General features: G+C 70.7%; 39 protein-coding genes, 3 tRNA genes and 5 pseudogenes (1 of these 47 running past the window's edge). 26 read left to right on the top strand and 21 right to left on the bottom strand.

What is annotated here, in order from left to right; genetic code table 11:
• Positions 1 to 1,519, bottom strand: partial view of a M4 family metallopeptidase gene (locus ABZ896_RS22155; protein ID WP_360931586.1) — the 5' portion only. Its footprint begins 137 nt before the window's first position; the window shows 1,519 of its 1,656 coding nt (coding positions 1–1,519); it begins with the start codon at positions 1,517 to 1,519; its stop codon lies off the left edge, out of view.
• Positions 1,520 to 1,649: 130 nt separating this feature from the next.
• On the opposite strand from ABZ896_RS22155, the gene ABZ896_RS22150 reads away from it, so the two are divergent.
• The gene (locus ABZ896_RS22150; protein ID WP_360931583.1) at positions 1,650 to 2,072 is read left to right on the top strand and encodes a gamma-glutamylcyclotransferase family protein; all 423 of its coding nucleotides are present in this window, start codon (positions 1,650 to 1,652) and stop codon (positions 2,070 to 2,072) included.
• A 58-nt stretch (positions 2,073 to 2,130) separates the two neighbouring features.
• Positions 2,131 to 2,379 (top strand): annotated as a pseudogene (locus ABZ896_RS22145) (protocatechuate dioxygenase); the annotation flags it as partial.
• A gap of 134 nt (positions 2,380 to 2,513) precedes the next feature.
• Here ABZ896_RS22145 and ABZ896_RS22140 read toward each other — a convergent pair.
• Both ABZ896_RS22140 and ABZ896_RS22135 read right to left on the bottom strand, forming a co-directional pair.
• Positions 2,514 to 4,775 carry a molybdopterin oxidoreductase family protein gene (locus ABZ896_RS22140; RefSeq protein ID WP_360931580.1) on the bottom strand — a complete coding sequence of 754 codons (2,262 nt, stop codon included), beginning with the start codon at positions 4,773 to 4,775 and terminating at the stop codon, positions 2,514 to 2,516.
• A gap of 221 nt (positions 4,776 to 4,996) precedes the next feature.
• Complete coding sequence (locus ABZ896_RS22135) at positions 4,997 to 5,707, bottom strand: ElyC/SanA/YdcF family protein (protein ID WP_360931577.1); 711 nt, start codon at positions 5,705 to 5,707, stop codon at positions 4,997 to 4,999.
• A gap of 212 nt (positions 5,708 to 5,919) precedes the next feature.
• On the opposite strand from ABZ896_RS22135, the gene ABZ896_RS22130 reads away from it, so the two are divergent.
• The 5 genes from ABZ896_RS22130 (at position 5,920) to ABZ896_RS22110 (ending at position 12,826) form a co-directional block, all read left to right on the top strand.
• Positions 5,920 to 6,813: a sirohydrochlorin chelatase gene (locus ABZ896_RS22130; RefSeq protein ID WP_360931574.1), complete on the top strand. Its 894-nt coding sequence runs from the start codon at positions 5,920 to 5,922 to the stop codon at positions 6,811 to 6,813.
• 39 nt (positions 6,814 to 6,852) lie between these two features.
• Positions 6,853 to 8,094, top strand: coding sequence for a deoxyguanosinetriphosphate triphosphohydrolase (locus ABZ896_RS22125; protein WP_360931571.1), 1,242 nt, complete (start codon positions 6,853 to 6,855; stop codon positions 8,092 to 8,094).
• Between the two features lie 135 nt (positions 8,095 to 8,229).
• Complete coding sequence (locus tag ABZ896_RS22120) at positions 8,230 to 9,495, top strand: FAD-dependent oxidoreductase (protein WP_360931568.1); 1,266 nt, start codon at positions 8,230 to 8,232, stop codon at positions 9,493 to 9,495.
• A 29-nt stretch (positions 9,496 to 9,524) separates the two neighbouring features.
• Entirely contained in the window at positions 9,525 to 11,432 is a 1,908-nt protein-coding gene (dnaG, locus tag ABZ896_RS22115; protein WP_360931565.1) for a DNA primase, read from the top strand.
• Between the two features lie 101 nt (positions 11,433 to 11,533).
• Complete coding sequence (locus ABZ896_RS22110) at positions 11,534 to 12,826, top strand: RNA polymerase sigma factor (RefSeq protein ID WP_360931562.1); 1,293 nt, start codon at positions 11,534 to 11,536, stop codon at positions 12,824 to 12,826.
• Positions 12,827 to 12,858: 32 nt separating this feature from the next.
• Here ABZ896_RS22110 and ABZ896_RS22105 read toward each other — a convergent pair whose 3' ends face one another.
• The 4 genes from ABZ896_RS22105 to ABZ896_RS22090 form a co-directional block, all read right to left on the bottom strand.
• Positions 12,859 to 14,787: an ABC transporter ATP-binding protein gene (locus ABZ896_RS22105; RefSeq protein ID WP_360931559.1), complete on the bottom strand. Its 1,929-nt coding sequence runs from the start codon at positions 14,785 to 14,787 to the stop codon at positions 12,859 to 12,861.
• On the bottom strand, positions 14,787 to 16,520 hold the full coding sequence (locus tag ABZ896_RS22100) for an ABC transporter ATP-binding protein (protein ID WP_360931556.1): 1,734 nt from the start codon (positions 16,518 to 16,520) through the stop codon (positions 14,787 to 14,789). Before ABZ896_RS22100 ends, ABZ896_RS22105 begins: the two co-directional genes overlap by 1 nt.
• A 180-nt stretch (positions 16,521 to 16,700) precedes the next feature.
• Positions 16,701 to 18,143, bottom strand: a complete 1,443-nt coding sequence (locus ABZ896_RS22095; RefSeq protein WP_360931553.1) for an FGGY family carbohydrate kinase — start codon at positions 18,141 to 18,143, stop codon at positions 16,701 to 16,703.
• A gap of 86 nt (positions 18,144 to 18,229) precedes the next feature.
• Positions 18,230 to 18,535 carry a YtxH domain-containing protein gene (locus tag ABZ896_RS22090; protein WP_360931550.1) on the bottom strand — a complete coding sequence of 102 codons (306 nt, stop codon included), beginning with the start codon at positions 18,533 to 18,535 and terminating at the stop codon, positions 18,230 to 18,232.
• 144 nt (positions 18,536 to 18,679) lie between these two features.
• On the opposite strand from ABZ896_RS22090, the gene ABZ896_RS22085 reads away from it, so the two are divergent.
• The 4 genes from ABZ896_RS22085 to ABZ896_RS22070 all read left to right on the top strand — a co-directional run bounded on the left by ABZ896_RS22085 (position 18,680) and on the right by ABZ896_RS22070 (position 19,407).
• Positions 18,680 to 18,752 (top strand) — tRNA-Asn (locus ABZ896_RS22085).
• A 6-nt stretch (positions 18,753 to 18,758) separates the two neighbouring features.
• Positions 18,759 to 18,831 (top strand) — tRNA-Asn (locus ABZ896_RS22080).
• A 168-nt stretch (positions 18,832 to 18,999) separates the two neighbouring features.
• Positions 19,000 to 19,073, top strand: a tRNA-Ile gene (locus ABZ896_RS22075).
• Between the two features lie 172 nt (positions 19,074 to 19,245).
• Positions 19,246 to 19,407 carry a hypothetical protein gene (locus ABZ896_RS22070; protein WP_360931547.1) on the top strand — a complete coding sequence of 54 codons (162 nt, stop codon included), beginning with the start codon at positions 19,246 to 19,248 and terminating at the stop codon, positions 19,405 to 19,407.
• A 113-nt stretch (positions 19,408 to 19,520) separates the two neighbouring features.
• Here ABZ896_RS22070 and ABZ896_RS22065 read toward each other — a convergent pair whose 3' ends face one another.
• Positions 19,521 to 19,742 (bottom strand): NUDIX domain-containing protein, encoded by a 222-nt coding sequence (locus tag ABZ896_RS22065; protein WP_360931544.1) that lies wholly within the window; start codon positions 19,740 to 19,742, stop codon positions 19,521 to 19,523.
• 55 nt (positions 19,743 to 19,797) lie between these two features.
• On the opposite strand from ABZ896_RS22065, the pseudogene ABZ896_RS22060 reads away from it, so the two are divergent.
• From ABZ896_RS22060 to ABZ896_RS22045, 4 genes and pseudogenes are all read left to right on the top strand, one after another.
• Positions 19,798 to 20,300: pseudogene (locus tag ABZ896_RS22060) on the top strand (hypothetical protein); the annotation flags it as partial.
• 48 nt (positions 20,301 to 20,348) lie between these two features.
• Positions 20,349 to 21,181, top strand: a pseudogene (locus tag ABZ896_RS22055) (LLM class flavin-dependent oxidoreductase).
• A 73-nt stretch (positions 21,182 to 21,254) separates the two neighbouring features.
• Complete coding sequence (locus ABZ896_RS22050) at positions 21,255 to 22,370, top strand: carbohydrate kinase (protein WP_360931541.1); 1,116 nt, start codon at positions 21,255 to 21,257, stop codon at positions 22,368 to 22,370.
• Between the two features lies 1 nt (position 22,371).
• Entirely contained in the window at positions 22,372 to 23,292 is a 921-nt protein-coding gene (locus ABZ896_RS22045) for a pseudouridine-5'-phosphate glycosidase (RefSeq protein WP_360931538.1), read from the top strand.
• 226 nt (positions 23,293 to 23,518) lie between these two features.
• Here the strand turns inward: ABZ896_RS22045 and ABZ896_RS22040 are convergent.
• Positions 23,519 to 23,694 (bottom strand): annotated as a pseudogene (locus tag ABZ896_RS22040) (NADPH:quinone oxidoreductase family protein); the annotation flags it as partial.
• A gap of 29 nt (positions 23,695 to 23,723) precedes the next feature.
• Here ABZ896_RS22040 and ABZ896_RS22035 point away from each other — a divergent pair.
• Complete coding sequence (locus ABZ896_RS22035) at positions 23,724 to 24,206, top strand: transposase family protein (protein ID WP_360931535.1); 483 nt, start codon at positions 23,724 to 23,726, stop codon at positions 24,204 to 24,206.
• A 10-nt stretch (positions 24,207 to 24,216) separates the two neighbouring features.
• Here ABZ896_RS22035 and ABZ896_RS22030 read toward each other — a convergent pair whose 3' ends face one another.
• Positions 24,217 to 25,353 carry an amidohydrolase family protein gene (locus tag ABZ896_RS22030; RefSeq protein ID WP_360931532.1) on the bottom strand — a complete coding sequence of 379 codons (1,137 nt, stop codon included), beginning with the start codon at positions 25,351 to 25,353 and terminating at the stop codon, positions 24,217 to 24,219.
• A 414-nt stretch (positions 25,354 to 25,767) separates the two neighbouring features.
• On the opposite strand from ABZ896_RS22030, the pseudogene ABZ896_RS22025 reads away from it, so the two are divergent.
• Both ABZ896_RS22025 and ABZ896_RS22020 read left to right on the top strand, forming a co-directional pair.
• Positions 25,768 to 26,387 (top strand): annotated as a pseudogene (locus tag ABZ896_RS22025) (IS1380 family transposase); the annotation flags it as partial.
• A 665-nt stretch (positions 26,388 to 27,052) separates the two neighbouring features.
• Positions 27,053 to 27,547: a hypothetical protein gene (locus ABZ896_RS22020; RefSeq protein ID WP_360931529.1), complete on the top strand. Its 495-nt coding sequence runs from the start codon at positions 27,053 to 27,055 to the stop codon at positions 27,545 to 27,547.
• 73 nt (positions 27,548 to 27,620) lie between these two features.
• On the opposite strand, the gene ABZ896_RS22015 is transcribed toward ABZ896_RS22020, so the two are convergent.
• The 4 genes from ABZ896_RS22015 to ABZ896_RS22000 form a co-directional block, all read right to left on the bottom strand.
• Entirely contained in the window at positions 27,621 to 28,652 is a 1,032-nt protein-coding gene (locus tag ABZ896_RS22015; protein ID WP_360931526.1) for a helix-turn-helix domain-containing protein, read from the bottom strand.
• Positions 28,653 to 28,765: 113 nt separating this feature from the next.
• A complete protein-coding gene (locus tag ABZ896_RS22010; protein WP_360931523.1) occupies positions 28,766 to 29,530 on the bottom strand; it encodes an NAD(P)-binding domain-containing protein in 765 nt (254 codons plus the stop codon).
• A 127-nt stretch (positions 29,531 to 29,657) separates the two neighbouring features.
• Positions 29,658 to 30,662, bottom strand: a complete 1,005-nt coding sequence (locus ABZ896_RS22005) for an alpha/beta hydrolase (RefSeq protein ID WP_360931519.1) — start codon at positions 30,660 to 30,662, stop codon at positions 29,658 to 29,660.
• Positions 30,663 to 31,000: 338 nt separating this feature from the next.
• Entirely contained in the window at positions 31,001 to 31,921 is a 921-nt protein-coding gene (locus tag ABZ896_RS22000; protein WP_360931516.1) for a helix-turn-helix transcriptional regulator, read from the bottom strand.
• 212 nt (positions 31,922 to 32,133) lie between these two features.
• Here ABZ896_RS22000 and ABZ896_RS21995 point away from each other — a divergent pair, with 212 nt between their 5' ends.
• The 3 genes from ABZ896_RS21995 to ABZ896_RS21985 all read left to right on the top strand — a co-directional run bounded on the left by ABZ896_RS21995 (position 32,134) and on the right by ABZ896_RS21985 (position 35,354).
• Positions 32,134 to 33,609 carry an MFS transporter gene (locus ABZ896_RS21995; RefSeq protein ID WP_360931513.1) on the top strand — a complete coding sequence of 492 codons (1,476 nt, stop codon included), beginning with the start codon at positions 32,134 to 32,136 and terminating at the stop codon, positions 33,607 to 33,609.
• A gap of 92 nt (positions 33,610 to 33,701) precedes the next feature.
• Positions 33,702 to 34,082, top strand: a complete 381-nt coding sequence (locus ABZ896_RS21990; protein ID WP_360931510.1) for a nuclear transport factor 2 family protein — start codon at positions 33,702 to 33,704, stop codon at positions 34,080 to 34,082.
• A gap of 567 nt (positions 34,083 to 34,649) precedes the next feature.
• A complete protein-coding gene (locus tag ABZ896_RS21985; protein ID WP_360931507.1) occupies positions 34,650 to 35,354 on the top strand; it encodes a response regulator transcription factor in 705 nt (234 codons plus the stop codon).
• A 64-nt stretch (positions 35,355 to 35,418) separates the two neighbouring features.
• Here the strand turns inward: ABZ896_RS21985 and ABZ896_RS21980 are convergent, their stop codons facing one another.
• The 5 genes from ABZ896_RS21980 to ABZ896_RS21960 form a co-directional block, all read right to left on the bottom strand.
• Entirely contained in the window at positions 35,419 to 35,781 is a 363-nt protein-coding gene (locus tag ABZ896_RS21980; protein ID WP_360931504.1) for a hypothetical protein, read from the bottom strand.
• Positions 35,782 to 35,815: 34 nt separating this feature from the next.
• Positions 35,816 to 36,466 carry a hypothetical protein gene (locus ABZ896_RS21975; protein WP_360931501.1) on the bottom strand — a complete coding sequence of 217 codons (651 nt, stop codon included), beginning with the start codon at positions 36,464 to 36,466 and terminating at the stop codon, positions 35,816 to 35,818.
• A gap of 431 nt (positions 36,467 to 36,897) precedes the next feature.
• Entirely contained in the window at positions 36,898 to 37,539 is a 642-nt protein-coding gene (locus ABZ896_RS21970; protein WP_360931498.1) for a DUF6461 domain-containing protein, read from the bottom strand.
• Between the two features lie 106 nt (positions 37,540 to 37,645).
• On the bottom strand, positions 37,646 to 39,010 hold the full coding sequence (locus tag ABZ896_RS21965) for a hypothetical protein (RefSeq protein WP_360931495.1): 1,365 nt from the start codon (positions 39,008 to 39,010) through the stop codon (positions 37,646 to 37,648).
• A 49-nt stretch (positions 39,011 to 39,059) separates the two neighbouring features.
• Positions 39,060 to 42,428 carry an ALF repeat-containing protein gene (locus tag ABZ896_RS21960; RefSeq protein ID WP_360931492.1) on the bottom strand — a complete coding sequence of 1,123 codons (3,369 nt, stop codon included), beginning with the start codon at positions 42,426 to 42,428 and terminating at the stop codon, positions 39,060 to 39,062.
• A gap of 291 nt (positions 42,429 to 42,719) precedes the next feature.
• On the opposite strand from ABZ896_RS21960, the gene ABZ896_RS21955 reads away from it, so the two are divergent.
• Together ABZ896_RS21955 and ABZ896_RS21950 are read left to right on the top strand one after the other, a co-directional pair.
• Positions 42,720 to 43,238: a hypothetical protein gene (locus tag ABZ896_RS21955; protein WP_360931489.1), complete on the top strand. Its 519-nt coding sequence runs from the start codon at positions 42,720 to 42,722 to the stop codon at positions 43,236 to 43,238.
• 83 nt (positions 43,239 to 43,321) lie between these two features.
• A complete protein-coding gene (locus ABZ896_RS21950) occupies positions 43,322 to 44,860 on the top strand; it encodes an FG-GAP-like repeat-containing protein (RefSeq protein WP_360931486.1) in 1,539 nt (512 codons plus the stop codon).
• A gap of 474 nt (positions 44,861 to 45,334) precedes the next feature.
• On the opposite strand, the gene ABZ896_RS21945 is transcribed toward ABZ896_RS21950, so the two are convergent.
• Both ABZ896_RS21945 and ABZ896_RS21940 read right to left on the bottom strand, forming a co-directional pair.
• A complete protein-coding gene (locus tag ABZ896_RS21945; protein WP_360931483.1) occupies positions 45,335 to 46,246 on the bottom strand; it encodes an SCO0930 family lipoprotein in 912 nt (303 codons plus the stop codon).
• A gap of 107 nt (positions 46,247 to 46,353) precedes the next feature.
• Positions 46,354 to 47,961 carry a hypothetical protein gene (locus ABZ896_RS21940; RefSeq protein WP_360931480.1) on the bottom strand — a complete coding sequence of 536 codons (1,608 nt, stop codon included), beginning with the start codon at positions 47,959 to 47,961 and terminating at the stop codon, positions 46,354 to 46,356.
• 210 nt (positions 47,962 to 48,171) lie between these two features.
• Between ABZ896_RS21940 and ABZ896_RS21935 the strand changes: the two genes are divergently transcribed.
• From ABZ896_RS21935 to ABZ896_RS21925, 3 genes are all read left to right on the top strand, one after another.
• Positions 48,172 to 53,490: a hypothetical protein gene (locus ABZ896_RS21935; RefSeq protein WP_360931477.1), complete on the top strand. Its 5,319-nt coding sequence runs from the start codon at positions 48,172 to 48,174 to the stop codon at positions 53,488 to 53,490.
• Between the two features lie 80 nt (positions 53,491 to 53,570).
• Positions 53,571 to 53,870 carry a WXG100 family type VII secretion target gene (locus tag ABZ896_RS21930; protein WP_360931474.1) on the top strand — a complete coding sequence of 100 codons (300 nt, stop codon included), beginning with the start codon at positions 53,571 to 53,573 and terminating at the stop codon, positions 53,868 to 53,870.
• 96 nt (positions 53,871 to 53,966) lie between these two features.
• Positions 53,967 to 57,671: FtsK/SpoIIIE domain-containing protein (locus tag ABZ896_RS21925; protein ID WP_360931471.1), on the top strand; the 3,705-nt coding region annotated here is incomplete at its 3' end.

Raw genomic sequence — 57,671 nt, 5'->3', positions numbered from 1 at the left:
TCAGCGCCCGGTACCAGATCTTCCCCAGCTTGTCCCGGCCGATCCCGGTGACCGTACTGCCGTTGTACGTGGGGGAGTTGTAGCTGACCCCGTTGATCGTCTTGGCCCCGCTGCCCTCCGCGAGGAGATACGCGAAGTGGTTCGCGACGCCCGACGAGTAGTGCACGTCGAGGTTGCCGACCGAACTGCTCCAGTAGTCCGCGGAGTTGCCGTCCTTCGACGGCTGGTCCATGAACCGCAGCGCCGCCTTGCCGAAGCCCGACTTCACGATCTTCTCGCCGATGAGGTAGTCCCCGGTGTCGGTGGAGTTGCCCGCGTACCACTCCACCAGCGTCCCGAAGATGTCCGAGGTCGCCTCGTTGAGCCCGCCGGACTCGCCCGAGTAGGTCAGCGCCGCCGTCTTCGAGGTGACGCCGTGCGACATCTCGTGGCCCGCCACGTCGAGCGAGACCAGCGGCCCGAAGGTCGTCCCGTCCCCGTCGCCGTAGGTCATGCAGAAGCAACTGTCGTCCCAGAACGCGTTGTTGTACGCCGAGCCGTAGTGCACCCGGTTGTACGACCCCTTGCCGTCGCCCGCGATGCCGTTGCGGCCGTGGACGTTCTTGTAGTAGTCCCAGGTGACGTCGGTGCCGTACTGCGCGTCCACCGCGGCGGTCGAGCGGTCCGAAGTCGCCCCGGTGCCCCAGTGGTTGTCGGCGTCGGTGAAGAGGGTCGCCGGCGCCCGGCTGATGCAGATCCCGAAGACGCACAGGTCGGTCTTGTTCGCCGCGTCACCGGTGTACGTGTTCCCGCGCGTCGCGTCCTTGAGCTGATACGTCGACCCCGACACCGTCGTCTCCAGCGGAACCGTGCCGCTGTACAGCGACTTGCCGTCGCCGGTCGCCGTCTCGATGGTGTCCCAGGCGTCGATCTGGGCGCCGGTGCGCGCGTCGGTGAGCACCAGGCGGGCGACCGGGTTGCCGAGCGAGTCCTGCGCCACCACGTTGGTTTGCCAGGCCAGTCTGGGCGCGCCGTGCAGGGCGTCGACGACCAGCTGGGGCTTGGCCGTCACCTTCTTCAGGGTCTCGCCGAGGTTGGCGGCCTTCAGCGCGTTCACCGCGAGGTCGGCGGCCTTCGGTGCGGAGAGCGCGGGGGTGACCGACGCCAGGGATATCGCGCTCCGGGTGGCGCGCGAGGCGCTGCGGTACGTTCCGTCGGACGCCAGGTGGACCACGAAGTCACCGCCCAGGACGGGCAGTTGGCGGTAGGTGCGGTCGTAGCGGACGTGCTGCGTGCCGTCCTTGTCCACGATGACGTCACGTACCTTCGTCCCCTGCGCGGAGGTCAGGCCGAGAGCCGAGGCCTCCTCGCCGAGGACGGACGCGGCGTTCTCCAGGGCGGTGGCCCTGGTCGGTCTGTCGGCCGCCCCGGCGGCGGGGGAGAGGGCGGCGGCCAGCAGGGTGGCGGCGGTGGCGGCCACTCCGGCGGTGGCGAGACGACGGGAGCGAGCGCTGCGGACGTACGGGCGTATCCGGCTCATCTGTCTCCTCTGAAGGGCGCCCGAGGGCGCGTGGGGGGTGGCGCAGATGTTGACGAAGATTTAAGAGGCCCCGACATGTCATGTCCAGGGCGCCTCACGTGCAGATGTGTGAGAGGAGAGAATCGTTTCTGTGACCCCTGCGAGACTCCCGTTCTTCGTCTACGGCACGCTGCGCCCCGGCGAGGTCAACCACGACCTGTTCTTGCGCGGCCGGATCCGCTCCGAGGAGCCCGCCCGCCTCGCCGACGCGCTGCTGTACGACGGCCCCGGCTACCCGTATGCCGTGGAGGAGGCCGGGGGAGTGATCGCGGGGGAACTCGTCACCCCACGGGCCGAGGCCTACACCGAACTGCTCGCCGCCCTCGACGAGTTGGAGGAGTACGCCCCCGGCGACCCGCGCAACCTGTACGAACGCGTCCCCCGCGAGGTGACCCGCACGGCCGACGGCACGTCCGTGCCCGCATGGGTCTACCTGGCCGCACCCCCGGTCGCCACCCGCCTGCGCACCCACGGCAAACTCATCGAGAGCGGCGACTGGTTGTCCCGCGGCTGAGTCACCCGGGTCCGGCGGAGCGGCGGCCGGGGCCGCCGTGGGACTCGGCGTCACCTCGTGCGGTCCGGTGAAGGACGCGGCCGTGGAGATCTGGCACTGCGACGCGTGGGGCTACTACTCCGGCTACACCCCCGGCGGCAGCGCGCCGAAGGAGAGCGAGGACACCGGCGGCGCCGACGACACGACGTACCTGCGCGGCTATCGGACGACCGACGGCGACGGGGTCGTCGAGTTCACGACGATCTGCCCCGGCTGCTACACCCCGCGCGCCACCCACGTCCACGTCAAGGTGCACACCGGCGCGAAGGACGTCCTGACGACGGTGACCGGTTCGGTGGCCAAGGGCTTCACGGCCACCCTCACCGTCGGCATCGACCCGGACAAGGAGCAACCCACAGCCGAGCGGACAGCCACCGACCGGGTGGGGGGCGAAAACCCCGTCTAGCGCCCGACCGCCTCCACCCGCACCGCGCACGCCTTGAACTCCGGCATGCGGGAGGTCGGGTCGAGGGCCGGGTTGGTGAGGGTGTTGGCGCGGCCCTCGCCGTACCAGTGGAACGGCATGAAGACGGTGTCCGGGCGGATGCCGAGCGTGATGCGGGCCGGCGCCACCGCCCGGCCCCGCCGCGAGATCACGGCGACGGGGTCGCCCTCGGCCGCCCCGAGCCGCTCCGCGAGCCGCGGGTGCAGCTCCACGAACGGCCCCGGCGCGGCCGCGTTCAGCTCGTCCACCCGCCGGGTCTGCGCCCCCGACTGATACTGCGCCACGACCCGCCCGGTCGTCAGCAGCACCGGGTACTCGTCATCGGGCTCCTCGGCGATCCCCCGATGCGACACGGCGACGAACCGGGCCCGCCCGTCGGGAGTGTGGAACCGGTCGAGGAAGAGCCGGGGGGTGCCGGGGTGGGGGGCGGAGGAGGCGGCGGGGCCGAAGCCGCCACCGACCGTGGACGCGGCCTGCGTGGAGCCGCCACTGACCGCAGACGCGGCCCGCGCGGCGCTGCCTCCGGCGGTCCCGGCCGACGCCGAGCCGCCCGTCGACCCGGTGCTCCCGGAGTCGCCGCCCGCGTCGGGCAACCCGCCCGCACCCGGCGTCTCGTCCGCCGGGCACGGCCAGAACACCCCGTTCTCCGCCGCGAGGCGCCCGTACGTGATCCCCGAGTAGTCCGCCGCCCCGCCCGCGCTCGCCCGGCGCAGCTCCTCGAAGACCTCTTCCGGATCCGTCGGGAAGCCCTTCTCCACGCCCAGCCGGTCGGCGAGTTCGTGCATGACCTCCAGGTCGCTGCGGATACCGTCCGGGGGCGTGATCGCGCGCCTGCGCAGCAGCACCCGCCCCTCCAGGTTGGTCGTCGTGCCCGTCTCCTCGGCCCACTGCGTCACCGGCAGCACCACGTCCGCGAGCGCCGCCGTCTCCGACAGCACGACGTCGCAGACGGCGAGGAAATCAAGGGACTTGAACCGCTCCTCGATATGCGCGGCACGCGGCGCCGACACCACCGGGTTGGAGCCCATCAGCAACAGCGACCTGATGTCCGTACCCAGCGCGTCCAGCAACTCGTAGGCGCTGCGCCCCGGTCCGGGCAGCGAGTCGGGGTCCACGCCCCACACCTCCGCAACATGCCGCCGCGCCGCGGGGTCGTCCAGCTTGCGGTAGCCGGGCAACTGGTCGGCCTTCTGGCCGTGTTCACGTCCGCCCTGACCGTTGCCCTGCCCGGTCAGACACCCGTATCCGCTGTACGGCCGCCCCGCGCGCCCGGTCGCCAGGCACAGGTTGATCCACGCGCTCACCGTGTCCGTGCCCTTGGACTGCTGCTCGGGCCCGCGCGCGGTGAGCACCATCGCGGACTCCGGCTCGCAGAACATCCGTACCGTCTCGCGGAGTTGGGGAACCGGCACACCGGTGATCCGCTCCACGTACTCCGGCCAGTGGGCCATCGCGGCGGCCCGCGCGTCCTCCCAGCCGACCGTGCGCTCCCGGACGTACTCCTCGTCGACCCGCCCCTCGGCGACGACCAGGTGCAACAACCCGAGCGCCAGGGCGAGATCGGTCCCCGGCCGGGGCATCAGATGCAGGTCGGCCTGCTCGGCGGTCTTCGTCCGGCGCGGGTCGATGACGATCAACGTGCCGCCGTTCTCGCGCAGTTCGGTGAAGAACCGCAGCGACGGCGGCATGGTCTCCGCGAGATTGGAGCCCACGAGGATCACACAGCCGGACTTCGGGATGTCCTCCAGCGGGAACGGCAGCCCCCGGTCGAGGCCGAACGCCTTCATCCCGCCGGCCGCCGCGGACGACATGCAGAAGCGCCCGTTGTAGTCGATCTGCGAGGTGCCCAGCACCACCCGGGCGAACTTCCCGAGCGCGTACGCCTTCTCGTTGGTCAGCCCGCCCCCGCCGAAGACCCCGCACGCGTCCGGGCCATGTTCCGTACGCGTGCGGGACAGCCCCTCCGCGATCCGGTCCAGCGCCTCGTCCCAGGTGGCGGGCACGAGGGTGCCCCCGGAGCGCACCAACGGGGAGGTCAGGCGCACCCGGGAGGAGAGCACGGCGGGCGCGGTACGGCCCTTGCCGCACAGCGCCCCCCGGTTCACCGGGAAGTCCGCGCGCTCGCTCACCTCGACGGTCCCGTCCGGAGCGGGGGTGAGGTTCATTCCGCACTGCAGGGCGCAGTACGGGCAGTGCGTGGGCGTCACGGAGTCAGACATGCCCTCCAGCGTGCTTCGGCCGTGTTACGCCGGGGACGGCTCTGTGTTACGCCGCCAAGACGGCACCCTCCCTGCCGAAGAGCCGCACCGGTGAGGCGCCCCGCGCCCCCGAACCCTGGTCCCCGCACCCTGGTCCCCGCACCCTGGCCCCCGCGCCCCGCACCTGCCCCCGGCACCCGAGAGCTCGCCCTTGCCCCGCGCCATGGGTACGCCGCCCCACCTCACCCCCCGCCGGCCAGCGCGGCGGCCACCCCCGTCTCCTTCGGCCCCAGGAACCGCGGATCCGGCCGGAACACCACGTCCAGCGCCGCCTTGCCCGCCGCGAGGAGCTCGCGGGTCTCGCCGTAGTACCAGGTGACGTCGCGCTTGTCGGCCACGCCGACGCCGTACGAGTCGACGCCCGCCGCCTCGCAGAGCGCCACCGCCCGCCGGATGTGGAAGTCCTGGCTGATCAGCACCGCCCGGTCCACGCCGAAGATCTTCCGGGCGCGGACACAGGAGTCCCAGGTGTCGAAGCCGGCGTAGTCGCTGACGATCCGCACGTCCGGCACCCCGTGCCGCGTGAGATACGTGCGCATGGCGTCGGGCTCGTCGTAGTCCTCACGGCTGTTGTCCCCGGTGACGAGGACGACCTTCACCTTCCGCTCGCGGTACAGCGTGGCCGCCGTGTCCAGCCGGTGGGCGAGATACGGCGACGGCTCGCCGTCCCACAGCCCCGCGCCGAAGACGACGGCGACGTCGGTGCGGGGCGCGTCCGACGTCGTCCGCAGCCGGTCGCCGGTCGTCAGGCGCAGCCAGGTAGCCGGAAGGAGGGCGAGCACGCACCCCGCCACCACGGCCCGCACGAGCCGCCGCCGGCCGGCACGCGTGCGCGGCAGACGTGGTCTGCGCGGTCTCGGAAGCGGCTTCGGAAGTCGCAACGGACGTCGCATCGGACGGGCCCTCCCCGGTCGGCTTTCGACATCCAGAGACGTACCGTCAACCGGAACGGTTCGCCGACCAGCACGTGACCAGGCTCACTGCGAGCGCCAAAGCCCCAGCTCACGCCACCTCACACACCCCATGCCCCCCACCGTGAACCCCCCGAAAACCCCCGTCATTCCGGCGCAACGGGAAGGCAACCTGCCCCGGCGACCATCGATCCATGACGGCGACGAGTAAGACGAGCACATCGCAAGCTCCTCGCGAGGACCTAGAGAGTACGGCGCATCTCATGAACCGGATCAGCAGCCAGCTCGCCAGCCAGCTCAGCCTCGTCTCCCTCGACGGCAGGCGGCGCCCCGAGCCCCCGGCGCTCGTCGTCGTGGCCCACGGCAGCCGCGACCCGCGCACCCTGAACACGGTCCACCGCCTCCTGGACCAGGTCCGCGAAGCCCGCCCCGGCCTCCCGGTGCACCTCGGCCACATCGAACTCAACGAGCCCCTGCTCCCCGACACCCTGGCCGCCCTCGGCGAGTCGGAGGCGGTCCTGGTCCCCCTGCTGCTGAGCCGCGGCTACCACGTGAAGCGGGACATCCCGGAGATGGCGACGGCAGCGAAGGCCCACACGCGCGTGGCGGCGCCTCTGGGCCCCCACCCCCTCCTGGTGGAGACCCTGCACGCCCGCCTGGTGGAAGCGGGCTGGCGCACGAAGATGGACGCGGAGACCCGCAGGGAAAGCGCGGTGGTCCTCGCGGCAGCAGGCTCCCGAGACCCGGAGTCGGCCCTGGACACCCGCCACACCGCCAAACTCCTCGCGGCCCGCCTGGGAGTCCCGGTGATCCCGGCCTACGCCTCCGCGGCCACCCCCACGGTGGAAACAGCGATCAGGTCACTGACGGCAAGGGGCCGCCACAGGGTGGCAGTGGCGTCGTACTTCACGGCCCCGGGCCTGTTCGCCACCCAGTGCGCGGAGAAGGCTCCCTGGATAGCGTCCGCTCCCCTGGGCACGCACCCCGCGATGACCGACCTGATCCTGCACCGCTACGACCAGGCATCCCACCTAAGGGGCGCGGGGAACTGCGCGACCAGCCACGAACAGGCCGCACTCGCCGTATAACCGTACCCGGCAACTGAATAGGCACATTACTGTCGAGGCATGTCGTACGACCCGCACTCAACCGACCGCTGGGCCCCAGAACCCGACAAACGCCCCGGCCGCACCGCCTTCCAACGCGACCGCGCAAGAATCCTCCACTCCGCCGCCCTCAGAAGGCTCGCCGGCAAAACGCAGGTCGTCACCCCCGGCACCCGCAACCAGGTATGGGACGCCAGCCCCCGCACCCGCCTGACCCACTCCCTGGAATGCGCCCAGGTAGGCCGAGAACTGGGCGCAGCCCTGGGCTGCGACCCGGACCTGGTCGAGGCCGCCTGCCTCGCCCACGACCTCGGCCACCCCCCCTTCGGCCACAACGGCGAACAGGCGCTGAACGAATTCGCGGGCGACTGCGGAGGCTTCGAGGGCAACGCCCAGTCCCTCAGACTCCTCACCCGCATCGAACCCAAACGCTTCACGGAAGAGGGTTCGGTAGGCCTCAACCTCACCCGCGCCACCCTCGACGCGGCCACCAAATACCCCTGGCCCCGAGGCGCCCACAACACCCCCAAGTTCGGCGTCTACGAGGACGACCGACCCGTCTTCGACTGGATCCGCAAGGACGCCCCCGGCACCCGCACCACCTTCGAGGCCCAGGTCATGGACTGGTCCGACGACGTGGCGTACTCCGTGCACGACGTGGAGGACGGCCTGCACGCGGGCCACATCGACCCCAACGTCCTGCACGCGGACCCGGAACGCGCGGAGGTCTTCGCGGTGGCCCGCGGCCGCTACGTACCCGAGGACACCGACCCCGCCGAACTCGCCGCGGCCCTGGACAGGCTCCAAGAAGAACCCTGGTGGCCGCACGGCTACGACGGTTCCGCCGTCGCCCAGGCCCGCCTCAAGGACGCCACCAGCCAGCTCATCGGCCGCTTCTGCCTCGCCGCGGAGGGCGCCACGCGCGCGCGGTACGGCACCGGCCCGCTCACGCGGTACACCGCCGAACTCGTCGTACCGCACGAGACCCGCCTGGAGTGCGCCGTCCTCAAGGCCGTCGCCGACCGGTACGTCATGCAGCGCGCCGAACAGGAGCGGCTCCGCGCCGACCAGCGGATCGTCGTCGCCGAACTCGCCGACGCGCTCACCGCCCGCGCCCCGGACGGCCTCGACCCGCAGTTCCGTGCGCTGTTCGACCAGGCGTCCGACGACCGTGCGCGCAAGCGGGTGATCGTGGACCAGATCGCCTCGCTCACCGACGCGTCGGCGCGCTCGCTTCATGCGCGTCTCATGGGGCACGTGTAGAACACAGGCGACAGGAGTGACGGGAAACGCGCCCGAATGTGACCCTCCGTGGCCTGATCGGGCCACTCCCTCTTCCCCCCTCACGCTCCGTGCGGGACGCTCCAAGGTGGCGGCACCTTTACGAGGAGGCATCAAGTGGTCGACGCGGATCAGACTTTCGTGATCGTCGGAGGGGGTCTCGCCGGCGCGAAGGCGGCCGAGACGCTCCGGGCCGAGGGCTTCACCGGCCGCGTGATACTGATCTGCGACGAACGCGACCACCCCTACGAGCGCCCGCCGCTCTCCAAGGGCTACCTCCTCGGCAAGGAGGAGCGCGACAGCGTCTTCGTCCACGAACCCGCCTGGTACGCGCGCAACGACATCGAGCTGCACCTCGGCGAGACCGTCGACGCGATCGACCGTACGGCGAAGACGGTCCGCTTCGGCGAGGACGGCACCGTCGTCCGCTACGACAAGCTGCTCCTCGCGACCGGCGCCGAGCCCCGCCGGCTGGACATCCCGGGCACCGACCTGGCCGGTGTCCACCATCTGCGCCGGCTCGCGCACGCCGAGCGCCTCAAGGGCGTGCTCGCCGCCCTCGGCCGGGACAACGGCCACCTGGTGATCGCGGGCGCCGGCTGGATCGGCCTGGAGGTCGCGGCGGCGGCGCGGGAGTACGGCGCCGAGGTCACCGTGGTCGAGCCGCTGGCGACCCCGCTGCACTCCGTCCTCGGCCCGGAACTCGGCAACGTCTTCGCCGAACTCCACCGCGAGCACGGCGTCCGCTTCCACTTCGGCGCGCGGCTCACCGAGATCGTCGGCCAGGACGGCATGGTCCTCGCGGCCCGCACCGACGACGGCGAGGAGCACCCGGCGCACGACGTCCTCGCGGCGGTCGGCGCGGCCCCGCGGATCGCGCTCGCGGAGGCGGCGGGGCTGGAGATCGCGGACCGTTCCCACGGCGGCGGTGTCGTGGTCGACGAGCGGTTGCGCACCTCCGACCCGGACATCCACGCGGCCGGTGACGTGGCCTCCTTCCATCACGCCCTCTTCGACACGCGGCTGCGCGTCGAGCACTGGGCCAACGCGCTCAACGGCGGCCCGGCGGCGGCCCGCGCGATGCTGGGCCGTCAGGTGACGTACGACCGGGTGCCCTACTTCTTCTCCGACCAGTACGACCTGGGGATGGAGTACAGCGGGTGGGCACCCCCGGGCACGTACGACGAAGTGGTGATCCGCGGCGACGCCGGAAAGCGGGAATTCATCGCCTTCTGGCTGAAGGACCGTCGCGTGCTGGCGGGGATGAACGTCAACGTGTGGGACGTCACGGACCCGATCCAGCAGCTGATCAGCACGAAGACACAGGTGAACACGGAGTCCCTGGCGGACCCGCACGTTCCGCTCGAAAGCCTCGTCCCGTAGGTGTCAGTCCACCACCGTAGAATTCACGCGTGGCAGGACGGATCAACGACGAGGACGTGAAGGCGGTTCGGGACGCGGTCCCGATCGACGCCGTGGTGTCCGAGTACCTCCAGCTGCGCAACGCGGGTGGCGGCAACCTCAAGGGCCTGTGCCCGTTCCATGACGAGAAGTCGCCGTCCTTCCAGGTCAGCCCGAGCAAGGGACTCTTCCACTGCTTCGGCTGCCAGGAGGGCGGCGACACCATCACGTTCGTGATGAAGGTCGACCACCTCACCTTCTCGGAGTCGGTCGAGCGCCTGGCCGCCCAGGCCGGCATCACCCTGCGCTACGAGGAGGGCGGCTACAACCCCGCCCACCAGCGCGGCGAACGCATCCGCCTGGTCGAGGCCCACAAGATCGCCGCCGAGTTCTACATGGAGCAGCTGGCCGTCAGCCCCGAGGCCGACACCGGCCGCCAGTTCCTCGCCGAGCGCGGCTTCGACCAGGCCGCCGCCCAGCACTTCTCCGTCGGCTACAGCCCCCAGGGCTGGGACCACCTCACCCGCTTCCTGCGCGGCAAGGGCTTCACCGACAAGGAGCTGCTCCTGTCGGGCCTCTCCCAGGAGGGCCGCCGCGGCCCCATCGACCGCTTCCGCGGCCGTCTGATGTGGCCCATCCGCGACATCGGCGGCGAGGTCGTCGGCTTCGGTGCGCGCAAGCTCTACGAGGCGGACAACGGCCCCAAGTACCTCAACACGCCCGAGACGGCGATCTACAAGAAGTCCCAGGTCCTCTACGGCATCGACCTCGCGAAGAAGGACATCGCGAAGGCTTCCCGCGCGGTCGTCGTCGAGGGCTACACCGACGTCATGGCCTGCCACCTCGCCGGCGTGACGACCGCCATCGCGACCTGCGGTACGGCCTTCGGCGGCGACCACATCAAGATCCTGCGCCGCCTGCTGATGGACAACGGCTCGGCCCGGGTGATCTTCACCTTCGACGGCGACGCGGCCGGCCAGAAGGCGGCCCTGCGCGCCTTCGAGGACGACCAGAAGTTCGCCGCCGAGACCTACATCGCCATCGCCCCCGACGGCATGGACCCCTGCGACCTGCGCCTCGCCAAGGGCGACGACGCGGTCGCCGACCTGGTCGAACCCCGCACCCCCCTCTTCGAGTTCGCGCTGCGCCAGATCGTCGTCCGCTACGACCTCGACACCCCCGCGGGCCGCGCCGCCGCCCTCGACGAAGCGGCCCCCATCGTCGCCCGCATCAAGAACAGCGGCGCGCAGCACGAGGTCGCCGTCCAGCTCGCCGGCATGCTCGGCATCCTCGACACCCAGTTCGTCGTCAAGCGGGTGGCCCAGCTGGCCCGTTGGGCCCGCGACCGCGGCGGCAAGGGCCCGGCCCCGTCGGGACGCGGTCCGCAGCAGCAGCCGTACGACTCCGCCCCCCGCCCCGCCGTCTCCGGCCCGGCGCTGACCCTGCGCAACCCCGTCTACGCCACCGAGCGCGAGCTCCTCAAGCTCGCCCTCCAGCGCCCCGAGCTGGTCTCCCCGGCCTTCGACGCGTACGGCGTCGACGAGTTCACCTGCGCGCCCTACGCCGCCGTACGCGAGGCCATCATGGAGGCGGGCGGCGTGGAGTACGGCGTCCAGGACCCGCAGGACTACCTCGTCCGGGTCCGCGAGGCCGCCCCGGACGACACGGTGCGCGCCATGGTCACGGAGCTGGCCGTCGAGGCGATCATGCGCAAGACGGTCGACGAGCTCTACGCGGGCGCCCAACTGGTCACCGTCCGCCGCCGCGCCGTCGACCGCCGCATCCAGGAGATGCAGGGCACCCTGATCCGCCTCGGCACCGGCGGCGACCCGGCCCACCTGGCCGCCGTACAGAACGAGGTGTGGGTCCTCCAGCAGTACGGCCAGGCATTGCGCGAGCAAGGGGCGTCGGCCCTCTAGCCGGCCGTACGGCGGGGTAACTGCGCGGTCACGGCCCGATTGCAAAAAGTCACCGCACGCCCCTCGTGGCGGCGATGTGTCGTACTCCACACTGGGTTGCGGTGCCTGAGTCCTCGGAGCGCGGCCGATCCGTCCCCAGCGGGTCCCAGACCCCCGCGGTTCCGCTCATCGCGTACGGGACGGACAGCGGCGAGGCCGCCGACTCCGCCCCCGAAGTACCGCTGCCGTACTCCTTGGCAGCGATCATCCTGGAGGTCGCCCCCGTGCAGACCCAGACCCTCACACAGACCGAGAACGGTACGGACGACACGGCAGAGCAGGACACCGAGACCGACGTCCTGGTCGCGGTGCCCCCGCAGAGCCGTGTCGCGCACCACCCCGAGGCGGAGCCCGAGGGCCCGCCCGCCGACGTGCTGGAGAGCACGGAGGCACCCGAGCCGGTCGAACCACCGGTACCGGCCCGCGCCCGCGCCGACACCAGCGGACCGTCCTCGGACCTGTTCCGCCAGTACCTGCGGGAGATCGGCCGCATCCCGCTGCTCACCGCGGCCGAGGAGGTCGAACTCGCCCGCCGCGTCGAAGCGGGCCTGTTCGCCGAGGAGAAGCTGAGCAACACCCCTGATCTGGACAGCCAGTTGGCGCTGGACCTCGACCGGATCGTCGTGATGGGACGGATGGCCAAGCGCCGCCTCATCGAGGCGAACCTGCGGCTCGTGGTGTCCGTCGCCAAGCGGTACGTCGGCCGTGGCCTGACCATGCTCGACCTGGTCCAGGAGGGCAACCTCGGCCTCATCCGGGCCGTCGAGAAGTTCGACTACGCCCGCGGCTACAAGTTCTCCACCTACGCGACCTGGTGGATCCGCCAGGCCATGTCCCGGGCCCTCGCCGACCAGGCCCGCACGATCCGGGTCCCGGTCCACGTCGTGGAGCTGATCAACCGGGTCGTCCGGGTCCAGCGCCGGATGCTCCAGGAACGCGGCTACGAGCCGACGCCGGAAGAGGTCGCCACGCATCTTGACCTGGCGCCGGAGCGCGTCAGCGAGGTGCTCCGACTCGCCCAGGAACCGGTGTCGTTGCACGCCCCGGTGGGCGAGGAGGACGACGTCGCGCTGGGCGACCTCATCGAGGACGGCGACGCGACGTCACCCGTGGAGTCGGCGGCGTTCCTGCTGCTCCGGGAGCACCTGGAAGCGGTGCTGTCGACATTGGGTGAGCGGGAGAGGAAGGTCGTCCAGCTGCGGTACGGGTTGGCCGACGGCCGGCCCCGCACGCTGGAGGAGATCGGCCGGATCTTCGGGGTGACCCGGGAGCGGATACGGCAGATCGAGTCCAAGACGCTGAACAAACTGCGGGATCACGCTTTTGCGGATCAGCTTCGGGGTTATCTGGACTGAGGAAGGGGCCGTTTCCCAACGGCCCCTTCCCGTTAGTCCACCTCCGCCACCGCCTGCGCGAACTGCGCCTTGTACAGGCGGGCGTACGCCCCTCCCGCCTCCAACAGGTCCGTGTGCGTGCCCTGTTCGACGATCGAGCCGTTCTCCATCACCAGGATCGTGTCCGCGTCCCGGATGGTGGAGAGGCGGTGGGCGATCACGAACGACGTGCGGCCGTGGGCCAGTTTGGCCATCGCCTTCTGGATCAGGACCTCGGTGCGGGTGTCCACAGAGGAGGTCGCCTCGTCCAGGACCAGGATCACCGGGTCCGAGAGGAATGCCCGCGCGATCGTGATGAGCTGCTTCTCGCCCGCGCTGACCCCGCTGCCCTCGTCGTCGATCACGGTGTCGTAGCCCTCGGGGAGCGTGCGGATGAAACGGTCCGCGTGGGCCGCCCGGGCCGCCTCCTCGATCTCGCCCCGGGTGACCTCGCGCGAGGCGCCGTACGCGATGTTCTCCGCGATCGTGCCGCCGAACAGCCAGGTGTCCTGGAGCACCATGCCGATGCCGGCGCGCAGTTCGTCCCTCGACATCCGCGCGATGTCGACGCCGTCGAGGGTGATCCGGCCGCCGGAGACGTCGTAGAACCGCATCAACAGGTTGACGAGGGTCGTCTTGCCGGCGCCGGTCGGGCCGACGATCGCGACCGTGTGCCCCGGTTCCACCTTCAGCGAGAGGTCCTCGATGAGCGGCTTCTCGGGGTCGTAGCGGAAGGAGACGTGCTCCAGGGCGACTCGCCCGCGCAGTTCCTCGGGCCTGTCCGAGACCGAGGGGTCCGCCTCCTGCTCCTCCGCGTCCAGGAGTTCGAAGATCCGCTCGGCGGAGGCGACTCCGGACTGCACGAGGTTGGCCATGGAGGCGACCTGTGTCAGCGGCATCGAGAACTGCCGGGAGTACTGGATGAACGCCTGCACATCACCGATCGACAGCGCGCCGGTCGCGACCCGCAGCCCGCCGACGACCGCCACCAGCACGTAGTTGATGTTCGACACGAACATCATCAGCGGCTGCATGACCCCGCTGTTGAACTGCGCCTTGAACCCGGCCTCGTACAGCGCCTCGTTCTGCTCGGCGAACTGCTGCGCCGACTCCTCCTGCCGCCCGAACACCTTCACCAGGGTGTGCCCGGTGTACATCTCCTCGATGTGCGCGTTGAGCTTGCCGGTCGAGCGCCACTGCTGCACGAAGTGCGGCTGCGACCGCTTGCCCACGCGGGTGGCGACGACCGCCGACAGCGGCACGGTGACCAGCGCGACCAGCGCCAGCAGCCAGGAGACCCAGAACATCATCGCGAGCACACCGACGATCGTCAGCAGCGAGTTGACGAGCTGTCCCAGCGACTGCTGGAGCGTCTGCCCGATGTTGTCGATGTCGTTGGTGGCCCGGGAGAGCACCTCACCGCGCTGGCGCTTGTCGAAGTACGACAGCGGCAGCCGCGCCATCTTCGTCTGCACGTCCTCGCGCATCCGGTACATAGTGCGGTTGACGGCCCGGTTGACCATCCGCGTCGCCACCGCCATCAGCAGCCCGGCGACCAGGAACACCCCGACCGCGAACAGCAGCACATGTCCTACGGCGGTGAAGTCGATCCCCTTGCCGGGCGTGAAGTCGGTGCTCTGCAGCATGTCGGCGACCTGACCCTCGCCGCGCTGCCGCATCGAGGCGAGCACCTCCGCCTTGCTGGACCCGGACGGCATCTGCCGCCCGATGATCCCGGAGAAGACCAGGTCGGTCGCCTTGCCGAGGATCTTCGGCCCGACGACGTTGAGCCCGACGCTCAACACCACGCAGACCAGCATCACGTAGAGCGTGACCCGCTCCGGCTTGAACTGGGCGAGCAGCCGCCGCCCGGACACCTTGAAGTCCAGCGAACGGCTGTCCGGGCCGGTGCCCGCCATCATCCGTCCCATGGGCCCGGCCATCAGGCGGCCTCCGCTTCCGTCAGCTGGGAGAGCACGATCTCCCGGTAGGTCTCGTTGTCCGCCATCAGCTCGCGGTGGGTGCCGGTGCCGACGACCCGGCCCTCGTCGAGGACGACGATCCGGTCGGCGTCACGGATGGTGGCCACCCGCTGGGCGACGATCACGACGGTCGCCTCCGCGGTCTCCTCGGCGAGCGCGGCGCGCAGGGCCGCGTCCGTCGCGTAGTCGAGGGCCGAGAAGGAGTCGTCGAACAGGTAGATCTCCGGCCGCTGCACCAGCGTCCGCGCGATCGCGAGCCGCTGCCGCTGACCGCCCGAGACGTTCGTCCCGCCCTGGGCGATGGGGGAGTCGAGGCCGTTCTCCAGCCCCTCGACGAACCTCTTGGCCTGCGCCACCTCCAGCGCGTGCCACAGCTCCTCGTCCGTGGCGTCGGGATTGCCGTAGCGCAGATTGGTCGCGACGGTCCCCGCGAAGAGGTACGGCTTCTGCGGGACGAGCCCGACCGTCTTGGCGAGCAGCACGGGGTCGAGGTCGGCCACCGCGGTGCCGTCGACCAGCACCTCGCCGTCGGTCACGTCGAACAGCCGGGGCACCAGGCCCAGCAGCGTGGACTTGCCGCTGCCGGTCGAGCCGATCACCGCGGTCACCTCGCCGGGCCGGGCCACCAGGTCGATCTCCTTGAGCACCGGCTCCTCGGCACCGGGGTAGCGGAACCCGGCTCCGCGGATCTCCAGATGCCCGTGCCGGCGCAGCTCGGTGACGGGCGCGAGCGGCGGTACGACGCTCGACTCCGTCTCCAGCACCTCCTGGATGCGCTCGGCGCAGACCTCCGCACGCGGCACCATCATGAACATGAAGGTGGCCATCATCACGGACATGACGATCTGCATCAGATAGGCGAGGAACGCGGTCAGATCACCGATCTGCATCCCGCCGCTGTCGATCCGGTGGGCGCCGAACCACACCACCGCGATCGACGACAGGTTCACCGTCGTCATGACCACGGGGAACATCAGCGCGAGCAGGTTGCCGGTCTTGAGGGAGATCTCCGTCAGGTCGGTGTTCGCCTTCCGGAAGCGCTCCTCCTCGTACGAGTCCCGCACGAACGCCCGGATCACCCGGTTGCCGGTGATCTGCTCGCGCAGCACCCGGTTCACGGTGTCGAGCCGCACCTGCATGGACCGGAACAGCGGTCGCAGCCGCCGTACGATCAACGTCACGCAGATGCCCAGCGTCGGCACCACCGCCACCAGCACCCCGGACAGCGGCACGTCCAGGCCGAGCGCCAGCACGATGCCGCCCACGCACATGATGGGCGCCGACACCAGCAGCGTGAACGTCATCAGCGCCAGCATCTGGACCTGCTGGACGTCGTTGGTCGTACGCGTGATCAGCGTGGGCGCCCCGAAGTGGCCCACCTCGCGCGCCGAGAACGACTGCACCCGGTCGAACACCGCCGCCCGCAGGTCCCGGCCGAGCGCGGCCGCGGTCCGGGCGCCGTAGAACACGGCACCGATGTTGCAGACCACCTGCACCAGCGAGATACCGATCATCAGGGCGCCGTAGGAGAGGATGTAGCCGGTGTCTCCGTTGACGACGCCGTTGTCGATGATGTCGGCGTTCAGTGTGGGCAGGTAGAGGGTGGCGCAGGTCTGCAGGAACTGCAGCAGCACCAGGATGCTGATGGGTTTCTTGTAGGGCCTGAGATAGGTCCGTAGAAGTCGTATGAGCACGCTACGTCTCTCGGAGTCGGCGACGGGACGGTTGGTTGCCCCTGGCCCCTATCGTCGGACACTCCACCCGTGTTACCTCAACCGATTAAGCCGACAGCAGTGCTTCGTACGGCCTTACGGGTGCGCCGGGTCCGTGCTTCCTACCGGACTCTTACCTTCCGGAGCCTTCTCCTGTGTGGTCTACCGGAAGGCACCGGGGTACGTCTGTTCCCGTACCGACACGAACTGCTGGCGCACCGCCTGGCCCACCGCCAGCTCGTCGCCTGGCTCCAGGATCTGCGCGGCCGCGCCCTGCCACATCGGCGGGGTGCGCGGATCCAGCGTGCCCTGCGAGGTCCCGAGCGCCCAGGCCGCCTGCCGGGCGGCACCGATCGCCGCGTAGTCGGCCGGCTGCGGTACGGCGACCTGCGCGCCGAACAGCGCCGGCGCCGCCGCCTGTACGGCGGGCAGCTCGGCCGCCGCGCCCAGCAGGAAGACCCGCCGCACCTCGACACCCCGCCCGCGCAGCACGTCCAGCGCGTCCGCGAGCCCGCACAGCATCCCCTCGAACGCGGCCCGCGCGAGGTGCTCCGGCTTCATCGACTCCCGCCGCAGCCCGCTCAGCGTCCCGGCGGTGTGCGGCAGGTTCGGCGTCCGCTCGCCCTCCAGATACGGCAGCAGCACCAGCCCGTGGGACCCGGGCGTCGACTTCATCGCCAGCTCGGACAGGCTCTCCAGGTCGTTGAGCCCGAGCATCTCGGCCGCCCCGCGCAGGGTCCGTACGGCGTTCAGGGTGGTGACGACCGGGAGGTGCAGGCCGGTCGCGTCGGCCAGCGAGGTGATCATCCCGCTGCTGTCGACGAGCGCCTCGGGGTGGACGGCCATCACGGACCCGGACGCGCCGAGCGAGACGACGGCGTCCCCGAGCCCGATCCCGAGCCCGAAGGCGGCGGCCATGGTCTCCCCGGTCCCGGCCGAGATCAGCAGCCCCTCGGGGGTCGTACCGGCCGCCTCCGAGGGACCGATCACCTCGGGGAGCATGACCTGGTGGCCGAGGGCCAGCTCGACGAGGTCGGTGCGGTAGCCGCCGGTGGCGGCCGACCAGTAGCCGGTGCCGGAGGCGCCGCCGCGGTCGGTGGTCCTTCTCACGGGCCGGCCGAGCAGCTGCCACACCAGCCAGTCGTGCGCCTGCATGAGATCGGCGGTGCGCAGGGCGTTGTCCGGTTCGGTCTTGTTCAGCCAGCGCAGCTTGGTGACCGGCTGCGCGGCCTGCGGGACACAGCCCACCGCCTGCGCCCAGGCCTCCCGGCCGCCGAGCGCGTCGATGAGATCCGCCGCCGCGACCTGGGTGCGCTTGTCGGCGCCGACCACGGCCGGGCGGACGGTGTTGCCCTGCGCGTCCAGCGCGATCAGGGCGTTCTGCTGGGCCGACACGCCGATGGCCTGGACGCCCTCCAGGAGGCCGCCGCCGGCGGCCTCCCCGAGCGAGAGCAGCCAGGCCTGCGGGTCGACGTCGGAGGGACGTGCCCCGCCCTCGATCGGGTGCGGGGCATACCCCTGCCTGAGCACGGCACCCGTGTCCGCGTCGCAGACCACGATGCGAGTGAAATCGGGCGAACTGTCCAGCCCGGCGACTATCCCCATGGCGAAAATTCTATGGGCGCCGCCGGGTGGGCTTCCGCCCCGTCGGCTTTATGTGCACCGGGCGGCTCTATGTGTGCCCGGTGGCTCTATGTGCCGCTGGTTCCCCAGTCGTCCTGTGCCGTCCCGTTCGTGTTGCGGTCCCGCAGTGAGCGGACCCGCTGGGTCACGGACTCCGGGACCCGGTCACCGACCTTGTCGCTGACCGCGTGGTACGCCTTGCCCGCGAACTGCCGGCCCTGCTGGGCCGCCGTCTCCGCGGTGTTGCGGACCGCCGGGTTCTGCGAGACCTGGCGCGCCGACTTCTTCAGCTGCTCGTAGCGCTCGCGCCCGGCACGCGTGCCCAGCACGTAACCCACAGCGAGCCCGACGACGAACGTGAGCTTGTAGCGCATGGTGGCCACCCTTCCCTCGTGTAGGTCGCTGCCGGGGGGAACCGATTGGCGGAGCACCCCCCTGCTTGCGCTAATGTATGTGTCGCAGCGAGCGACCGCCCCCTGGCGAATACCCAGGCAGGTACGTTCGATGCAGCGAGGCATTCCTCCGTAGCTCAATTGGCAGAGCAGCCGGCTGTTAACCGGCAGGTTACTGGTTCGAGTCCAGTCGGGGGAGCTTCGATCTTCCGTAGCTCAATTGGCAGAGCAGCCGGCTGTTAACCGGCAGGTTACTGGTTCGAGTCCAGTCGGGAGAGCAGGATGATCGAGGACCCCGTTGGGGTCCTTTTTCATGTGCGGGGGAACCGTGCAGGTCACGGCGGAGTCTCCCAGGGCAGGCGAAGTCGCCCCTGCGAAGCAGGAGATCGTATGAGCGGCTATGCTGCGGCAGACGGCGCGCACACATGTACGCGACACGCCGCTATGGGGCGGTAGCTCAGCCGGTTAGAGCAGCGGACTCATAATCCGTCGGCCGTGGGTTCGAGTCCCACCCGCCCCACTCCCGCTTACTGGCGCAGGAACGTTTTCACCTGGTGCGCAGTACAGTCGAAGCTCAACCGAAGTGCCGACGACCGCCACTTCGGAGGTGCCGGAACGGCCCCCTCCCCCCGGTCCCCTCGCTTCATGCTTGCTGCGACCGCTTCGAGATCAATCCCGCAGTGGTCAAGGAGATGTACCCCAGCTCGTTCGAGGAGGCGATGGAGCAGGTCCGGCGCGTTGCTCTTCCCGAGCCCGAGGAGCCGCTCGTGTTCCAGGAGTGGTGGGAGGTGCTGGTGTTCGACGATCCGCACCTCGCCAAGAGGCCGACCGACTCACCCGAGGGTGGCGAGTAAGGTCGGGAGACCGTACCTGGTGCTGACCGGCGGGTGCCCCTCACCCGTCCAACAAGCTGGCCAGGTGCGCCTGCACGGGCGTGAACAGCCCTGCCGGGATCAACTTGTTGAGTTCATCTCCGCTTGCCCAGCACTCGCGTGGCTTCGGTGAAGGCGCCGGTCTCTTCCAGCGCCTCCCGCAGTGCCGCGTCCTCTGCGGTCTCACCAGGTTCCATCTTGCCGCCGGGGAACACCCACAGCAGCGAGCCCTCGGCGACCGCTCGGCGGACAAGGAGTACCCGCCGGTCGTGCACGACCACCGCCAGGGCTACCGCGCCGTCGCGCTGACCTTCCATGGATGCCGGACGGACCCCCCCCGTACATCAAGGGCTGACCCGCCCCTGGCAGGCCGAGGCCGAGGCCACCCACGGAGCGATCATGATCGCCGATCTCACCGGCGCACCCCTCTACGTCGTGCACGTGAGCGCCAGGCAGGCGGTCGAGCAGATAGCGGCCGCGCGCGACCGCGGCCAGAACGTGTTCGGCGAGAGTGCCCGCAGTACCTGTATCTTTCCCTGGAGGAGCAACTGGGCGCGCCCTGCTTCGAGGGGGCCAAGTGGGTGTGCTCCACCCCGCTGCGCTCGCGGGCGAGGGCCACCAGGACCACATGTGGCAGGCGCTGCGCACCAACGACATCCAGCTGGTGTCCACCGATCACTGTCCGTTCTGCATGAAGGGCCAGAAGGACAGGGGAGTGGGGGACTTCTCGAAGATCCTGGGAGGGCTTCGAGATCGACGGTCACGTCGACACCGTGCTCTCACGCGGCAAGGTCGTCGTCGACGGCGGCCGATACCTGGGGACCAAGGGCCACGGCAGGTACGTCAAGCGCGGCCTGAGCCAATACCTCGTCTGAAGCGGAGAACACCCTCCGCCGGCCGCGCGTACCGTCGCGCTCGCCGAACTGGCCGAACAGCACGGGTTCAGTCACTTCTGGACCTTCGACTCGCACATTCTCTGGCAGGAGCCGTACGTCGTCTACTCGCGGATCCTGGAGCGGACTTCGCGGATCACCGTCGGGCCGATGGTGACCAATCCCGCCACCCGCGACTGGGCCGTCACCGCGTCCCTCTACGCCACCCTCAACGACATGTACGGCAACCGCACCGTCTGCGGGATCGGCCGCGGTGACTCGGCCGTGCGCGTCGCCGACAAGTCGAGTACAACGGCGCCACTTTGCAGTTCCCGTGGAGCCGCGGCTCCCGCCTCGATATCTGGGTCGCGGCCTACGGGCACCTCGCCCTCAAGCTCGCCGGCGAGACCGGCGACGGGTTCATCCTCCAGCTCGGGGACGTCGACATCGCCGCTTGGATGATCCGCACCGTCCGAGCGGCGGCCGAGGCGGCCGGACGTGACCCCGAGTCGGTGAAGTTCTGCGTCGCAGCCCCCATCTACATCACCGACGGCACCGAGGCCGACCTGGCGCACGCGCGTGAGCAGTGCCGCTGGTTCGGCGGCATGGTCGGCAACCACGTAGCCGACATCGTCGCCAAGTACGGCTCGGACGGCGCGGTCCCCCAGGCGCTCACCGACCACATCAAGGGGCGCGAGTCGTACGACTACAACGAGCACGGCCGGGCCGGCAACACCCACACCCCCAGACTCAGGCAGTTCGAGGAACTCGGCGTCGACCAGTTCGCCGGCTACCTCCAGCACGACAACAAGGAGGAAACGCCGCGCGTGTACGGCGAGGAGATCATCCCGGCCCTGCGCGGCGGGAATCTCGCCAAGGCGTGAGCTCCGGACGGGCGCAAGCCCCGATGGCCACAGGTCTTCCTTATTCGAGTAAAGCGGCCTTACGATGGTAAATATGATGTTGACGCAAAGGGAACGCGAGATCCTGGCGCTCCTACGCCGTGACCCGCTGGCCGGAGCTCAGGCACTGGCCGACGCACTGGGAACCACTCGTGCCGCGGTGAACGTCCATCTCTCCAATCTCGGCAAGAAGGGCGTCATCCTCGGGCGCGGCTACATCGTGCGCGGCGAGAACGCGGTGGTCGTGGTCGGCGGGGCGAACATGGACCACAAAGTGCGCAGTCTGGCACCGGTGACCCGACACACGAGCAACCCCGGGCGTGCACATACCAGTCCGGGCGGCGTCGGGCGGAACATCGCCGAGAACCTCGCCCGGCTGGGTACCCCCACCCATCTCGTCGCCGCCGTCGGCCGCGACGAGGCGGGCGAGTCACTGCTGCGCGACACCCGGGCCGCAGGGGTGCGGACCGACCACGTCCACATCAGCACCCACCCCACCGGCACCTACACCGCCGTCCTCGACTCGGACGGCGACCTGCTGGTGGCGATCGCCGACATGACAGCCACGAACGAGCTGTCCCCTGCCGACCTCCACCACACACGCGAGCTGGTAGCCGGCGCCGCCATGCTCGTGCTCGACGGCAACCTCGCCACCGCCACGCTCGGCTACGTCACCGACCTGGCCAAGGCGGCCGACGTTCCGGTGGTGATGGACCCGGTCAGCGTGCCCAAAGCCGCGCTCCTGGGCCCCGGGATCGTCCCCGAGCGCCCCTACTTCGCCGTGACGCCCAACAAGGACGAACTGCGCGCACTGGTGAATCTGCCTGTCTCCACCGACGAGGAGATCCTCGCAGCCGCCGCCGCCCTGCACGACCGGGGAGTCAGCCACGTCTGGGTGCGCCTCGGCCCCGAGGGGAGCCTGCTCAGCAGCACGGGCCAGGGCCACACCTTCCTGCCCGCGCCTCCGACCGAGGTCGTGGATGTCACCGGTGCCGGGGACTCCATGCTCGCCGCCTTCGTCCACGCCCTCCTGGACGGCGCCGATCCCGTCGCCGCCGCCCGCTTCGGGCACGCCGCCGCCGCCCTGACCGTGGCCGCCGCCACGACCGTACGACCCGACCTGACCCCGCGCCTCGTCGAGGACGCCATGAACCAGACCTACGGAGACTGACATGACCAGCCATCACCCCATGCTGACGATCACCGAAGAGGTGCGGGACGCCCTGGACGACGGCCGTCCGGTCGTCGCCCTGGAGAGCACGATCATCAGCCATGGCATGCCCTACCCGCAGAACGTCGAGATGGCGACCACGGTGGAGCAGATCATCAGGGACAACGGCGCGGTCCCCGCGACCATCGCCGTGTTGCACGGTCGGCCGCGGATCGGTCTGGAGGCCGCCGACCTCGAACTGCTGGCCACCAGCCCCGATGTCGCCAAGGTGAGTGTCCGGGACCTCGGACACGTCGTCGCCAGCGGCGCTCACGGAGCGACGACCGTGGCGAGCACCATGCGGCTCGCGGCCCTCGCCGGCATCCGCGTCTTCGTCACGGGAGGCATCGGAGGCGTGCACCGCGGTGCTCCGACGACCTTCGACACCAGCGCCGACCTCACCGAGCTCGCCACCTCTCCCGTCGCGGTGATCAGCGCCGGGGTGAAGAGCATCCTGGACATCGCTCTGACCCTGGAAACCCTGGAAACCCTCGGCGTGCCGGTCATCACGTACCGAACCGACGAGTTCCCCTCCTTCTACTCCCGGATCAGCGGCCACACCTCACCCCTGCGCGCCGACTCCCCCGAGAAGATCGCGGCCGTGATGCGGGCCCACTGGGACCTTGGCGGCACCGGTGGCCTCAACATCGCCAACCCCATCCCCGAGGCCGACGAGATCCCCGCCGACCGCATCGAGGGAATCATCCAGCAGGCCATCACGGAGATGGACAAGGCCGGCATCGGCGGCAAGGAGGCCACCCCGTATCTCCTGGGCAAGATCGTCGATCTCACGGAGGGGGAGAGCCTTCGCGCCAACATCGCTCTGGTCAACAACAACGCCCGCCTGGGTGCCCGTATCGCAGTGGCGTTCGCACAGAAGTAACTGCCGGCACGCACTCCCCTCACGCGACGCTGGATGCTCATGTCCCTTGCCTCTACGAGCTGTTGTGGCGGCCCCACCTCTGTCGGTCCGGACGGGACTCGGATTTATGGATTGGCGCCACCCGGCTGAGTGCCGCGATGAACCCGACCTCTTTTTCCCCGCCGAAGAACGCAACGCCATGGGGCCAGCAGGCGCGGCGACTTTCCTGCCGTGGTGCCGCTTCCTGTCAGTACGACGTCAGTACGACAGCCCGGCCGATGGTCAGGCCGTCATCGACGCGCTGTGCGGCGTCCGCGGGCCCCCTCCAGTAGCACGCGCTCCGACCATGGGCCTGATCGCTCCCCGTGTGGACAACGCGGTGAGCTGTTCATGGCAGTGCTGGACCAGTTTCGGGTTCCGGGATCTCGTAGATCGTCCGCTGCCAGCGGGAGTTGACGCAGGAGGTCCCGTGCCTGCCGTTCCGTCCTCCCCGGCCCCTGCCGTTCTGGCGAAAGTGGCCCCCCTCAGCAGCACGGCATCGGCCGCCTGCGAGTCCGCCTCCAGCGCGTACCCGACCCGGGTGGTACCCCCTGGTCGGCCTGCTGTTGATCTGCGCCTGCGCGGTCGTCTGCGGCGCCCGGACCATCACCGAGATCACCGAGTGGGGACAGCGCGCCACCACCACGGTGCTGGAACACCTCGGTATCCGCCGCCACCTGCCCGGACGCCGGCGCGCCCCGTCCCATGCCACTTGCACCCGGCTCCTGGCCGCTCTCGACGGCGATGCCCTGGACGCCGCGATCGGCGCCTGTCTGGCCGGACCCAACCACACCGACACCGGCACCTGCTGTCCGCCGTCTGCTGCAACCACTCGATCCGACCGGCACCGCAGGGCTCGATGTCGCCTCCAGCCGCGAACCCCGTACTACGACTGACGCCGGCGTATCACTTCACGGGCACTTTCATTCTGAACAGTTTCTCTGCATTTCGGAACGCAATCTTTTCCTTGTCTTCGCGTGGCAAATCGACTCCGCGGAACCAGTCGGTCTGCTCCTTTATGTCCGCGAACGGGTAGTCGGTCGCGAACATCACTCGATCCACGCTTATGTACTTCAGCAGGAGATCGAGCAGTTCGGTCTGGGGGAATGCGCTGGTTGTGACCCAGAAGTTGTCCTGGAAGTATTGCCCGATAGGCTTCTCTAGAGAGCTTTTGGTTGGCTCGCCCATGTCATTGACGATCCGCTCGTAGTAGAAGGGAAGGCCTTCGCCCATGTGGCCGATGATGATTTTCAGTTTGGGGAATCTGTCGAAAACCCCGTACGTGATCATCCGAATGCATTGGGTCAGCACCTCCTGGTGCCAGCCGTATCCAGACCCACTAAAAATGTAGTCTTGGTACTCTTCCGTGTATTTAGACCGTGTGGTGCTGTAGTAGATCTTGAAGACCTCGTCGGCTGGATAGCCGGGATGCAGGTAGATCGGCACATCGAGAGCAACGGCACGTGCCAGCACAGGCTCGAAATCGGGATGATCGAGATACTTCTTCGCGATGTGTCCGTTGGTCAGTGCACCCAAGAAGCCATTTTCCCGAACCGAGCGTTCCAGTTCGTCCGCCGCCGCCTCCGGGCTCTGCAAGGGTAACGTGGCGAAAGCCTTGAAGCGGCCCGGATATTTGGCGATCGGCCCGTCTACAAGTTGCCGGTTAAGGCGATAGGCAAGGTCGATGCCCCTTTGCCCGGGGATATTTTGCACGGAGGGTGTATGAGCAGAGAGGATTTGAACGTTGAGTCCACCCGCATCCATATCGCCAATGCGGCGTTGGTCTAGATCCGAAAGGCCAATTTCCTCAAGGAACGCTATGTGGTCCTGATTGATGGAGTTCAGCTTCAACAACGTGGGAGTCGAAAAGGTCTCCTCCGTGCCGATGAAGGGCAGGTCCCGGTCTCGCAATGCGATGTCCGCAGTACTGTCCGGTGTCTTGTTCCCGTCTGCTGCCGAAACGGCGGCATACGCGGACAAGCCGGCACCAGCGCCAAGTGCCGTGGAAGCGGCTAGAAAGCCGCGACGTCCCATAGACTTCATGTCAGTCTCTCTTCAGGTGTTTGTGTGGTGTGGTATCCGTACGGCATCCGTCTGCGAGATGCTTCAGTTCGACCCTTCGTCGTTACATCGGCGCGCGGCGGCTGTGTTGGGGCTGGCGACCCGCCCGCGTGCGCGCTGTGCGGGCCGGCCGCGCCGGCGCTTTCCCTGACGGCGTTACATTGACAACCATCAACACCTCCTACACAGGAGTTGCCTCGCTCGTCTGACACCTACTTCCTATTGAGCGAACCTGAGACGACCGTTAAAACACGATTTCCCAGGCGGCGACCGTCTGCTGACCGACTGGCTGACACGACGGATTTGACCAGCGGGTTCGTCCAAGCAGTGGGCCTGAACCGGCAGCGCCGGCCAACGCACGAACAGGCCGCGTCGCGGTGACCGGGCGGGTCCTGGAATGCGATCGACACCGCGGCCTTGGCCCGGCTGCGGGCGGCGGGCGCCGCAGCCCGGGAACTGGCCTGGGCGCAGGTCCGCTACCACCCGCTGCTGTGTTTCCTCGACGCCATCGGTGAAGCCCTGACCGGGGTGCTGCGCCCGGGTAACACCGGCAGTACACCGCCGCCGACCACATCACCGTCCTACGGCAGCCCGATCCTCATCCGGTCCGACTGGGCCGGTAGCAGCCACGAGTTCCTCGCCCGCATCCGCAGCCTGCACGAACACGGCCCGCACACGCGGTTCTCCGTCGGAGTCGTGATCACCGGACCGATCCGGACCGCGATCACCGTCACCGCTGACTGGGTGCCCGCGCTCGACGGCGACCCGGCTGATCTGCCGCCGGGAACACCCATCCCGGCGCGCAGCTGTCACTGCGGCATCAGGTCTTCGCCGCTGACACACCCCACGACGGCGGCTCGATCCAATTCCTTGAAGTGCAGCACCGCTGCCACGCCCGCGTCGAGGACCGCATCCGCACCGGCAAGACCACCGGGTTCGGCCGGTTCCCGTCGCGGCAGTTCGCCATCAACCAGGCGTGGCTCGAACTCGCTCTGATCGGCATCGACCTCGTCGCAGCCTTCGAACGCCTCGCCGCGCTACTCGAACCCGTGACCTGACAACAGGGAACCACCGCCCACCCACGACCAGGAACCAGGAGCAACCCGGACCACGGCCGTGTCTGCGGCCGCGACATCACACACGATCGTGCCCGGAGCATGGATGGCGCGCCGACCACGCCACGGCGCGAGCACGACCGACAACGCTCGCTGCGCCCCGGACGAGGATGGAGCAGCAGGCACGGGACCTCGATGTGATCAGCGGTCTCGTGCCTGTGCTGTTGCTGCGTCAACTCCCGCTGGTGGCGGGCGATCTACGCGATCCCGGAACTTGCAACCGCCCTGGTACCGGCCGGTGTACAGACAAAGGGTCCGGAGCACTTTGAGACGTCGGCGCACGCCGACATCAAACGCCCGCTGTGGCCCGGCAGTTCACCGTCGGTCGGTGAAGATGAGAACCCGCCCCAAGCCGTCCCTCATCGACTGGGATCGCAGGGGAGCGGGTGCCTGGCGCAGGCCGCTGCCCACATCCTCAATTTCTGGCGACCCGCTGCCGGCTGCGGCAGCTGCGAGGACCGCACGCCACGACGTACGCTGCTGTCGCAACGGCAGAAGGTGTCGTGTCCACGATGAGGAAGAAGCCGTGATGCCCTTCAGCGCGCCAGTTGCTGGTGCTGTGCGGTGTGCTGTTGCTCGCCGCCGTCGCGTTGATGGCGTGGCCGGTGGTGGGCGCCACGGTGAGGATGTCCCCGTCGTCCACGTCCTCCTCCGGCGCCCCGGCCGGGAAGCGGGGGATTCCCGACGCCGCACTTCAGAGGGCCTTCCGGCTTGCGGTGCCGGCCGGTGCCGGGGACGCCTCCTACCTGGTGATGCCGGGCGACGACAGTGCGGAGGGCGGCCAGGACCTCTACCTGCGATTCCGCACCACACCTGCGGGCCTCAAGGAGTTCCTGACCTCTCTGGGCAAGACCACCGGGGACCTGGGGGCGGGTGACGTCGTCCTGGAGCAGGACGACATCGACTCGGTCGGACTGCGCTGGAAGATCGCAACCGAAGGGCACCTCGCCGGCCTCTACGCGGACATCCCCGAGCAGGGCGACAGGGCCGGGGCGGCCCGGGTGACCGTCGACGAGAGCGAGGTGGCCGCGCCCTTGGTCTACGCCCATATGACCGTCTAGTGGCAAGGCGTGAGGTGGCGGGAGAGTGGGAGCGTGAACAGGCTGCAGTCGCCTCCTGCGTTGTAGTTCGCCGTCACCCGTCGCTGTCGGTGTTCTCGTCCTCGCTGTGGGCGATCCGCCACAGCAGGACGGCGGCTGCGGCACGCTGGCGGCCGCCAGGCCCCGTGAGCGGGTATCCGAGTTGGGCCGCGAGCCAGGTCAGGCGCTCTTGGAGCGTCGAGTGGTGGAGGTGGAGACGGGAGGCGGCCTGGCGCAGGCTGACCTGGTCGAGAACGGCTTGGAGGGTGTCGATCACCCAGGGGCGGGCAGCCCGAACCTCGTCGAGGCGGCGGACGTCGGCGGCGGCCGCCGCGTCCCGCGGGGTGACTCGCTCGGCGATCACGCCGAGTGCTCCGAGATCCTCGAATGCCACCACGGACGGCCCGGCTCCCTCCAGGTGATCGGTCAGGCGGAGCGCGATGCGAGCCCGCTCCAGGGCGTCCGGCAGTTGCGCCGGCTCGCCGGCGAGTGCCGTTCCGGCCCGCAGATCCTGCGGCAGCACAGGCGTTCCGGGGACCAGCGTCACGACGCGTCCGTCGACCCGGGCGCCGGGCTGTGTCGAGCACTCCGCCGAGCCGCTGACGATGACGGTCACGGCCCCGGTGAGTCCCAGCCTGGCGGCGGCGGTGTGCCGGTCGGCCTGCGAGGCGTCGGGGTCGCAGGCGATGCGCACCGCGGCGTCGGCTGCCTGCCCGGCCGGGCCTCCTGCGAGCGTCTGGATGGCGCGAGCCGCACGTTCCAGGATGAGGGCGTCGAGCGGCCCGTCCGCGCCGGTCCGCTCCAGCCACACCCATGAACCGAGCCGCCCCGGCACCGCGACCCGGGCTTCGGCCTGTGAGGGACTCATGTCGTCGGGCAGCGCCCGTCCGTCTGGATCGTACCGGCGGGTGAGGCCGCGGCCGGCGTCGTGCAGGCCGGCGGCGCATCCCGCGAGCGCGGCCGTGGCACGGATCACCGCCGCGAGCGGTGCCCGTTCGTCGACCAGGGTGTCGAAGTGCTCGATGACGCGCAGCGCGCCGGCCGTCGCGTCGTCGGCTACTTCGACTTTGTTGATGAGATCACGCACGGGATGCCTCCAGGGCCCACTATCGCTCCGGCAGCTGTGCCGGGGCCAGTCCGGCCGGTCGGATCTCCAGGGCCCGTCGTACGAACTCGTCGCGGGGCGGGGCGGAGGCCTGCTCAGCGGCCGACCGGGAACATGTCCTCCATGTAGAGGCCGACGCGGCCGGTGCGGGTGGCCTGGTCGGTGAGTTCCTCGACGCGGGCTGCGCCGACCACGGCGGACGGTCCGTTGAACAACCACTCCTGCGCCTGCTCCTGGGTCATGCCCGTGGGCGGCTCACCGATGTAGGGCAGGAGGACGCTGATGGGGGTGCCGGCCTCGTGGCGCCAGCTGTCGGCGAGCGAGCCGATGTCGACGGCGTCGTAGCCGAGGGCGTCGAGGAATCGTACGGCCTCCGTCTTGGCTTCCGCGTCGTCGCCGGTGAGGGGCAGGGCACTGCGCTCGGGGTGGCCCGAGGGGCGGGCCGAGCTGTACAGGCGCAGGAAGTCCATGGTGCCCAGTGCCTTGACGACACGCGATCCCGGCAGATGGCGCTGGAGCAGCTCGCTGCTGGTGGTGCGCCGCTCCTCCAGGTCCTCGATCCGGCCGTCACGGTCGGGGAAGTAGTGCATCGTGTCGATGACGGTCCTGCCGGCGAGGGCATCGGCGGGGAGCTTGTCGTAGGCGTGGAACGGCAGGGAGACCACGACGAGGTCGGCGGCCCGTGCGGCCTCGGCCGGGGTGGCGGCGCGGGCGGTGGCGCCGAGCTCGGCGACGACGTCGGCCAGGGTCTCGGGCCCACGCGAGTTGCTCAGGACGACGTCGAGCCCGGCGTCGACGGCGAGGCGGGCGAGGGCGCGGCCGATGTTGCCGCTTCCGATGAAGGCGATGGTCTGGGGCATGGCGAACGTCTCGTTTCTCGGACGGTGAGGGAAGGGTTTCCGCAGTGCAGTACTGCTTGGGCTACGCCAACAGGGGGCGCGGCGTGCCCGCGGTGACGGGATGCCCCGGGCGGCTGAGGTCGGCCGGTCAGAGCTCCAGGGCCCGTCGTACGAACTCGTCGCGAGTCGCGTTGGAGGCTTGTGAGATCGCCGCGTGGGTGGCCACCTGGTCGAAGCCGTGGAAGCCGCCGCCCCACATGTGCAGGTCGACACTCACGCCGGCCTCGGACAGGCGGCGGGCGTAGGTGAGGATCTCGTCGCGGAACGGCTCGACCGAGCCCGTGTCGATATAGGTCCGGGGCAGACCGCTGAGGTCTTCCGCGCGGGCCGGGGCGGCGTACGGGGACACGTCCGGTCCGCCGCGTCGCTCGCCCAGAAGAGAGGTCCAGCCGTAGAGGGTGTGGCCGCGGTTCCAGCCTCCCTCGCCCTCCAGCATGCGGCTGCTGTGCGTCTCGAAGCGGTCGTCGAGCATGGGGCAGATCAGCACCTGGTGGCTGAGCTTGGGGAAGGCACGGTCGCGTGCGAGCAGCGCGGTCCCGGCCGCCAGGCCGCCCCCCGCGCTGCCTCCCATGACGAGGAGTCGCTCCGGGTCGATGCCGAGCTCGACCGCGTTCTTCGCCGTCCACACCAGGCCGGCGTAGCAGTCCTCGACGGGAGCGGGGTCGGGGTGCTCCGGTGCCAGCCGGTATTCGACCGACACCACGACCGCGCTGCCTTCGGCGACGTACGGGAGGGCCACGTCCACACCCGACCTGCGGTCTCCGGAGACCATCCCGCCACCGTGAATGTGGTAGATACCCGCCTTGGGACCCCGGTTCTCGACGGGGGAGAGGATCAGCAGCGTGATGTCCGGCGCGCCGTCCGGTCCCGGGACGTGACGCTCCTCCACCCGCACCCTCCCGCCCGCCGTCAGGTCGGCCGGTTCCACACCGGGCACGCCCTCGGCCATGAACCGTCGGTGCGCCGGCAGGGTCGCGTCCGACAGCGGCCCCATCAGACCCCGTACCGCCTCCTCGACGGGCGCGAGCTCCGGGTCGAACGGCGGCCGGATCGTCACAGCGCCGAGGATGTCTGCCGTCGTCTGGTCGGCCATGGGTTCTTTCCTTCGTGATCAGGGTGGGGAACGGTTCGCAACCACTGTGCGCGGCAGGCCCTCGGCGAAGGCACCCGCAGATGGCGGGAACCTCCACCGAGGGCCCCGCCATATGGCGGGGCCAGGTTTCCGGCCCTCCCGCCGCTGGTGGGCTGGAGACACGCTCCCGAGCTGGGTGATCGTCTCGATACCCAGCCGGACTGATCCCTTCCAGGACGCGTTCTGGACGCAGGCTGGACACAAGGACCGGAAAAGACTGACAAGGGTCGCCAAGATCCTCGAAGGAGTCATCATCCGTCGGCCGTGGGTTCGAGTCCCACCTGCCCCACCATGCACGCCTATGACCCGCGGAAACGTCTTATCAGGGGTGTGGATTCAGGGGTTTGGAGTGCGGGGCTGAATCCGTTCGGTGTGTGGGCGGTCGTGCTGGCCAGCAGGCGTAGCGCCGCCTCGGACGGTGAGCCCGGTTCGGCTGTGTAGGCGATCAGGCGGTGGCCGGACGTGCCGGGGATGACGAGGTTCTCGAAGCTCAGGGCCATCGGGCCGACCAGCGGGTGGCGCAGCCGCTTCACGCCCGAGGTGCAGGTGCGCACCGGATGCCGGGCCCAGCGGGTGGCGAACTCGTCGCACTGCATGGTGAGTTGGCCGACGAGTTCGGTCAGTCGGCGGTCGTCGGGGTGCCGGCCGGCGATCAGCCGCAGTGAGGCGACCGCGAGCTGTGCCTCGTCGTGCCAGTCGGTGTACAGGGCGCGATAGCGGTCGTCCAGGAACAGCATCCGCGTCACATTCGGCCGGGTGGCCGGCGTCCCGGGACTGTCCGCGGGCAGGTGCGCGGCGAGCAGTGCGTGCCCCAGCCGGTTCCAGGCCAGTACGTCGTTGCGGCGGTCCAGGATCAGCGCCGGGACCTCCGACATGGCCGCCAGCAGCTGCCGTGCCGAGGGGCCGGCCTGCTCCGCCCTGGGCGCGGCGGGGCGGGCGGTGGTGGGGCGGGACAGGTTCTTCAGGTGCGCGGTCTCGTCGTCGGTCAGCCGCAGGGTGCGCGCGATCGCGTCCAGTACGGAGTCGGAGGCGCTGAGGGCGCGGCCCTGTTCGAGACGGGTGTAGTGGGTGATGCTGACCCCGGCGAGCATGGCCAGCTCCTCGCGGCGCAGCCCGCTGACCCGGCGGCGGGTCGGATGCGGGGTGATGCCGACGTCCTCCGGGCGCAGTGCGGCACGGCGGGACCTCAGGAAGTCCCCCAGCTCGGACGGAGCGCCCATCGATGCCTCCCGTTCGCTCCCCTTCATGATGCCCATCCGCCGTGCCGGGCGTGAGCTACAAGGGTGGTCATGTGATGACCACCCTCGCGCTGACTGTGCGAGACAGGGTGCTGGCTGGGGTGCCGGGCCGAGACGAGTCTGCTTCCCGGCGGTGTGCACGACAGACGCGCCGCCGAAGCTCGAACGAACCTCGACGAAAGGGACTCGCCCTCATGTCCGTCACCGATTCGGACACGGCCCGTACGGCCGCGGGAACGGCCCCCGCCGTCCTCACCCCGCGTCTGCGACTGGTGCTGGTACTGCTGCTCGCGGCCCAGTTCACGCTGGCCGTGGACTTCTCCATCCTGAACGTGGCGCTGCCGGTGATCGGCGAGGGCCTGGGATTCTCGCTGGCGCGTCTTCAGTGGATCGGCACCGCGTTCGCCCTGTGCGCGGCGGGCTTCACCCTGCTGTTCGGCCGGATCGCGGACCTGTTCGGGCGCCGTCGGCTCTTCCTCGGCGGCCTGGTGGTGCTGGGCGCGTCCTCGCTGGTGGGCGGTCTCGCACAGAACCCGGAGGTGCTGATCACGGCCCGGGTCTTCCAGGGACTCGCGACCGCCGCGGTGACCCCGGCCGGCCTCTCGCTCATGACGACCTCCTTCCCCGAGGGCCCGCTGCGGGAGAAGGCCCTCGGCCTCAACGGGGCCCTGATGTCCGCCGGGTTCACCACCGGCGCGGTCCTCGGCGGTGTGCTGACCGACCTGCTCTCCTGGCGCTGGGCGTTCTTCGTCAACGTGCCCGTCGCCCTCGCCGTCCTGATCGTCGCCCCGACGGTCATCAAGGAGTCCCGGCCCGACGAGCGCCCGAAGCTGGACGTGCCAGGCGCAGTCAGCGTCACCCTCGGTCTGCTGGCCGTCGTCCTCGGCCTCACCCAGGCCGGCGAGCACGGCTGGGGCTCCGCGAGCGCCCTGCTGCCGCTGGCGGCCGGCGTGCTGTCGCTGATCGTCTTCTGGGCCGTCGAGCGCAAGGTGAGCGCCCCGCTGGTGCCGCTCGGCGTGCTCGGCAGGCGGTCGGTGGCCTGGGGCAACGTCGCCGGTCTGATCGCCTTCCTCACCGAGACGTCCCTGGTCTTCCTGCTGACCCTCTACCTCCAGGAGGTGCTCGGCTTCTCCCCGCTGGCCGCCGGTCTGTCCTTCGGGGTGCTGGGCATCGGGACGGTCGTCGGCGGATCGGTCGCCCCGAAGGTCATCGGGAGGATCGGCAGCAAGCGGACGCTGGTCACCGGTGGCATCCTCCAGACCGTGTTCACGGCCGCCCTGCTCGGCCTCGGCACCGCCCATTCCTCGCTGTGGCTGCTGCTCGTCGCCACCTTCGCCGGCGGGGTGGGCAACATGCTCGCCATCGTCGGCTTCATGGTCACCGCCACCTCCGGTCTCGCCGACCACGAACAGGGCCTGGCCACCGGGCTCGCGACCATGACCCAGCAGATCGGCATCACCATGGGCACGCCGATGATGAGCGCCATCGCCACCGGCGCGATGACCGGCACGGGAACGGCGGCCGTCCTCGGCGGACTGAAGACGGCCATCGCGGTCAACGCCGCCCTCGTCGTCCTCGGCGCGCTCACCAGTGCCGTGTTCCTGCGCCCTTCCTCCGGGGGCAATGCCAAAACCACGCAATACCTCTCCTCTCGACGGGCGATTGTCTGAAACCTCAGATACTGTCGCCTCAGGCATGGTCGTCCGCCCCAGGTCACCGCGATCGCGGACGTGTCACCCAGACCGGAAGACAGGAGAGGCCCGTGTCGGCTGCCGACAACAAGGCGCTCGTGATCGCGTTCTACGAGCAGGCGTTCAACGACTACCAGCCGGAAGAGGCCGCCGCCGCGTACCTCGGCGAGACCTACACCCAGCACAACCCGGAGGCGCAGGACAGCCCGCAGGCCTTCGTCGGCTACGTCCACTGGCTGCGCGGACAGTTCCCCGACCTGCGCCTGGACATCAAGCGGGCCGTCGCCGAAGGGGACCTCGTGGTCACCCACAGCAACCTGCACCTCAAGCCCGGCGACCGGGGCATGGCCGTCGCCGACTTCTGGCGCCTCGCCGACGGCAAGATCGTCGAGCACTGGGACGTCATCCAGGAAGTGCCCGAGAAGAGCGCCAACGACAACACGATGTTCTGACACCGGCCACCCCGCCACAGGCGAGCAACTGGTACGCGTTGTACGGGTTCGCGCTGGTGGGGGTGCTCGCGTTCCTGCTGATCCGCGGTCCGTGGGGGTGGCGCTCCGGTGCGCACATGAACCCTTCCCCGGACGGTGCGTCCTGCCGTACGTCGTCACGCAGGCCGCCGGTTCGCTGACGGGTGCGGCGTTGGGCGCACTGGCGTGGGGTGCGTCCGCGAGCGGCCCTCTGGTCGACTACGCGGTCGTTCAGCCGGCGCCGGGCTGCCCGCCGTCCTGGCGGTGCTGACCGCGGCGATCGTCGCGGGCCTCGGGTTCGGGCCCGCGTATGCATGTGCTTGAACTCTCACGTACGCCCTTGACCTGGGCGTAGCCCGCATGCTCAGCTTGGACCGGGCGTTCGGAATAACTTGTTCCGTTTATGGAATCGATTCCATGGAGCGCTCGACACACGGGTCCCCACCCTCACCCCCCACCGCTCGAACGTGTACCGACGACCGAAAGTGCGCGAGCGTGATGAAAGAACCGCGTGTACCCGATCACCCCTGCGTCCTGGTGGGCCGGGAAGTGACCAGCACGGCCGAGACGCTCGTCATGGCCCTGCGCTTCATCGGCTTCGACGCGCATTTCGTCGCCACCGGGGCCGAGATGATCCACCAGACGCGCCACCGGGAACCCGACGCCGTACTGCTCGACACGGCGCTGCCCGACCTGGGCGGCGTCGAGGTCTGTCACCGGTTGCGGCGGGAGGGGATCGACACCCCGGTGCTCTTCCTCAGCGACCGGACCGCCGTCGAGGACAAGTGCCACGCGCTGGCCATGGGCGGGGACGACTACCTCACCGTCCCGTTCGACCTCACCGAGCTGAACGCGCGGCTGCGGGCGCTGGTCCGCAGGTGCCGGAGAAGGGGAGCGTACGACGCCCCCCGGCCCGACCGCCGGCTGCGCGCGGCCGGTGTGGAACTGGACGAGGACACCCGGGAGGTGTGGCTTCAGGGGCGGGCCGTGCCCCTGTCGGCCACCGAGTTCGCGCTGCTGCGGCTCCTGGTGCGCAACGCCGGCAAGGTGGTCTCCAAGGCGGAGATCCTCGACGTCGTGTGGAACTACGGTTTCCAGGGCGAGTCCGGAGTCGTGGAGACGTACGTCTACACCCTGCGGCGCAAGCTGGACGACGCCGACCGGACGCTGATCCGCACCGTGCGCGGCGCCGGATACCTGGTGTACTCCGGCAGGGCCACGGACGTCGGACGGCTGCACGCGGCCGGGGCCTGACGGAAGGAGAGGTCCGCAGGGTGCGTGCGCATCCTGCGGACCTGAGGGGCGGGCCGGGGCTCCACTACCCGATGTCGAGCCTGATGGTGCTGCCGTTCTTGTTGCCGTTGGCGGGGAGCACGCGCGGCTCCCAGCGCCAGCCGGTGCTGGGCTTCTGGTGGTGGAACTCGACCGACCGTCCGAGGGTCCACCAGTAGTCCTTGGCCACGGTGCACTTGTGCGGGGCGACGTCCCAGAACTGCGAGCCGACCCAGTCGCCGTGCTGGTTCTCGCCGACCAGGTAGAACCTGACCTGTTCGTTCGACTGACTGCACACCTGCACCTGGCCGTACTTGTCGGCGGCCGAGGCCGTCGCCGGCATCGCCAGACCTGCCAGGGCGGCGGCCCCGGCCAGTACCGCCACGGTGATGTTCCTTCTGAGCTTCATGACTGGTTCCGGTTTCTGTGTGGGGGGTGGCGGGTCAGCGGTTGCAGTGCTGCTGTCGTTCGGTCGCCGTCATGGGGGCGCTCTTGAGGTTGGTGTAGCCGGCGCTCGGGTGGGAGGTGTCGAAACCGGACTCCGTGTAGTTGTAGACGTACCAGTCGAAATGGCCGTAGTAGCGCTTCTTGAACTGGATCTCGTACCAGCCGGTGACCTTCTGTTTGGCGGTCCCGCGCTCTATCCAGCCCTTCTGTCCCGGCTCGAGGTGCTTCTTGTATTCGACGGTGTCGGTGTGGCTGCGTTCCCAGGTGTGGTTGTAGCTGGTCTCGAATGCCACTTCGAAGACGCCCTCGAAACCGGCGGACGTGGTGATCGCGACGCCGACGGAATCGCTGGAGCCGGTGGTGTCCTGGCCGCCGACGCCGAACTCGCCGTCGCCTGTTCCGCAGTTGTACACGGTGGCGCCGACCTGGTGGTTCGGTCCGATGTACGACTCCAGTTTCTGCGGATGGAATCTGCAGAAACTGCTCGTGGTGTTGCAGGCTTCCACGAGTTGCCGGATGGTGGGCTGGTCGGCGGCGGACGCGGACGGCGTCAGCAGCAGGGTGCCGCCGACCGCGAGAGCGGTGACCGTTCCCGCGGCTGCGGAGAATCTCTTGGCGTTTTTGTGCATTCGGCGTGCGAGTACCATGGGCGATTCCTTTCGGTGGGGAATTCCGGAGAACTCCCTGGCGACTGGTTTCATTAGACACGCGTCGCCGCCACGTCAAATCAACGTGGCATAAGAGAATCGCTGAGATTTCCCTCCGCGCCAGATCAAGATCAGATCAGGGGGGATGGGACCGCTGAAGGTGCGAAGTGAGGTAGCACCGGTATGACACGCCACTTCCTCACCGTCTACGACGGCGCCCCGCCCCGCCGCATCGCCTGCGCCGACCCGTTCGAACGCCACGGCCCTGTCCGGCTGGTCGCCGGCCCGGGGTGGACGGGCCGGAGTGTCACGGACATCGCCTGGGCGGTCGGTTTCGAGGAGGCCTCGCCCTTCACTCGTGCCTTCAAAGGCCGTCATGGCGTGAGCCCGCGCGGGCCACTCCAACGCTTCACACCCGGCCGACGACGGCCTCAGCCGCCGAGCGGGTGCTGGGGTGGTACCGGGCCCTCGCCCGCGTACGTGTCGCCGCGTGGGGGCGACGGGGTGTCGGTCTCGGTGAGGGTCAGGGTGGGCCAGGGGGCGGCGAGGGTGGTGTCGTCCAGGGGGATGCCGAGGTGGTCGAGGAGGAGGGCCACCACCGGGGCCATGCCGGTGTCCTCGCCCTCGTGCTCGGCGAGCGCCGACTCCACCCGGTCCCACCAGGAGTCGGGCCGCTCGGGCCGCGTGTGCTCCATGCCCGGCTCGAAGTTCTCGACGCACTCGCCGTCGCGCCAGTACTGGAACACGTCGAGCCCGTCGGTGGTCAGCACGCTGTACGTCTCGGTGCCGCGGGACAGTGCCGTCAGCACCTCGTTCCAGGATCCGACGGCACCGTCCTCCTCGACGCAGAAGGCCCAGTCGCCGAGCCTCCCGGACCGCAGCAGCGAGACCTCCCCGTCACCGGAGCCGCCCGGGAGAAGGTCCGAGGCCTCGTCCGCGTCGAGCGGACGCGCCTGCCCCGGATCGGCCCCGTAGCGGGCGAACACCTCCTCGGGGCCCAGCCCCCGGGTGAACGTGACGCACATCCAGGCCGTCGCCCAGGTGAGCGTGTGTGCGTCCGTGCCTGCAGCCATGGTCTGCCTCCGTCTTTCCGGCCCGGCAGTGCCTACCGGGGTCGAGCCTGCGGGCTCCCCGCGGCCAACGAGCTCCGCGGGGAGCCCGGTTCATCATGCCGGGTTCCTACGCCGTGAACTCGATGCGGAACGGGTCACCCTCCACGAGTCGCTCGTACTTGCGAAGCGAACCGAGGACTCCGCCCGCCGAGCTGTTGGCGCGCTGGCTGATGTGCAGCCGTAGACAGGTCTCGTTGCCCGTGGCCGGACGGTCGTCGAACGTCGCCGGGGCGGACCACACGCCGTTCACCACCTGCGGGGTCAACTCGGCGCACAGGGTGCCGTCCTGGCCGCCCTCCTTGGTGCTGGCGGGCGGGAACTCGTCGCAGCTGTCCTTGCCCGTCACCCCCGGGTACAGGTTGGTGAAGGGGGTGCAGGTCGCGGTGCGGTTGCTGTTCGCCGTGGCCTGGTTGACCGCGTGCAGGACGTCGGTGCCCCGGCGCCGCATGATCTCCTGGTAGATCGGCACGACCAGGCCGTACTTCTCGTGCGACTGCGAATAGCTCAGCACCGGGAGGTCGTCGGTGGGTATGACGCAGCCGCGCAGCCGGGGCTGCTCCTTGTCGCAGCGGATCTTGCCGGCCGAGGGGCTGGACCAGGAGGCGCTGGGGTCGACCGGGGTCGCGCCCGGCATCGTCACGTACATCCTGTAGTTGGTGCGGAAGGACGAACGGGTGGTGTCCGCCGCGAAGTTGTCGCCGCTGTACTTGGTCTTCCCGGTCTTCTCCATGCCCTCGGTCAGCTCGGCGTTGCCGTACCACGGCTGCTTCGTCACCGTCGAACAGCCGGCCTCGCAGCCCACCTGCATCTTCACCACGAGACTCTTCACATCGCCGCTGACCCGGACCAGCTTGGCGGTGATCGTCTCGTTGAGGTCGAGGGACTTGTACGAGGTGGCGAGCGTGGAGTTGACCTGGATGAGGCCGGTGCCGATGGGCTTGGCGTTCGAGTCGTAGAGGGTGTACGTGACTTCGGCGCCGTTCAGGCACAGGCCGCCGGTGCGGCTCCAGCTCCAGTTTCCCGGACTGGTCAGCACACACGAGGGCGGGGGCGGCTCCGGGTCGTCGGCGTCCGGTTCGAACTCCGTCCCGAGGCCGTCACCGCCCGGGTCGTCCGCGGCGAGGCCGGCGGCCGTCGGGGTGGACGCGGCGGTCTTCGCACGGGGCGCCGCGCCCGTGCCCTCGGCCACGCTCACACACGCGGTGACCGCGTCGGGCACGGTCGCGCGGGCCGCGGCGGGGAGCCGGGAGCAGGAGTCCTCGGCGGTGAAGGCGGCGCTCTCCAGGGGCACCGCGGTTTTCTCCGCCGCCCCGGTGAGCGGCGTACGGGACGGCGCGGCCCCGCCCTCGGCGGCGCCGGCGGTGCCGGTCGCCGTGAGGGCCATGGTGAGCAGCGGAGCGAGCAGCACCCATCTGATACGTGATGAGGTCATGACTTCTCTCTGGAGTGGATGAGGGAAGGAAGAGGGGGAGCGGCCCGGCTCAGAAGATGGACGACAGGGCCTTCGCGGCCCCCGACACGACGTCCTCGCCGACGTCGGCGATCTTGCCGACGACGGGCTTGATGAGCTTGCCGCCGGCCGCCTTGTCCGCGGCGCCGAGCCACTTGGACTGGCCGAAGGTGACCAGGCTCAGACCGGTGCCGATCGCGGACTCGAAGAACTCGCCGCTGGAGAAGCCGTGTTCGATGCCGGTGAAGAGGGTGCCCAGGGCACCGGCGCCCATCGAGACCGCGGAGAAGAACCCGGCCGCCGCGGCCGCCGGGGGGAACACGAAGGCGGCGAGGGCACAGCCCGCGGCCAGGAACCCGGCACCGACGCTGATCGCGTTGAACGCGTCGGCGTAGAAGCCCGCGTCGTTCCACCACTCGTCGGCGTCCCCGCCGGTGCCGTTGGGGTTGATCTGGTCGTTGACGTCCTTGTCGGCCGGGTCGATCTTGGCCTCCCGCTCCCGGCGGGCCTTCTCGGCAGCAGCCTCCGCGGCCGCCTTGGCCTCGGCCGCGCGCTTCTCCGCGACGATCTGCCGGGCCTCGCTGGCCGCCCGCGCCGCCGTCGCCGCGTCCTTGCCCGCCGCGATCGCGGAGGCGCGGGCGGCGGAGGCCGAAGCCTGGGCGCTGTACGAGGACTTGAGGGCGGCGCGGGCGGAGTCCATCGCCTTGTTCGCCGAGTAGTTCGCGGACCGGGCGGCACCCCGGGCGGTCGACGCCGCCGCGCTCGCCCTGCTCGCGGACGCCTTGGCGTCGGCCGCGGACTTGTCGGCCGCGTCCGCGTTCTGCCGGGCCTCGTCCGCGTAGTCCTCCGCCTTGGCCGCCGAGTCGAGCGCCTTGGCCGCCCACTCCTTGGCCTCGGCGGCGGCGTTACGGGCGTCGGCGCCGGCCTTGGACGCCAGAGCGGCGTTCTCCTGCGCCTTCTGGGCGATCTTCGCCGCGGCCGCGATGGCACCGCGGACCGCGGCGACATGGGTGGCCGTGTCGTGGTCGAGCTGGGCCGTCCGGTACTGCACCAGGGAGACGAAGTTACGGCGCATCCAGACCGGCCCCTCCATGGCCACCTCGGCGTACGCCCGGGTGAAGGCGCCCCCGGTGGTCATCAGCGAGGCGGTGAGGACCGCGTCGTCCTCCGCTATCGCCCTGGGGTAGTCGACGTCGAAGAAGTACTGCAGCGACTCGGTGGTGTTGATGGTGAGCGCCTTGTTCGCCGCGGCGGTGACGGACTTGCCGGGGTTCGAGGCCAGGATGCGGCTGATCGCCACCCGGTTGTCCTCGTCGGAGGCCTTCTTCATGCCGCTGGTGAGGAAGTCGCCGACCGCCTTGGAGTCGGAGCTCTGCAGGGCGGCCTTGGCCGCTTCGGCGATCTTGGGGCCGGCGACCGTTGCCACATGGAGCGTGGTCTCCCGGTCGTCCTGCCCCTGGGCCAGGACCCGGTCGAGGTCGATCCAGGCGTACACGTCGTCGTCCGTGCCGGAGAGGGCGTACTGGGCCGCCTGCCGGGTCCAGGCACCCCGCGAGTCGAGCAGGGCGATGGCGGCCTTGCGCCCCCGGACCGCCGCGGCGGTCATGTCGCCCTCGTTCAGCGCCTGTTCGGCCGCGGCGATCAGGTCCTTGGTCGCCTGATCGGTCTGCTGGGCCTGGGCGACCTTGTTCTGATAGGTCGTCAGCTCCTTCGTCTCGATCTCGGCGAGCTGTCTGACCTCCTCGATGGCCTGCAGCTTGTCCTGCTCGATGGTCTCCGCCTCGGCCTTGCGCGCGTTCTGTTCCACCAGGATGGCGTCCGAGACGGCCTTGGTGGCCGTGTTGGCGGCCTTCACGGCCTCCGCCGCGTGAGCGGTGGACCTGTTGGCGTAGTCGACGGCCTGGCCCGCGTACTTCACGGCCTCCTCGGCGGCGGCCGCGGCCTTGTCGGCGTGGTCCGCCGCGGAGTTGGCGGCGTCCCGGGCGGTGCGGGCGGCCGCGGCCGCGGTGGTGGCGAGGGCCTGGGCGCTGGAGGCGGCGTTGGTGGCCCGGTTCGCGGCGCTGGACGCGATCGCGGCCTGGCGCTTGGCCTCGGCGGCCTCCGACTGCGCGGCGCCGGCGGCGGCACCGGCCTGGGCGGCGGCGTTCGCGGCGGCTGCCGCGTTGCGCGCGGCGGAGGCCGCGGCGGAACCGGCACTGGCGGCCTTGGTCCCGGCGATGGCGGCCTGATCAGCGGCCTTGGCCGCCGTACGGGCCTTGGCGGCGGCGTTGCGCGCGGTGACGGCCGCGTTCTTGGCGGCCTCGGCCTTGCCGGCGTCCTTGGAGGCGCCGATCGCGGCGTTGTAGGCACGGGACGCGGCGCTGCCGGCGTTCGCGGCGGCCTGGGCGGCGCCGGTGGCGGCCCAGGAGGCGCGGCGGGACGCCGACACGGCGGCGTTCGAGGCGTTGATCGCGTTGCGGGCGGCGTCGGCCGCGCCCTTCGCGGCGGAGGCCGCCTTGCGGGCCGCCGCCCCGGACTTCTGTACGTCGTCCTTGGCGGCGGACGCCTCGGCCGCGGCCTTCTCTGCAGCCTCCTTCGCCTTGTCCGCCGCGGTCTGGGCACGTGCGGAGGCCTCGACGGCCAGGTTCGTCTCGCGCTCGGCGCGCTTGCCCTCCCGTACGACGACGGCGACGAGCTCCTCGATCTTCGCCGACTCCTGGTCCCGGGCACGGGCGATGTGCTGCCCGGTCTCGATGAACCACTCCACGTCGGCCGCGGTGCCGCTGAGGGCGCGGTCGGCGTACTTCTGCACCTCGGGCCCTGCCTGCGTCAGCATGGCGGAGACCTGGACCCGGGCGTCCTCCAGGCGCGCGTCGTACTGGGTGTCGGTGAGGAAGGTGATCAGGCCCGGCTGGGTGCCGGCGTTCAGGGCGGCGGTGGCGTCCCGCTGGACCGCCCGCTCGCCGGTGGCCGACACGACGGAGGTGGCCACCTGGAGGTCCTCCAGAATGGCCGGTTTGAATCCGTCCTTGAGGAATGCGGCGATGGCGGCGTCACCGCTGTCGAGGGCGGCGACCGCCGCCCGGCGCAGGCCCTTTCCCGCGCGGTCCAGGCTGCTGACGATGGCGACGCGGTTGTCCTGCACGGTCTGGGCCGGGAGCGTCTCGGTCAAGAAAGTCCGGATTTCGCTGTCGGAGCCGGAAAGCGCCACGGTGGCCGCGGCCTTGACGCCTTTTCCGCCCGACATCCAGGCCTTGACCACTTTCGCCCGCTCGGTGTCCGGCAGCGGGACCGGGTCGGGCGCGGTCCCCTCCGCGGCGGTCGCGACCTGGGGGAGGAGCACGGAGGGTGTGGCGGCAACGGCGGTGGCCGCGGCGAGAGCGCCGAGCATACGGCGCCGACTCCAGAAGATTGTCTGCATAAGAGTTTTCCCCCTGAGATTGCCTGCGGAATGGAATGTAGTGCCGGACCATATCAACTGATCTGAAAAAAGAAACCAGTTGCGAGCATTTACACTTCCTCCACAATTATCCGTACAACCCTTGTCGCCTGTGATGCAGATCACGCATCTTCCATGCGGAATGTCGCTTTCTGTGAGGCTTTATGTGCTCGACCTGTGCATCACCTTTGTGTTCGGATGGCAAAGCGACGGGGCTGATTTCTCTATCGCATTTCTGCGTGCCCGAATTCGAGCGACCAACTGGGGGATGCAATGAAGGAATACGCGAGATTCGCGTGGCGTGTACTGGGCGCGGCCGCGGTCGGCGCCCTGGCCTGGACCGCGGTGGCCGCGGGCGCCCCCGGCGGGGCGTCGGAGCAGGCGGGCCCCACCGCACTGGTCGCCGGGGACGCTCCCGGGTACGCGGTGGAGGACTTCGGCTACCCGCTGGCGGACAAGATCCGGGCCGAGCGGAACCTCGTCCTCAAGCGCGGCGACGGGCACATCACGCTGGCCGACTGCACGAGCGGGACCGGCCTGCTGGAGATCCTGGCCCGCGACAGGACGGACCGGATCTGCTTCAAGGTGGTGGGCAACTCCGGCTGGCTGACCCTGGAACTCCCCGCGGTCTACGCGATCAAGGGCAACGACTACACGACCGCGGTCGACATGACCGTAGGCGCCGAGGAGAAGTCGTTCGACGTCGCCAAGAACTCCTGGACACCGGTGGGTGAGGCCGCCGACCCGGAGGGCCGCGACCACCTGCTCGTCGAGATCAGGACCGCCAAGTAGCGCCAGGCCCACCCGACTTGCTCACCGCTGCGCGGTCCGGTGCCCACGGGACGCGCGGCCTTCGTGACTAGGAATCCACGTTCATGCACCTCTCCAGACGCCCCCGTCTCGCCGTGTGGGCCGCCGCCCTGGTCGCGGCCCCCGCCGCGCTGGGCTCCGCCCCGGCGACCGCGCTCAACGGAGCCGACGCGCCGGCGCAGTTGACCTACGTGGCGAAGATCAACGTCGGTGAACAGAGCGCCTGCACCGGCACCCTCGTCGACCGGCAGTGGGTCCTGACCGCGGCCACCTGCTTCGCCGCGGACGGCAAGCCCCCGGCGGGCAAGCCCGCCGTCGCCACCACCGTCACCGTCGGCCGCACCGACCTGACCCAGACCGGTGGCAGCGTCCTGCCGGCCATCCGGCTCGTCCCGCACGCCGACCGGGACCTGGTGCTCGTCAAACTCGCCGCCAGGATCACCGATCCGGCCATCACCCCCGTCCGGCTGGCGACCTCGCCCGCCGCCGCGGGCGAGCAGCTGGTGAAGGCCGGATTCGGACGCACCAAGACCGAATGGGTGCCCGACAAGCTCCACAGCGCCCCGTTCACCGTCGCCGCCACCACCGACACGACCGTCGACCTCGACGGCTCCGCCACCGCGACCGTCTGCAAGGGCGACGCCGGCGGTCCCGCCCTGCGCGCGGTCAACGGCACCACGGAACTCGTCGCCGTCAACTCCCGCTCCTGGCAAGGCGGATGCCTCGGGATCGACCCCGCCGAAACCCGCACCGGCGCGGTCGACACCCGGGTGGACGACATCGGCGCCTGGGTCGACCACGCCCTGACCCGGGACCCGGACGACTTCACCGGCGACGGCAAGGCCGACCTCGCGGCCGTCAAGGACGACGGCATCCTGTGGGTCTACCCCGGCACCGGGAACGCGACCGGCGCCACCTTCGGCACCCGCTTCCAGGCCGGCACCAGCTGGCAGAGCCAGGACGCCGTCACCGTCGGAGACCTCAACAACGACGGCATCGGCGACCTCCTGTCCCGACAGGCGTCCGACGGCACGCTGTGGGTGTACCCCGGCACCGGGAAGACCGGGATGGAGACCTTCGGCACCCGCTACCAGGTCGGCAGGAGCTGGCAGACCCAGGACGTCACCCGCGCCGCGGACTTCAACACCGACGGGCTCACCGACGTGCTGACCCGCCAGGCGTCCGACGGCACGCTGTGGGTGTACCCCGGCACCGGCAAGCCCGGCATGGAGGCCCTCGGCACCCGCTACCAGGTCGGCACCGGCTGGAAGAGCCAGGACGTCGTCTCCGTCGGGGACCTCAACAACGACGGACGCCCCGACGTCCTGTCCCGCCAGGCGTCGGACGGCACGCTGTGGGTGTACCCCGGCACCGGCCAGGTGACCGGCGCCTTCGGCACCCGCTACCAGGTCGGCACGAGCTGGCAGACCCAGAGCGCCATCCGCCCCGGGGACTTCAACGGCGACGGACTCACCGACGTGCTGTCCCGGCAGGCGTCCGACGGCACGCTGTGGGTGTACCCCGGCACCGGGAAGTCCGGCATGCAGACCCTCGGCACCCGCTACCAGGCCGGGACCGGCTGGGGGCCGTACCGCATCTTCTGAGGCGGCGGTCGGCTTCGTGAGGGTGCGGGCGGTTCTCCGGCGAGGAGAACCGCCCGCACCGAACTGGAGCCGGACATGAGCCGGTTGGTCGCCGCGGCCACCGAGGACGATGTCCACGCCTTTGGTGAGGAGACGGCCGCGGAGTACGTGTCCTCTCGGCGTTCGTTCTTCCGGGGACCGCCCTCGCCGCGCAGCAGAACGTCCGGCCGATGGACGCGCTCGGCGGCACCACGTTCACGGCCTCCGACGAGGAGGGCGTGGCCCTCACGATATGCCGCGTCGGTGTGCCCGTGCGCAGACCTCGCCGAGTAGGCGGCTCTTGCCGATGCCGGCCTCGCCGGTGATGTCGACGAGCCGGGAACAGCCGCTGTCGTGGGGCTCCGGGCCAGGGGAGCCCCGTTGGATCGTCGTAACCACCTCTGCGGGCAAGGAACTCACGTGGGTGGTGCGGTCCTCGGACGGGCCGTGTCCCGCTCAGCGCTCGGCCTTCACGAGTGCGCCGTCCGCGCGGACCGTGAACCAAGTGCCCTTCACCCCTTGGCCGTTGGTGTCGCCGGGCTGCTTGTCGCCGGTGAACCAGTACAGCGGCCAGCAGTCCAGGGCGAGTTGCCTGCCGCCGTCCGGGCGGGTGTAGGTGCTGAGCAGCTTGGGGTCGATGCCGTCCAGGGAGCCGTTCTTCGCGTCCACGGGGGTCGCGGGGCGCCAGGTCTCCAGGCACTCTCCGACGCAGTTGGACTTCATCGGCCAGGCGGTGTCCTTGGTGAAGCGGTAGAGCGTACGGCCTTTGCCGTCCCGGACGATCGAACCGAGGGCCGCGTCCTTCACCGTGGAGAGGTCGGGCAGGTCCTCGGCCGCCTCGGTCGAGGCGGCCGTCGCCTTCTTGCCGTCGGGCGCGGCGGCGAACCAAGTGCCGCCCACGCCCTGGCCGTTGGTCTGGCGGGGCGCGGTGTCCCGGGCGTACCGGTACAACGGCCAGCCGCCCAGGGTGAGTTGCTTGGTGCCGTCCGCCCGGGTGACCGAGCCGAGCAGACCGGAGTCGATGCCCTGGCCCGCCTCGACGTCACCCGCCGGGATCGGCGGCCAGACGGCCGCGCAGTCGCCGTCGCAGACGGACTTCGGAGGTGAGGCGCTGTCCTTGTCGAAGCGGTAGAGGGTGAAACCGGCCCCGTCGGTGACCACCGGGCCCAGCTCGGCGCTCTGCCAGACACTGAGCCGGCCGGCCTCGGAGGGCCGTGCCGCGTCGGTCGTGCTCTGGTACGGGGCGCTCGCGACCGCCGCCGCGGGGGCCGCCGTATCGGCGGACGTGCCGGCCGTGCCGCAGGCGGACAGCGTCACGACGGCGGCGGCGGTCGCGAACACGGCGGGGAGCAGGGTGTTTTTGCGCATGGCTGTGCCTCTCTCTGTACTCGGTGTACTCGGTGTACTCGGTGTACTCGGTGTGGTTCGGCGTGATTCGGTGTGGTGAGGAGATGGGGAGTACCGCGGGGCGTGGTTCAGACGCGGCCCGTGCCCGCGCCCACCAGGGCCTGCGTGGGCACGATCACCTTCAGGCCGAGCACGCCCAGGTCGACGCCGCCGTCCGGTTCGGCGTACCAGCGCCAGTGCGCGCCGGGCACGTCGCCGACGGTGAGCACGGTCCAGCCGCCGCCCTCGGGCGTGGCCAACTCCGCGAGCGTGCGGGCCTCGTCGGCGGTGGGCGGGTCGAGGAGTACCACGAACCCGGTGACCTCACCGGTCCGGGCGGCGCCGCGCACCAGGCCGACGCCCAGCTCCCGCGCGGTGTTCAGGACGTCGTCCGGGACCCGGCCCCGCACGTCCGCCACCGAGCGGACCCGGACCAGTCCGTTGAGGCCGGGCAGGGTGTTCGCCGCGACGTCCACCGAGACCACCACCGTGTTCTGGCGGGGCAGTTCGAGCAGTCCGCGCACCAGCGCGGCCACCGTGTCCTGGGCGACGGCGAGGTCGCCGCACACGCTGAGCGCGCCGTTGATCTGGCCGAGGTCGACCATCACCTGCGCCTCCCGCTCGCTCACGCCGATCCGCGCGAGGTGCGGCAGGGAGAGCATCCGCTCGTCGTCCGGGTCGCCCTCGACGACCGAGGGCAGTCCCGCGCGCTCCCAGCGGGTGGGGGCGACGGCGGTCCAGGGCGCGGGGACGGTGTCCGCGCCGGAGACCGAGGCGAGCAGCTTGGTGGGCTCGGCGAGCACGCTGTACACCCGCAACGGGCGGCCTGCGGCGGACTCGTGGGCCGTGCCGGGCTCGACGGGCGGCACGATCTCGCGCAGCGCCTGACGGACCATCACCGGAGTGCGGGTGTCGGCGGCCAGCCGCCGGGCCAGACCGGCCCGACGCCGTCGGCGCAGCGCCAGGGCCACTCCGCGCGGCAGCCGCGGGCGCAGCACCCGGCCGCCGCGGGCGAGCCCGGAACCGGCGGCACGGGCGGCGCGGCCCAGCGGGCGGCGCGCGACGATCATCACGGTCAGCGCGGCGACGCCGGCCACCCCGCCGATCAGCGCGGGCAGCGGGACGCGGTCGCCGATTCCGGCGAGGGGGTTCGACGCGCGGCCCGTCGTGGGGGTCGTGGCGGACGTACTCGAAGCACTGGGCGCGGACGACGCGGCCGGTGCGGCGGAACCCCCCGCTCCCGACCCCGCTCCCGACCCCGCTCCCGTCCCCGCGCCCGCCTGAGTCTCCGGCACCTCGCCCACCTGCACGCCCTGCCCACTGGCGTCCTCGGGAAGCGCCAGCGCGAAGCCGGGGACCAGTTGGTCGGGGCTGACGAAGACCGACCCGTCGGGCAGCAGCCGGCCGCTGTTGAGGACGAGGATCTCCTCGAAGCGGTTGCCGTCGCCGAGCGTGCGGGTCGCGATGTCGAACAGGGTCTCCTGCGTACCGCCGTTCTCCTGCGGGGTCCTGACGACGTAGAACTTGGCGAGCTGCGCCGCCAGGACGGCGGCGGCCGGACGTCCGCCCGCCGCGGCCGGTGCGGCCGGGGCGGCGGCGTGGGCCGGTGCCGGAAGGGCCGTCCAGACGGCCAGCGCGAGCGCGCACACGGCCATCAACCGGGCCGCCCGGCAGGGCGGTTCGGCACTGCGGGGCATCGGCGCCACAGTCGCCGTCGGGGCGTCTCGCATCGTCCTCGTCCTCCTCCGTACGGGGTCGTCGGCGCCTGCTTCCGAGCGCGCCGGCTGTCACACGTGCCGGCTCCGGGAACGGTTCAACGACTTTTCCGGAGGGCCGCCACTGAACCGTTCCGGCCGATCCCCCGTGCTCGGGTCGCCAGCGAACGAGACGCCGGGGAGGCACTGGAGATGGCACGACGACACAGCACGGGCTGGGAGGTCCTGGGGTTCGCGAGCGACCCCACACCGGGTGATCCGGACGCGATCAGGACGCTGGCCAGGACATATCTGGAGATCGGCGACGGCGCCGGAGAGGCCTTCGACCTGCTGAAGGGCGAGGGTGCGATCCGCAACGGCCAGGGCAAGGCGATGGAGGCGCTGCGCGAGCTGATCGACAAGGATCTGCCGGGGAAGCTGGAGCGGACCCGGGACTCCTTCCGGGACGCCGCACGGGCCTACGACCTCTACGCGGGCACCCTCACCGAGGCGCAGGAACGCCTGGACCGGGCGATCGACCAGGCGCAGGAGGTCGCCACGACCGCGAACTCCGAGGTGCCGCGGCCCGCCGCGGACGCCACCCCGGACCAGGTGCAGGCGCTCACCGACCAGCAGGGCCGGGTGGACGCGGCCAAGGAGCGGCTGACGGCCGCCGTCGCGCTCGGCCGGGACGCGCGGCAGCTGCGCGAGAACGGCTCCCGGACCGCCTCGGTCGTCCTGGAGGACGCGGCGGACAAGGCGATCGAGGAGCGCAGCGGGATCCAGAAGTTCGGCGACTTCCTCGCCGACAACCCGGTCATCGAGATCATCGCGGGCATCGTGGTGGGCATCGTCGCGGTGTTCCTGCCGGTGGTGGGCATCGCCCTGGGCGCGCTGCTGCTCGGCGTGTCGATCATCAGGATGGCCACACAGGGCAAGTTCGACGCGGGCGACATCATCATCGGGCTGGTCACCCTGGTGCCGGGCGGAGTGCTGCTGGGCGCCGCCGGGAAGGTCGGCGCGACGATCGCGAAGTTCGCCAAGTTCGCGCCCGCGCTGGCCAAACTGGGCAAGGGCGCGGGGACGATCGCGACCGGGGTGGCGGCGGCCGTCAAGGGCTCGACCTTCGTACGGAAGTTCATCACCCCGCTGGGCAAGGGCCTGACGAAGCTGAAGGTGAACCCCCTGGGGGCCGTGCTCACGAAGGCCGGGGTGGACGTGGGCACCGAGTTCACCCTGGGACTGACGGCGTCCGCGATCACGGCGGGCGTCGACGGCAAGGAGTTCAAGCCGGGGCCGGCGGCGATCGGCTCGCTGATCGGCGCCGCGACCGGCGGGGTGCTGACCGTGGCCGGGGGCACCAAGTTCGCCAACAGCATCAAGGACGCCCTGACCATCAAGGGGCAGTTCAAGAACAACATCGGGAAGGCGTTCTCCAAGGGGAGCGCCGGGTTCGCCCCCGACGGGTTCAAGTTCAGCAGCGCCTTCCACGTCGACGGCAAGGGGCAGACGCAGAACACCGGTTTCCACGGCATCGAGGGCTCCACCGGCACGGACCCGTCGACGGGCGTACTGAAGACCACGGTCGGCACCCCGGACGGCACGGTCACCCAGAGCACCGCCACTCCGGGGGACGCCGCACCGGTCGTCACCACCAAGACCACCACGCCCGACGGGTTCACCTCGACGACCGAGGGCGGTGCGAACACCATCACGTCACCGGCCGGGGAGAAGGTCACCTCCGACGGCACGACGACCACCGTGGAGACCCCGCTCGCGGGGCCGGGCTTCCAGGAGAAGGCCGCCGGTGCCTTCCTCGGCGAGTTCGCCCCGGGCCACATCGAGGCGAAGGGCCTCGACCAGGGCAAGCCCACGCTCACCACCGACCTGCCCCAGAACGGCGGCTTCACCACCTCGGGGTCCTTCGGCGACGTCACCAAGGGTCCGGGCGGCGGTCCTACGACGATCAACGGGCCGGCCGGTGCGGACGGCAACCCGGTACCGCAGTTCACCCTCGACGGCACCACCGTCGAGACCCCGAACGGCCTGAGCGTCACCGACACCCCCCAGTTCAGCACCGTCTCCGGCGACGGGCTGAGCGTGAGCAACCAGAACGGCTCGACCTCGGTCTTCAACACCGCGACCCCGGGCGACGGCGCGCCGCCGGTGGCCACGCACGATCCGGCGACCGGCGCCATCGGCATCGACGTCGGTGGCGGCACCTCGCTCACCGGCAACTCCGCCGCCCCGAACACGGTCACGCTGCCCGACGGGACCACCACCGCGCTCGGCACCAACGGAGCCGTCACCGTCGTCAACGCGGGCGGCAACGGCCAGAGCGTCGTCCTGCCGCCGACCACCACCGGCGGCCCGATCACCGTCACCGACACCGGCGTCGTCAGCACCCTCCCGGGGAACACGGGCGGTCCGACCACCGTCGTCGTCCCGAACGGACCCACCGCCACGCTGGACGGCACGGGCTTCACCGTGAACTCCGGCGGCGCCACCCCGGACACCGTGCAGTTCAACGGCGGCAACGGCACGCTCGCCGTGAACCCGGCCGGGACGACGGGGCCGGTCACGGTGAGCCCCGGCGGCGATGTGTCGGTGGGGACCGTGAAGGTCGACGGGGCCGGGTTCGGCTCGGTCGCGGGCGGCGGCACCGAGGTGAAGTTCAGCCCCGTCGACCTGACCGTCACCCACCACGACAACAGCACGCTCACCGTCACCCCGACCCGGTTCGACGTCGGGGGCATCAAGCAGACCGGCGACGGCACGATCCTCGCGGGCACGACCACGATCCACCCGGACGGCTCGGCGAGCGTCTCCAGCCAGGGCACCCTCTTCGACGTGAACCCGGCCGGGCAGATCACCGCGACCCCCTTCGGCGGCGAGCCCGGCATCGCGGGCGCCCCGCAGCCCACCCCCGGCAACCCGGTCACCCTCGGCAACACCACCGTCGACGTCGACACCAACGGCGTCGCCACGGTCACCGTGACCGGCACGGGCGGTGCCACGGCGGCGGTGTCCAACGGCACCACGACCGTCAACTCCGGCCCCCTCCAGGTGTCGTTCGGCCCGAACGGGGTCACCACGAACACCGGAGGGCTGAACCCGGCCCAGGTGAACGTCGGCCCCCACGGCTCCGCCCAGGTCACCCAGGGCGGCACCGGCCTGGGCGTCGGCCCGGACGGGGCGATCACCGTGGGCCCGGCCGGCGGCACGCCTGCGGTCACCGTCGCCCCCACGGCGGACGGCACCGTCCCCACCCAGGTCACCACGTCCGGCGGCACCTCCACCGCGCTGACGAACGGCGGGGCCACCACCCAGTCGGGCGGCGCCGACGTGGCCGCCGCCACCGTCGGCACCGACGGCGGTGTCACCACCACGGCCCCGGCGGGCCCCCACACCACCGTCGTGCACGGTCCGGGCGGCACCACCGCCACCGACTCCGGCAACACCTTCGGCGTCGGCCCGAACGGCACGGTCACGGACGGGCCGTTCACCGTGGCACCGAACACCGACGCCGCCAACGTCCCGGTCGCCACCGTCACCAACACCGGTCAGGGCGGCACCGCCGCCACCGTCGGACCGGGCGGCATCAGCGCGAACGACGTCACCACCTCCGTCGGCACGACGGGCGACGTCACCTTCACGGGCGCCGCGCAGAACGGCGGAACGCCGACGACGGCGACCTCGGCGCCGAACGGCACGATCAGCGCGCAGGGCCCCGACGGCACCGCCGCCCAACTGCCGCCCCCGCGGGGTGGCAACCCCGGCGCCGCCGCCACGCTCACCGCCCCCGGCGGCGGGGTCGTCAGCTCCGACGGACAGACCTTCACGCACTCCTCCGACGGCTTCACCACCACCGTCGCGGGCGGCCAGAACGGCACGACCACGACCGTCGTCCACGACAAGTCCGGCATCGGCCACTCCGTCGACCCGAACGGCACGGTCACCGTGCAGAACTCGCCGAGCGGCTCCACGATCACCGCCGACCACACCCAGGGCAGCGTCACCACCCCGCCGCAGACCCTGTTCGGCGCCAAGCAGACGGGCGGCGAGAACGTCCTGACCAACGGGCAGCCCGGCGCCAACGTCACCACGCACGGCATCGATCCGGTGGCCGAGCCCGGCAGCACGGTCAGCCACAACCTCAACCCGGCCAACGCCGGCGAGTTCACCACCACGTACGGCCCCGCGCAGGGCACCTTCGCCCCCGGCGGGGTCACCGGCCTCGGCCCCAACCCGGCGGTGACCGTCGACACCGCGGGCAACCCGGTCGGCAACGGCGCCGGACAGACCTCCATCAGCACCGTCACGGGCGACGGCCACGGCGGCATCACCGTGCCCACCCCCGGCGGCGGACCCACCCTCCACCACGACGGCTTCTTCGGCGGTACGACCTCCGTGAACACCGGAGGCGTCACCGTCACCAAGACCCCCGGCGGCCAGGAGAACGCCAGTACCGCGGGTCAGTTGGCGGGCGTGGTGGACGGCCCCGCGAACCCGGCGTTCGCCGGACCGGCGCCGGGCCCCGAGACCTTCACCGTGGCCCCCAACAACGGCGGCCCCGGGGTGAGCGTGCCGGTCGGCGGCAAGGGCGGATCGGTCGTCGACGGGGGAGGGGCGTTCGAAGTGAAGTCCACCGGGAACGGCGCCTTCGACGTGTCCGTGCCCGGCGGCGGCAACGGTCCGCAGGACACCGTGTCCGTCGCTCCGGACGGCACGCTCAACGGACCGGGGGTCGCCGCCGCGCCGCCGCCCAACGGCGTCGGACCGGCCGGCCCGCCGCAGGCCACCTTCAGCAACAACACGACGGTCGTCTCCACGGCGAACGGCCCGGTGATCACCCCCGCCGGCGGAGCCGGGTCCATCACCACGATCAACGGCGGCACGGCCACCACCGTGGACAACGCCACCGGGGTGACGATCACTCAGAACCCGTCGGGCGACGCCACGTTCAGCGTCAACAGCGCCGCCGAGACCAGTACCTTCCAGATCGGCAACAACGGGGTCGAGGGCACCGTCACCACCGGCGCCGACGGCAACCAGGCCACCTTCACCGTCGGCCTCGGCGACAGCGGCGCGGTCCAGGTGAAGGACGCGGGCGGCACCACCGTCAACGAACTCGACCCGGCCGGTTCCTTCAACCAGCAGCACGCGCCCGCGCATGACTACTTCCACCACACGGGCGGCCCCAGCTCCGTCACCGACCTGCGCGAGTACGGCTACGAAGCGCTCAGCAGCGTCCTCAAGGGAGTTGTCGGCCAGGGTGTCGGCGTCCTCTACTCGACGCTCGGGCCCGACCACGCGGACCTCGGCACCACGCTGGAGAACGCCGCGGCCAAGCTCGGCAACGGGGTGGGCAACTCCCTGGCCAACAAGAAGCTGGACAACCAGTACGGCTTCAAGTCCGGCGGCCCGGAGGAGATCTACACCAGCATCCCGGTGAAGACCCTCGGCAACCTCAACAACAACGCCGACACCGAGCTCCTCAACCCGCCGAAGGAAGAACCCGCGAAAGCGTGAACCGCTTCGCGCGCACGTACGTGTCTGAAGCACCAACACACCGATGAACCGCAGCGAACACAGATAAAGAGGAGAACACCATGGCGAACTACCTCATCGACGACCAGAAGATGGCGGGCACCGCGGCCACCACGATGAACGAGTACGACATCGCCAAGGCCCAGCTGGCGAAGATCAAGGCCGACCTGGACGCCCTCACCGCCGACGGCTACAACACCCCGTCCGCGCAGACCGACTTCAAGCCCTTCGTCGAGGAGTTCACGGGCACCTACACCCAGGTCATGGAAGGCCTGACCGGCATCTCGAACTACGTCAAGAAGTACGGCGAGGCCATGGTCCAGATGGACAGCGACATGGGCTCCAGCCTCCGCGCCTCCTGACTCCACCCCTTCCCCACCACCGCCGGCCGGCCCGGGCTCCCCCGGTCCGGCCGGCGGTTCACCTTTCCCAGCCCGTGCCACGAGGAGGCACCGATCATGCGTCTGACCGTCACCGCCGTCGACCCCGAGCAGGGCCGGAGCGCGGACATCCTGATCGACGCCGAGCCCGGGGTTCCGGTCGGCGAGCTCGCCGAGCAGTTGCATCAGCGGCTGCGCGGTGGCCGGGCTGGAGCCCGGCCCGCGCTGTTCCACGGGGCCGTCCCGCTGGACGCCGACCGGCCGGTGGGCGCCGCCGAACTGCGCGCGGGCAGCCTGCTGGCGCTGGACGCGCCGACCTTCGTGCCGGGCAGGGAGCCCGACGGCGTGGTCGAACTGCGGGGCATCGGCGGGGACGACGCCGGGTCGGTGTTCCGGCTGCCGCCCGGCGACTACGACATCGGCGCCGGCACCGACTGCCGGATCCGCCTCACCGCCGACGGCCTCGCCAAGCGGGCGGCCCGGCTCAAGGTGGGCGCGGACGGCACCGTGACGGTCGACTCGGCCGCCCTCGGCGTCGACTTCGCGGACGACGGGACGGCCGTACGACTGGACGACGCACCGGTGCGGGACTGGACGCCGTGGCCGCGCGGCGGGGTGCTCACGGTCGGGCCGGTGCTCCTGGAGCTGGCCGACCCGTCCGTGCCCGACGCGGCGCTGCAACCCTCGGAGGACGGCGTCGGACTGGACTACAACCGCCCGCCCCGGCTGCTGCCGCCGCCCGTGCGCGACCGGTTCCTGCTGCCCACCGCGCCGGCCAAGCCCACCCGGATGAGGTTCCAGCTCACCGTGGTCTTCGCCCCGCTGGTGATGGCGATGGTGTCCGTCCTGCTCCTCCAGAACATGCGCTTCCTGATCTTCGGCCTGCTCTCGCCGGTCATCGCGATCGTCTCCCAGATGTCCAACCGCCGTAGAGGCAAGGACAGTTACGAGGAGCAGCTGAAGGAGTACGAGAAGAAGAAGGCCGCGCTGGAGGCCGACGTCGACGAGGCGGTGCTGGCCGAGCAGCGGGCCCGGCGCGCCGCCTGCCCGGACCCGGCCGCCGCGCTGCTGATCGCCGTCGGCCCGCGTCAGCGGCTGTGGGAACGGCGCTGGCGCGACGACGACTTCCTGCTGCTGCGCCTCGGACTCGCCGACCGGCCCGCCCTGGTGGAACTGGACGACCCCGCCGAGCCCGAGCACCGGCGCCGGATCACCCGGACCATCCACGCGGTTCCGGTCACCGTCCCGCTCCGTGAGGCCGGCGTCCTCGGCGTGGCCGGCGGACCGGCCGCCGAACCGCTGGTGCGCTGGCTGATCGCCCAGTCGGCGGTCCTGCACAGCCCCTCCGACCTCAGGATCTGCGTCCTGTCCGGTTCCGGCGGCGCGGACCGCTGGGCGTGGGTGCACTGGCTGCCGCAGTGCGCGCCGCTCGGCGAGGACACCGTCACCCTGGTCGGCGCGACCGCCGAGTCGGTGGGCCGCAGGGTCGCCGAACTGAGCGCGCTGATCGCCGCCCGGCAGGCCGCCGGAGCACGGGCCGTACGCGGCGGCGCGGCGGGCGAACCCGATGTGCTGGTCGTCCTGGACGGCGCCCGCCGCCTGCGCTCGCTGCCCGGCGTGATCCAGATACTGCGCGAGGGACCCGCGGTCGGCGTGTACGCGCTCTGCGTCGACGACGAGGCCCGGCTGCTGCCCGAGGAGTGCCAGGCGGTCGCGGTCGCCGGACCCGACGGGCTGCGGGTGGAGCGCGCCCAGGCGGACCCGGTGACGGACGTCCGGATGGACGCCCCGGGGCGGGCCTGGACGGTGGGCGTGGCCCGCGCGTTGGCCCCCGTCCGGGACGTCGGCGACGACGCCCAGGAGAACCTCCTGCCGCCCTCGGCCCGGCTGTTGGACGTGCTCGGCCTGGAGCCGCCCACGGCGGACGCCGTCGCCGCGAACTGGGTGATCGGCGGACGCAGCACCCGCGCGGTGCTCGGCGTGGGCCTCGACGGGCCGTTCGCCGTGGACCTGGCCGCCGACGGACCGCACGGACTGATCGCGGGCACCACCGGCTCCGGCAAGTCGGAGCTGCTCCAATCGCTGGTGGCGAGCCTCGCCGTGGCCAACCGGCCCGACGAGCTGAACTTCGTCCTCGTCGACTACAAGGGCGGCAGCGCCTTCGCCGAGTGCGCCGAACTCCCGCACACCGTCGGCATGGTGACCGACCTCGACAGCCACCTGGTGGAGCGGGCGCTGACCTCGCTGGGCGCCGAGCTGAAGCGCCGCGAGCACATCCTGGCCGCGGCCGGCGCCAAGGACCTGGACGACTACACCGAACAGCGCACCCGGCGCCCCGAGCTGGCGGCCCTGCCCCGACTGGTCCTGGTCATCGACGAGTTCGCCTCCATGGTCCGTGAACTGCCCGACTTCGTCACGGGGTTGGTCAACATCGCCCAGCGGGGCCGCTCGCTCGGCATCCACCTGATGCTGGCCACCCAGCGGCCGTCCGGCGCGGTCACCGCCGACATCCGCGCCAACACCAACCTGCGGATCGCGCTGCGCACCACGGACACCGGGGAGAGCCGGGACATCATCGACGCCCCGGACTCCGGCCAGCTCTCCCCGCGCACCCCCGGACGCGCCTACGCCCGGCTCGGCCACGCGGCGCTGCTGCCGTTCCAGACCGGGCGGATCGGCGGACGCCGACTCGATCCGGCCGAGACGGACGGCAGGCCCCCGGCGCCGGTCCTCACCGAACTGCACTGGGAGGAGCTGGGCGACCCGCCGCCCCGGCCCACCCCGCAGGAACGGGCCGTGCAGCCGGTGACCGACCTCTCGGTCCTGGTGGCCGCGATGCGCGAGGCGGCCGTACAGCTCGCGGTGCCCGAAGCGCGGCGGCCCTGGCTGCCGCCGCTGCCGACCGACCTCGCCCTGGCCGACCTGCCCCGCGCCGAGGACCCCACCGAGGAGGGCTGCCTCGCCGCGGTGCCGTACGGTCTCGTCGACGTGCCCGCCGAGCAGACCCGGCGGGAACTCGCCCTGGATCTCGACACGATGGGCCACGTACATGTCATCGGCTCACCGCGCGGCGGCCGTTCACAGACCCTGCGCACCCTGGCCGCGGCGGTCGCCGACCGGCACGGCTGCGCCGACGTGCACCTGTACGGCCTCGACTGCGGCAACGGCGCCCTCCAGGCGCTGGCCGAACTCCCGCACTGCGGCGCGGTGGTGGACCGGGCCCAGGTCGAGCGGGTGGCCCGGCTGCTGAACCGGCTCACCGCCGAGGCGGGCCGCCGCCGGGCCCTGCTCGGCCGGTACGGCGTCGCCGACCTCACCGAACTGCGCCGGGCGCTGCCCGCGTCCGAACGGCCCGCGCACATCCTGCTGCTGGTGGACCGGTTCGAGGCGTTCGACCGGGACTTCGCCCTCTACGACCAGGGCAGCGTCCTCGACGCGATGATCCAGCTGCTCCGGGAGGGCGCGAGCGTCGGTGTCCACCTGGTCCTGGCCGGTGACCGGATCCTGAGCCAGGGCCGGTTCTCCTCCAGCACCGAGGACAAGCTGGTGCTGCGCCTCAACGACCGCGCCGACTACGGCATGGTGGGCCTCACCGCCCGCACGATCCCCGAGGACCTCCCGGCGGGCCGGGGCGTGCTGGTGCGCGACACTTTCCGGCAGTCGAAGTACTACCTATCAATTTCCAGCACCTTTCCAACTGGTACACCTAGCAGCCTTCTTTTCGGCCAGATCGCCCTGCGCGAGGCCGGCCTGCTCGACGACTTCTTCAAGCTGGCCCGTCCC

Source organism: Streptomyces sp. NPDC047072 (genome assembly GCF_040643855.1).
GTDB lineage: Bacteria > Actinomycetota > Actinomycetes > Streptomycetales > Streptomycetaceae > Streptomyces.
This window is presented reverse-complemented; position numbering and strand designations above follow the sequence as displayed.

Excerpts from the sequence above, each read along its gene's own strand:
- ABZ896_RS21970 (WP_360931498.1), bottom strand. The coding sequence starts at position 37,539 with ATGGCTGCAGGCACGGACGCACACACGCTCACCTGGGCGACGGCCTGG.
- ABZ896_RS22045 (WP_360931538.1), top strand. The coding sequence starts at position 22,372 with ATGACCAGCCATCACCCCATGCTGACGATCACCGAAGAGGTGCGGGAC.
- ABZ896_RS21965 (WP_360931495.1), bottom strand. The coding sequence starts at position 39,010 with ATGACCTCATCACGTATCAGATGGGTGCTGCTCGCTCCGCTGCTCACC.
- ABZ896_RS22005 (WP_360931519.1), bottom strand. The coding sequence starts at position 30,662 with ATGGCCGACCAGACGACGGCAGACATCCTCGGCGCTGTGACGATCCGG.
- ABZ896_RS22135 (WP_360931577.1), bottom strand. The coding sequence starts at position 5,707 with ATGCGACGTCCGTTGCGACTTCCGAAGCCGCTTCCGAGACCGCGCAGA.
- ABZ896_RS22050 (WP_360931541.1), top strand. The coding sequence starts at position 21,255 with ATGATGTTGACGCAAAGGGAACGCGAGATCCTGGCGCTCCTACGCCGT.
- ABZ896_RS21960 (WP_360931492.1), bottom strand. The coding sequence starts at position 42,428 with ATGCAGACAATCTTCTGGAGTCGGCGCCGTATGCTCGGCGCTCTCGCC.
- ABZ896_RS21930 (WP_360931474.1), top strand. The coding sequence starts at position 53,571 with ATGGCGAACTACCTCATCGACGACCAGAAGATGGCGGGCACCGCGGCC.
- ABZ896_RS21995 (WP_360931513.1), top strand. The coding sequence starts at position 32,134 with ATGTCCGTCACCGATTCGGACACGGCCCGTACGGCCGCGGGAACGGCC.
- ABZ896_RS21935 (WP_360931477.1), top strand. The coding sequence starts at position 48,172 with ATGGCACGACGACACAGCACGGGCTGGGAGGTCCTGGGGTTCGCGAGC.
- ABZ896_RS22140 (WP_360931580.1), bottom strand. The coding sequence starts at position 4,775 with ATGTCTGACTCCGTGACGCCCACGCACTGCCCGTACTGCGCCCTGCAG.
- ABZ896_RS21940 (WP_360931480.1), bottom strand. The coding sequence starts at position 47,961 with ATGCCCCGCAGTGCCGAACCGCCCTGCCGGGCGGCCCGGTTGATGGCC.
- ABZ896_RS22070 (WP_360931547.1), top strand. The coding sequence starts at position 19,246 with ATGTACCCCAGCTCGTTCGAGGAGGCGATGGAGCAGGTCCGGCGCGTT.
- ABZ896_RS22090 (WP_360931550.1), bottom strand. The coding sequence starts at position 18,535 with ATGCGCTACAAGCTCACGTTCGTCGTCGGGCTCGCTGTGGGTTACGTG.
- ABZ896_RS22030 (WP_360931532.1), bottom strand. The coding sequence starts at position 25,353 with ATGAAGTCTATGGGACGTCGCGGCTTTCTAGCCGCTTCCACGGCACTT.
- ABZ896_RS22130 (WP_360931574.1), top strand. The coding sequence starts at position 5,920 with ATGACGGCGACGAGTAAGACGAGCACATCGCAAGCTCCTCGCGAGGAC.
- ABZ896_RS21975 (WP_360931501.1), bottom strand. The coding sequence starts at position 36,466 with ATGGTACTCGCACGCCGAATGCACAAAAACGCCAAGAGATTCTCCGCA.
- ABZ896_RS21950 (WP_360931486.1), top strand. The coding sequence starts at position 43,322 with ATGCACCTCTCCAGACGCCCCCGTCTCGCCGTGTGGGCCGCCGCCCTG.
- ABZ896_RS21945 (WP_360931483.1), bottom strand. The coding sequence starts at position 46,246 with ATGCGCAAAAACACCCTGCTCCCCGCCGTGTTCGCGACCGCCGCCGCC.
- ABZ896_RS22095 (WP_360931553.1), bottom strand. The coding sequence starts at position 18,143 with ATGGGGATAGTCGCCGGGCTGGACAGTTCGCCCGATTTCACTCGCATC.
- ABZ896_RS21955 (WP_360931489.1), top strand. The coding sequence starts at position 42,720 with ATGAAGGAATACGCGAGATTCGCGTGGCGTGTACTGGGCGCGGCCGCG.
- ABZ896_RS22125 (WP_360931571.1), top strand. The coding sequence starts at position 6,853 with ATGTCGTACGACCCGCACTCAACCGACCGCTGGGCCCCAGAACCCGAC.
- ABZ896_RS22010 (WP_360931523.1), bottom strand. The coding sequence starts at position 29,530 with ATGCCCCAGACCATCGCCTTCATCGGAAGCGGCAACATCGGCCGCGCC.
- ABZ896_RS22105 (WP_360931559.1), bottom strand. The coding sequence starts at position 14,787 with ATGGCCGGGCCCATGGGACGGATGATGGCGGGCACCGGCCCGGACAGC.
- ABZ896_RS22000 (WP_360931516.1), bottom strand. The coding sequence starts at position 31,921 with ATGGGCGCTCCGTCCGAGCTGGGGGACTTCCTGAGGTCCCGCCGTGCC.
- ABZ896_RS22065 (WP_360931544.1), bottom strand. The coding sequence starts at position 19,742 with ATGGAAGGTCAGCGCGACGGCGCGGTAGCCCTGGCGGTGGTCGTGCAC.
- ABZ896_RS21980 (WP_360931504.1), bottom strand. The coding sequence starts at position 35,781 with ATGAAGCTCAGAAGGAACATCACCGTGGCGGTACTGGCCGGGGCCGCC.